The following is a 56,382-nucleotide window of genomic DNA, read 5'->3' as shown; positions in this document are numbered from 1 at the left end:
GCGCCCCCGAACAGCCCGACAACGTGGTTCAGCCGTTCCTTCTGATGGACATGGGGCTTTACGCAAGCCGGGCCTATATCGACCGGTTCGGCATGCCCGATTGCGCCGACGGCTTTGCAGGACACCGCTTTGTCGGTCCGGACGATGCCGACAGCCGCGCGCCCTATGCCCAATGGCTCAAGGCGAATGTCGCGCGCGAACAGGTGATGTTCCGCAGCTCTGACGGGTTTTCGCAGCTCGAGGCGGTGAAGGCCGGGGCCGGGATCGGCTTCGTTTCGGTCTGGGAGGCCGCGCGGCACGGCGATCTCGTTCAGGTGAAGGCGCCGATGCCGGAATGGCAGGCGAGGCTGTGGCTGGTCACCCACGTCGATCTGCACCGCACCACCAAGGTTCAGGCCTTTCTGAAGTTCATCAAGGAAAGGGCCCGGACATGGACCGTCTGAGCCCGCACCTGCAGGGGCATCTGGCGATGCTGGCCTTTTCCGCGCTGGTGGCGGGGTCGTTTTCGCTGGGGTCCATGATCGCCAACGACATCGCTCCCGCGGCGCTGAACGCGGTGCGGTTCTGGATTGCGGCGGCGCTGATCGGCGCGGTTGCCGTGTCCACCACCGGCCTGCACCGTCGGCATTTCCGTGCGCCTTGGCGGTTCCTCTTGCTGGGCGGCATCTTCGCCGCCTATTTCGTGCTGATGTTCGAAGGCCTCAGGACTGCGCCGCCGGTCAGCGCCGCGGCGGTGTTCACGCTGACGCCCGTGATGTCGGCGGGGTTCGGCTGGCTGCTGCTGCGGCAGGTTACGACGCCACGCATCGCCGCCGCGCTGGCAATCGGCGCGGCCGGGGCGCTGTGGGTGATCTTTCGCGCCGACCTGCCGGCGCTTCTGGGGTTTCACATCGGCTCCGGCGAGGTGATCTATTTCTGGGGCTGCTTGGCGCACGCGCTCTATACGCCCATGGTGCGGCGCCTGAACCGGGGCGAGCCGGCCGTCACCTTCTCGCTCGGCATGATGATCGCGGGCGGGCTGGTCCTCACCGTCTATGGCTGGTCCGACATCGTCGCGACCGACTGGGCGCACCTGCCGGGGCTGGTCTGGGTGGGGCTGATCTATGTCTCGGTCTTTGCCAGCGCCTTTACCTTTGTGTTGCTGCAATTCGCCACCCTGCGCCTGCCGTCGTCCAAGGTCATGGCCTATACCTATCTGACGCCCAGCTGGGTAATCCTGTGGGAAATCGCGCTGGGCCACGGCGCGCCGCGCGGGCTGGTGCTGGTCGGCGTGGCGCTGACCGTCACCGCGCTGGTCCTGCTGCTGGAAAACGAGGAGCCTTCGGGGGCCGCTGCAAGCCGGTCGTGACTCAAGGGCTGCTGTCCTCGGACTCGCCCAGTTCCGCATCCAGAAACCGCTCGAACGCATCCAGGTTCACCGGTTCGAACTGGCCGAACCCCTGCATCCAGACGCTCGCCGCGCGCAGGGCGTCGGGTTCCAGCTTGCACCACTTCACCCGGCCGCGCTTCTCCTGACTGATGAGCCCCGCGCGGGTCAGGATGGTCAGATGCTTGGAAATCGCCGCCAGCGACATCTCGAACGGCTCGGCCACGTCGGTCACCGCCATGTCATCCTCCAGCAGCATGGTCAGGATGGCGCGGCGGGTCGGGTCGGCCAGGGCCGAAAACACGGCATCAAGATCGTCTGACATGGCCCAGCCCTAGGCCGGCGGGGGAAAATCGTCAACCGAATGGTTGAATATGCCCAAGGCGCCGGTTTAGCGCCAACAGGGGCTGCGACGGAATCGCCCCGTTTCTTTATCTTCCGAAAAATATTCGTTTTTCCAACGTTTTACGCCCGGCACGCCGGCGCAATCTGGGCCGTTGACTCCTCGCGCCGCCCTGCTAAACCCATGGCCAACCAAGCGTGGGGTTTGCGCGCGTGACCGACGACCTGTCCGACGAGGAACGCAAGCGGCGTCTGGCCGAACTCGAGGTGCGGATCGCGGCGGCAAAGCAGGAGCTCGAACCGAAACCCCGCGTGGATGCCACCGTCGATCAGGCCCAGCTGGCCTGGCGGATGGTGATCGAACTCGTTGCCGGTCTTCTGATCGGCTTCGGCATGGGGTACGGGCTGGATCGCCTGTTCGGGACGCTGCCCGTATTCCTCGTGCTGTTTACATTGTTGGGCCTGGTGGCGGGCATACGCACGATGATGCGCAGCGCCCGCGAGGTTCAGGAAACGCAGGCGGCCGCCGAGGCCGCGAACGAAGACGAGAGGGACTGAACGTGGCAAGCGAAACGCACGCAGCCGATCAAGGTGGTCTGGTTTTCCACCCGATGGACCAGTTCAAGGTCACGCCGCTGTTCGGCGATGGTCAGATCGACTGGTACACGCCGACCAACGTGACCCTGTGGATGGGCCTTGCGGTCCTGGCGATCATCGGCCTGCTGGTTCTGAGCACCTCCCGGCGCGCGATCGTTCCCTCGCGGATGCAGTCGATCGCCGAGTTGACCTATGGTTTCATCTACAAGATGGTCGAGGACATCTGCGGCAAGGAAGGGGCGAAATACTTCCCCTACATCATGACGCTGTTCATGTTCATCGTGACGGCGAACTTCCTTGGCCTGCTGCCCTATGCCTTTACCACCACCAGCCACATCGCGGTAACCGCCGTCATGGCCTTGGCGGTGTTCCTCGGCGTGACGATCCTGGGATTCGTTCTGCACGGGGTCGGCTTCCTGGGCATGTTCTGGGTCAGTTCGGCGCCGCTTCCGCTGCGCCCGGTGCTGGCGATCATCGAGATCATTTCCTACTTTGTCCGCCCGGTCAGCCACTCGATCCGTCTTGCCGGCAACATGATGGCGGGCCACGCGGTGATCAAGGTGTTCGCGGCCTTCGCGCCGATGATCACGATCTCGGTTGGCGTCGGCCTGGTGGTGACCCCGCTGTCGATCCTGGCGATCACCGCGATCTACGCGCTCGAGACGCTGGTGGCCTTCATCCAGGCCTATGTCTTCACCATTCTGACCTGCGTCTATCTGAAGGATGCGCTGCATCCGCACCACTAAGGGGCAGGGCGGGCCGGCGCCCGCCCGACACAGGAACAACCGAATTCAACCAATCACGCCAATTCCACTGTAAGGAGAGAAATCATGGAAGGTGATATCGTTCAAATGGGTGCCTACATCGGTGCTGGTCTGGCTTGCCTCGGTATGGGTGGCGCTGCCATGGGTGTGGGCCAAGTCGTGGGCAACTACCTGTCGGGTGCCCTGCGCAACCCGTCGGCTGCCGCCGGCCAGACCGCGACCATGTTCATCGGTATCGCGTTCTCGGAAGCTCTGGGGATCTTCTCGTTCCTCGTCGCGCTTCTGCTGATGTTCGCCGTCTAACCCTTCGGAACCTTCATCCTTACGGTCGGGCGGCGCAGGCCGAAAGCCCCTTCGCCGCCCGATGAAGGCTAAGTTCCCAAGGAGGACGACATGGCAACTGAAACGCACGACGCCGCGCACGCCGCAGCCGAGGCCGGCCACGCCGCCGCGGAATCCGCGGGCATGCCGCAGCTGGATTTTTCCACGTTTCCGAACCAGATCTTCTGGCTCGTGGTGACGCTGGTCGTCATCTACCTGATCCTGTCCCGCGTGGCCCTGCCCAGGATCGGCGGCATCCTCGCAGAGCGCAAGGGCGCCATCACCAGCGACCTGACGGCGGCTGAGGAATTGAAGGCCAAGGCCGAAGAGGCCGAGAAGGCCTATCAGAAGGCTCTGGCCGATGCCCGTGCCGAGGCTCAGCGGATCGCCGCGGAAACCCGTGCCGAGATTCAGGCCGAGCTGCACGCCGCCATGGAACAGGCCGACGCGCAGATCGCGGCCAAGGCCGCCGAGTCGGAAAAGGCCATCGCCGAGATCCGCGCCAGCGCGCTGGAAAGCATCGAGGCGGTTGCCACCGATACTGCGGCGGAACTGGTCGCGGCGCTGGGCGGCAAGCCCGATGGCGTCGCCGATGCCGTCGCGGCCCGGATGAAAGGATGAGACCCATGCGCAACCTGACCGCACTTGTCCTGACGCTGGCCGCCGCCCCGGCCGTCGCCGCCGGCGACGCCCCGGCCGTTTCGCTCTACAACACGAACTTCGTGGTGCTGATCGCGTTCGTGCTGTTTGTCGGCATCCTTGTCTATTTCAACGTTCCCAAACTTCTGGGCAACGCGCTGGACAAGCGCGCCGAAGGCATCCGGCAAGAGCTCGAGGAAGCCCGCGCAATGCGTGACGAGGCCCAGTCGCTGTTGGCCTCCTACGAGAAGAAGCAGCGCGAGGTGCAGGAGCAGGCCGATCGCATCGTGGCCGCCGCAAAGGAAGACGCGGCGCTCGTGGCGGAGCAGGCCAAGGCCGACCTGGAAAAGTCGATCCAGCGTCGTCTGGCCGCCGCCGAAGAGCAGATCGCATCGGCCGAGGCCGCCGCGATCAAGGAGGTCCGCGACCGCGCCATCGCCATTGCCGTTGCCGCCGCGGGCGATGTTATCGCCAAGCAGATGACCGCCGCGCAGGCCAACAAGCTGATCGACGAGGCGATCGCGGAAGTGGACGCCAAGCTGCACTGAAGCTGCGCCGAAACGGCAAGCATACAAGACGTGAAAGCCCGGCCGATCTGGCCGGGTTTTCTATTTTGGTCCTGCTTCGCGCGGGAATGGTCGGCCCGGCTGCGTGTCGTCGGTGCCCTGAACGGCTCGGAGATCCCCTCCAATGTCACGCAAGCCGCGGCTCCAATCCGGATCTCGGGGGCGGTGGTCCCTTGTCCCGCGGCTCCCCGGAAATGTTAGAACTTTGCCCCAATTTCTCTGAAATCTGATCGCTGGATAGAATCGGAATCTGCCGAAGGTGCGGCCTTGCCGTGCAAGGCCAACGCTTGTCGGCGCATCAAGGTGCTCAGAGGAGTTGCAGGTCCGTGTTCAGGGTGTTCGAACGGTTCCGGAAAGCCGAAGACGGCGTGGTGACGGTCGATTGGGTCGTGGTGACCGCAGCGGTCGTCGGCCTTGCCGCCGCGTCCTACAATGTGATCAGTGCCGCCACGAACCAGGTGGCCTCCTCCACCAACAGCGCCATGCAAACCGTGCCTGCCGCGTCGTTCGGCGGCGCGGCAGATGCCGCGGCGGGCTCTTCGGTCACGGCCGGAGCGGACACTTCATCCGATCAGGACGCCGATAAGGACAAGAAAGACAAGGACAAGAAGAAAGACAAAAAGGACAAGAAGAAGAACAAAAAGGACAAGAAGAAAGACAAAAAGGACAAGAAGAAGAACAAAAAGGACAAGAAGAAGAAAGACAAAAAGGACAAGAAGAATAAGAAGAAGGGCAAGAAGGACAAAGACAAGAAGAAGGTTAAGTGAACAGGATTGAATGCGTCCAGCTCCTCCCGGGCAGGGTGTGGATTCTTGCCGTGACGGGCAGCGGCTTGGGGCTCGTCCTCGCGCCAGGCAAGGTGCGGAGGGCTGCCTCCTGCGCGCACTGTATTTGATGAAATCAGTTGGCCTCGGGATTCAATCGGCCCGGTCCATCGTGGATGACGTCGGAAATGGTCGCCTGAAAGGCCCGCGCCTTCCCACATTTTGCCACATTCCCCCCTTACCCTGATCGAGAGCAGAAAAGTATTCCGGTTGACGGTTCGGCCGGGAAACACAGGAAAGGTCAAGGTATCATGCGTGCGGTTTTCGGATTGGTCCTACTCATTGGCATCGCTCTGGCGGGCGGTGCCGTCTACATGGCGAAACAGTACATGGAGCAACAGGCGCAGCAGAAGGTGCAGGTCGCTCCTGCGGTTCCGACGACGACGGTTTTTGTCGCCGAAAAGCCGCTGCGCTATGGGGAAAAGCTCACCAAGGAAAGCGTCCGGCCCGTCAAATGGCCGGTGGACGCATTGCCCGAAGGCGTTTTCACCAAGGCCGAAGAGCTGTTTCCCCAGGACGGCGACAAGCCGCGCATCGTGTTGCGCGCGATGGAAAAAGGCGAGCCGATCCTGGCCGTCAAAGTCACCAAGCCGGGCGAGGATGCCGGGCTGACGACGCGGCTGGACAAGGGCATGCGCGCCTTCACGATCAAGGTGGACGTGGCCTCGGGCGTGTCCGGTTTTTTGCGCCCCGGCGATCGGGTCGATGTCTATTGGACCGGATCGGTGCGCGGTGCCGTCGAGGGCGCGACCGGTGAAATCACGCGCCTGATCGAAAGCGGGATCGAGCTTGTCGCCGTGGACCAGATGGCGGGGCGCGATACGGCGGGCGCGACGATTGCCCGGACCGTGACCGTTGCCGTCCGTCCCGAACAGGTCGCCGCGCTGGCGCTGGCCCAAAACACCGGGCGGTTGACGCTGGCCCTGGTTGGCGCGTTGGATGAAACCGTCACCCAGGCGGCCATCGAAATCGACCAGCGCGAGCTGCTTGGAATCCCGGATGCGGCACCCATCGCGCCGAAAAAGGAAGAAAAGCGGGTCTGCACGATCCGAACCCGAAAGGGCGCGGATGTCGTCGAAATCCCGATCCCGTGCACGAACTGACATGTGCAGGATGATACCCGGATCGAAGGGGGGGCCGCCGACAACGGCTCCCCTGTCTCATGTTGCCGCTGGCACACAGCGATTTCCGGCTCGGAAATACCGAATGTTGCAAAGTGATGGCAACTGACCCACAGTGTCCGCAATCAAGGGCGCAAAGACCCGAAAAACGAAGCGTGATCGGAGAGGCAGGTCACATGAAAGCAGTATACTGGATCAACGCGGCCCTTATGGGGCTGGTTTTCGCATTTGCGCCGATCGCTCGAGATGCCGCGGCAGATACGCTGCGCGTGGTCAAGAAGGGCACATCCTCGGTTCTCAGCGTTCCGATGAACCGGGCAGTGGTGGTCGAAAGCGACGAGCCCTTTGCCGAACTGAGCATCGCCAACCCGAGCATTGCCGACATTTCGTCGCTGTCGGATCGGACCATCTACGTTCTGGGCAAGGCGCCGGGCCTGACCACGCTTACGCTTCTGGACGCGGCCGGGCGACTCATCACCAATGTCGAGGTCCGCGTCGCTGCCGACGTGACCGAATTCAAGGAACGCCTCCGCCAGATCCTGCCCAACGAAAAGATCGAGGTGCGCACCGCCAATGACGGCATCGTGCTGTCGGGGACGGTGTCCAGCAAGTCGCGGATGCAACGCGCTCTGGACCTGGCCGAACGCTACGCCCCCGAGCGGGTTTCGAACCTGATGAGCGTGGGCGGCGTGCAGCAGGTCATGCTCAAGGTCCGCTTTGCCGAGATGAAACGTTCCGTGTCGAAATCGCTGGGCGTGTCCTGGGGCGTGAGCGGCGGCTCGCCGAGGGGGCCGACCCTGGGGACCGGGACGCTCAACAATCTGGGCAGCCTGACCAACAACCTCGCCGGGAACATCCCGGTGACGAATGAAAACACCGGCGCCCTGGTGGTCGGCCTGAACGCGGGCGCCACCCAGATCAATCTGCTTCTGGAGGCGCTGGAGCAGAAGGGCGTGGTGCGCACCCTGGCCGAGCCGAACCTGTCGGCCCTGTCGGGGCAGGAGGCGACGTTTCTCGCGGGCGGCGAATATCCGATCCCGGTCTCGCAGGACAACGGCGTGACCACGATCGAATACAAGCCCTTCGGCGTCGAGATGAAATTCATTCCGCGCGTGGTGGATGAGGACATCATCAACCTGGAGATGCTGGCCTCGGTGTCGGCGATCGACAGTTCGATCACGATCGAGGCGAACGGCCTGAGCATCAACGGTTTCACCACCCGCAAGACCTCGACCACCGTCGAGATGCGGGACGGTGAAAGCTTTGCCATCGCCGGCCTGATCCAGGACGATTTCTTTGACAACGCCAGCCAGCTGCCTTGGATCGGCGACGTGCCGGTTCTGGGTGCATTGTTCCGCAGCGCCAACTACCAGCGCGCGCAGACGGAATTGGTGATCATCGTGACCGCCCACCTGGTGACGCCGACGCGGGGCGAAGCCCTGGCCCTGCCCACCGACCGCGTGAAGCCGCCCAGCGAAGAAGGCCTGTTCCTGCGCGGACAGGTGGCGCGCACGGCCCGCGGTGCCGCGGCAGAGGTCGCCAGGCAGGACTTCAGCGGCTCTTACGGCTATGTGATGGAATGAGACTGAGGGCACAGCCATGAAACGGACAATCGTCACCATCGGACTGATCCTTGCCCTTGGCGCATGCGCACAGGATGCCGGCCACGAGGTGGACGGCGGCGCGTTCGGAAATGCCACGATGAACAACACGCTGATCATGACTGGCCAGAAGAGCTATGCCGTCAGTCTGCAAAACAGATTTGCCGCCGAGGTTCCCACCACGATCAACTTTGCCTTCGACAGCGCCGTGATCAATGCCGAGGCGGCGCGGATCCTCGACCAGCAGGCGAACTGGATCAGGCAGTTCCCCGAAGTGCGTTTCCGCGTCTATGGCCACACTGATGCCGTGGGTTCGGCTGCCTACAACAAGCAACTGGGAAAGCGGCGGGCGCAGGCGGTGGTGAATTATCTCGCCAGCCGGGGAATCAGCCGCTCGCGGCTCGAGGCGCTGGTTTCCTACGGCGAATCCCAGCCCTTGGTCCCGACCCCGAATCGCGAACGGCGCAATCGCCGGACCGTGACCGAGGTCAGCGGATTCGTGCAGTCGCACCCGACGGTTCTGGATGGCAAATACGCCCAGATCGTCTATCGCGAATATGTCGAAAGCGCGACTTCCCCGACCAAGCTGACAAGCGATCAATCGGGCGGCTCGAGCGCACAATGAAGGGGCTTGGGCGGGATCGTCGCCTGATACCCTACAATTGGTTATTTTCGGCCCAAATCTCGCCTACATTGCCAAACAGATTGTCTTCGTAACCGAGGCGGCAGGCGCCTGCCGCAGGATGGCACGGTGACCGGCGGCGGAGCCCCTCAGGGCCCGCCGCCGTCCCGACGCCAGCAGAGAGGACGAAGGCAATGAGCAGTGAAAATCCGCAATCCGACAGCAAGCCGGTCCTGGCCTGCACGGTGAGCCGGGACGTTCAGAACTTCGATCTTCTGATCGAGGACATGGAAACCTGTCTTGGCGAGAAATGGGGTGATCTGGGATTTGCCGAGGCACTGGCTTTTCTTGGGCAGCCCGAGGCGCGCGATCTGGAGTTCCTGGCAGTCGCGATCGACGAAAGCGACGAGGACAACCTTGTACTGCTGGGCGAGGTCATCACTCAGGCCAAGGCGCACGGGATCAAGGTGATCCTGATTGCCGAGGATGTCAGCCCCGTTGCGCTGCACCAGTTGCTGCGCAAGGGGGCGGACGAATTCGTCCCCTATCCGTTGCCCGAAGGAGAGTTGCAGCAGGCCATCGAGCGCCTGAAGGCTGCCGAGGAGGCCGCCCGTCTCGCGGTCAATTCGCCGACTCTGCAAGCCGGCGGCGCCTCGCGCGAGGGGGCGGTGATCGCCGTGCAAGGTCTGGCCGGCGGGGTGGGGGCCACGACGCTGGCGGTAAACCTGGCCTGGGAGCTGGCGCAGATCGACGGCGACGACCACCCCAAGGTCTGCATCATGGATTTCGATCTTCAGTTCGGGTCGGTGGGCACCTACCTTGACCTGCCGCGGCGCGACAGTGTGTTTGAAATGCTGTCGGACACCGAGGCCATGGACGACGAAATCTTCGGCCAGGCGCTGGTCACCTTTCAGGACCGGCTCGAGGTGCTGCCCGCGCCGGGGGAATTGCTGCCGCTGGACTTCATCACGCCCGAGGACGTGCAGCGCCTGATCGAAATGGCGCGCAGCCATTTCGACTATGTGCTCATCGACATGCCGACGACTCTCGTGGCCTGGACCGAAACGGTTCTGAATGCCGCGCATGTCTATTTCGCCGCCATTGAGCTGGACATGCGCTCGGCCCAGAACGTCCTGCGGCTGAAACGTGCGCTGCAGTCCGAGGAACTGCCGTTCAACAAGCTGCGCTTTGCCCTGAACCGGGCGCCGAAATTCACCGACCTCAGCGGCAAGAGCCGAGTCAAACGCATGGGAGAGAGCCTCGGCATCTCGATCGATCTGCAATTGCCCGACGGCGGCAGGCAGATCCTGCAAAGCGCCGATCACGGGATTCCGCTTGCCTCCTCGGCCCCCAAGAACCCGCTGCGCAAGGAGATCGCCAAGCTGGCCCAGTCGATTCACGCACTGGGCCGCAATGACGCCGAAGCTGCCTGATTGAACCAAAGAGGTAACGATCGATGTTTGCCAAGTACAAGAAGGCCGCGACCCGACCAAAGGAGCCGGCACCGGAAAAGGTCGCCGCGCCCGCCCCCGCCCCCGCCGCCGAGCGCCCCGCGACCCTGTTGCGCAAACCGATGCCCAAGAAGGCGACGGCCGAAGTTGCCGCGAGCGACCGCGAGCGCAAGCGCAAGGAGCGGCTCAGCGAAATCAAGATCGAGCTTCACCGCGAGCTTCTGGAGAACCTGAACCTTTCGGCGCTGGAACATGCGTCGGAAAAGGAACTGCGCGCGGAAATCAGCTCGATCGCCAACGAGATCCTTGAACAGAAGGGGATCGTGCTCAACCGCGAGGACCGTCAGCAGCTCAACAAGGAGCTGTATGACGAGGTCACGGGCCTTGGCCCGCTCGAGCCGCTGCTCGCGGACGAGACGATCAGCGACATCCTGGTCAACGGCCCGCACCAGATCTTTGTCGAACGGTTCGGCAAGCTGGAACTGAGCGATGTCACCTTCAAGGACGAAAAGCACCTGCTGCGCATCATCGACAAGATCGTGAGCGCGGTCGGGCGCCGGGTGGACGAGTCGAACCCCTATGTCGACGCGCGATTGGCAGATGGTTCGCGTTTCAACGCGATGGTTCCTCCGATCGCCGTCGACGGTTCGCTCGTCTCCATCCGGAAATTCAAGAAGGACAAGCTGGGCATTGACGATCTGGTCAAGTTTGGCGCCTTCACCGAAGAGATGGCCGCCTATCTGCAGGCGGCGGTGGCGACGCGGTTGAACATCATCGTGTCGGGCGGCACGGGGTCGGGCAAGACGACCACGCTGAATGCGTTGTCGTCCTTCATCGACAATGCCGAACGGATCCTGACGGTCGAGGACACTGCGGAACTGCAGCTGCAACAGATCCATGTCGGCCGGATGGAGACCCGCCCGCCCAACGTGGAGGGCAAGGGCGAGGTTACCGCGCGCGACTGCATCAAGAACGCGCTGAGGATGCGCCCCGACCGGATCATCGTCGGCGAAACCCGCGGCGAGGAAGTGATCGACATGCTGCAGGCGATGAACACCGGCCATGACGGGTCGATGACCACGATCCATGCCAACAACGCGCGCGACGCCATCAGCCGGCTCGAGAACATGATCGCCATGTCCGGCATCGAGATGCCGATCAAGGCCGTGCGCAGCCAGATCGCCAGCGCCGTGAACGTGATCGTGCAGGCCAGCCGCCTGCAGGACGGGTCGCGCCGCATGACCTCGATCACCGAGATCACGGGGATGGAGGGCGACGTGATCTCGATGCAGGAGATCTTCAAGTTCCAGCGGGTCGGCCTGACCCCGGACAACAAGATCATCGGCCATTTTACCGCGACGGGCGTGCGCAGCCACTATTCCGAACGCTTCCGGATGTGGGGCTATGACCTGCCCCCGTCCATCTACGAACCGACAACGATGTGAGGATGCCATGGAACTGAGCATGGAACCGGTCGTCTATGGACTGATCTTCGTGGGCGTCTTCGCGATGGTCGAGGGGCTCTACCTGGTGGCCTTCGGCAAGTCGATCAGCCTCAACAGCCGCGTCAACCGGCGGCTGGAGATGCTGAGCGGCGGGGCCGCGCGGGAACAGGTGCTGGAACAGCTGCGTAAGGAAATGAAGCTGCACATGAAGTCCACCTCGATCCCGCTGTATTCTTTGCTGGCGGAAAAAGCGCAGAAGGCGGCGATCGCGTTCACGCCTCGGCAACTCATCATGATCATGGCGGGGCTTTCGGCCTTTGCCTTCGTCGGGCTTAGCATCGGGACCGAAACCGCGCTGCCGGTGCGGGTGCTGGTCTCGGTGGTGATCGGGGTGGGGGCGGTCTACATGTGGGTCAACCAGAAGGCCAAGAAGCGGATGAGCATGCTCGAAGAGCAGCTGCCCGATGCGGTGGAGCTCATGGTCCGCAGCCTGCGGGTGGGGCATCCGTTTTCATCGGCGATCCAGATCGTCGCAAAGGAGACCACCGACCCGCTGGCGACCGAGTTCGGTATCATCGCCGACGAGGCAGCCTATGGCCGTGACGTGGGCGAGGCGCTGAAGGAAATGGCGGACCGGCTGGACAACCAGGACCTCCGGTTTCTGGCGGTCGCGGTGACGATCCAGCAGCAGTCCGGCGGCAACCTGGCCGAGATCCTGATGGGCCTGGCCAAGGTGATCCGCGCCCGGTTCCGGCTGTTCCGGCGCGTCAAGGCAATCACCGCCGAGGCGCAGTGGTCGGGCAAGTTCCTGTCGGCTTTCCCGGTCGTCTGCCTGATCGTCATCATGGTCAGCGACCCGCACTATTACGACGAGGTGCTGGATCACCCGCTGTTCATCCCCGCCTGCTTCTTCGTCGGAATCATGCTCACGGCGAACCTGTTCGTCATGCGCTGGCTGACCAACATCAAGGTCTGAGGAGGCCGCAAGATGGAATTTCTTTCCCCGATCAACGAGTTCCTGGTCGATCAGTTGGGGCCGCTGGGCCCACTGATCGTCGTCGGCCTGCTGGGGCTTTTCATGGTCCTACTGACGATCCCGATGCTGCTGAACCAGCCCGAGGATCCGCTGAAGAAGCTTCAGAAGAACATCCGGCAGGAGAGCGCCCCCAAGCCCCGGAAGGAGCGACTGCGTCAGGGCAACCGGAACGAGCAGCTCGAGAAGTTTGCCCACTTCCTGGAACCGCAGAACGAGGAAGAGCTGAGCGCGATCCAGCTGAAGCTGCGTCAGGCGGGTTATCAGTCCAAGGATGCGGTGCGGTTCTTCCACTTTGCGCAGTTCGCCCTGGGGATAGCCGGGCTGATCTTGGGGGTGGTCTATGTTTTCCTGCTGGGTGCCGGCGAAGACATGACCAGCCAGCAGCTGACGATGTATGTGCTGGGGCCGGGGGCTGTGGGTTACATGCTGCCGAAATACTGGGTGACCCGGCGGGTGGCCAGCCGCAAGGAAGCGATAACCATGGGCTTTCCCGATGCGCTGGACATGCTGCTGGTCTGTGTCGAGGCCGGCCAATCGCTGGACCAGTCGATCGTGCGGGTGGCCAAGGAAACCCGCGCCGCCTGTCCCGATCTCGCCGAAGAACTCGAAATCGTCGCCTACGAGATGAAGGCCGGCAAGGACAAGGACAGGGTGCTGCGCGACTTCGGAACCCGCTGCGGGGTCGAGGACGTGTCCTCCTTTGTAACGGTGCTGATCCAGTCGGCGACCTTCGGCACCTCGATTGCCGATGCGCTGCGGGTCTATTCCTCCGAGATGCGCGACAAGCGGGTGATGCGTGCCGAAGAGGCAGCAAACAAGTTGCCAACCAAGATGACCCTTGCCACTATGATGCTGACGGTTCCACCGCTCCTGGTGATCCTTGTCGGTCCCTCGGTCAAAGGCATCTCGGAAATTGGCAACATGGGCAACTGATCGCGGCATTTCGGGCGGGCGGCGGCCTGCGCGCAGGGCGCGGTTTGTGCTGGGGGCCATTGCCGTTGCGGCGGCAATGGCCGCTTGCGCGCCGCGCGATACGGTGGACCTGTCCGCCGGTCCCTATGCCCCCGGCATCGACCCCCGGGGCAAGGCGGCGGATGGTCTTGAGGTCGCCCAGCGTCTGATGGCGGCGCATGAATATGAACTGGCGCTGGAGGCCTACGCGCGCGCGGCGCTGGAACACGGCATGACGGCCGAAATCCTGTCGGGCATGGGAACCGCCAATCTGGGGCTGGGGCGGCTTGGTCAGGCCGAGAAACAGCTGCGCCGGGCGGTCGAGGCCGCGCCGGAATGGCCCGAGGCCTGGAACAATCTTGGCGTCGTCCTGATCGAGCGGGGCAAGACTGCCGAGGCGGCAAACGTGTTCCGCCGGGCCTATGCGCTGGACAATGGCGAAAGTGACGCAATCCGGGACAATTTGCGGCTTGCTCTCGCAAAATTGGAAAATTCTGGTAATAATGTCCCGCAAGAAGAAGATTACAAACTGGTGCGGCGGGGCGGCGGCGAATACCTGCTCCGCAAGACACCTTGATCGAGGCAAGAGCAGTAAAGGACGCAGAAAATGCGCCACTCCATCCTTATTCCGATCCTGCTGGCGGGGGGAATGGCCCTGTCTGCCTGCACCGAAAAGCCCGGCGATCGGTCGGTCGAGCGCGCCTTTCAGGACGTGAACGTGATTGACGAATCCGGGCTCAATGACGTGATGCTGACGGTCGCCACCCCGGACGAGGCGGTCGCCTATTTCGCCAAAGCGGTCAAGGCCAATCCCGACCGGATCGACCTGCAGCGCGATCTCGCCAAGTCGCTGGTCCGGGCAAAACGCAACACCGAAGCCGTGGCCGCCTGGACCCGCGTGACCGAGATGGACGGCGCCACGCTGGATGATCGGGTCGATCTGGCCGATGCGCAGATCCGGGCGGGCAAATGGGACGAGGCCAGAAAGACGCTGGACGCGATCCCGCCGACGCATGAAACCTACAAACGCTACCGGCTGGAGGCGATGATCGCTGACTCTCGCAAGGACTGGAAGCGCGCCGACAGCTTCTACGAGATTGCCGCCGGCTTGACCACGCAGCCCGCTGGCGTTCTGAACAACTGGGGTTATTCCAAGCTGACCCGCGGCGATTATGCCGGTGCCGAACGCCTGTTCGCCGAGTCGATCCAGCAGGACAGCAGCCTTTTCACCGCCAAGAACAACCTTGTTCTGGCCCGCGGCGCCCAGCGAAATTATTCGCTGCCGGTCATTCCGCTGAAGCAGACGGAAAAGGCCAAGCTGCTGTACACGCTGGCGCTGACAGCGATCAAGCAGGGCGATGTCGAGATCGGCAAGGGGCTCTTGCGCGAGGCGATCGAGACTCATCCGCAGCATTTCGAAGAGGCGGTGCGTTCGTTGCGGGCGCTCGAGACCGCGTGACGCCATGAGCATCACCGCCCATTCTGCCCTGTGGTTCCTGCCCTTCGTGCTGCCGATCTGTTTCTACGTCGCCTTCACGGATCTGCGCGAAATGCGCATCACCAATCAGGCGGTGATCCTGCTGGCGCTGGTCTTCGTGGTGATCGGGCCGATCGCTCTGCCGTTGCCGGAATACGGGATGCGGCTGGTTCAGATGGTGGTGGTGCTGGTGATCGGCTTCGTGCTGAACGCCGCCGGCGCGGTCGGCGCGGGGGATGCCAAGTTCGTCGCCGCTGCGGCGCCCTTCGTGGCGCCGGGCGATCTTCGCCTGTTGATTGCGCTCTTTGCCGCCAATCTCCTTGCGGCGTTCGTCACGCATCGGCTTGCCAAGTTCACGGTCCTGAGGCGGGCGGCACCCGGCTGGAAAAGTTGGGACACGGGTCGGAAATTTCCCATGGGCTTTTCGCTTGGCGGGACGCTGGCGATCTATCTGGGGCTGGGCGCGCTCTACGGGGCCTGATCGGGCGGAGCGATCGAAAACCGACCTGTCCGCGTCAAGTTTCCGCCATATTGCCCCGGCAGGATCTGTTCGGGAACGCGGGTGGCCCGGCAGCCACGCGATCCGCGCGAAGTGACGGCAACAAAAATACCACAGGTCCGCTCATGAACATGCAGACGACGACCGTGATGGCCCCGCCTCCCCCGCGGCGGCTGTCCGAGATGCGGCTTTCCATCGTGATGATGCGGGACATCCTGCTCAAGACGATCTTTCGAAAGAATGTCGATACGGTCACTGAAATCGCCCGGGCGATCTGCCTGCCGATTCCGGTCACGCAGGAACTGGTCGATATTGCCCGCGAACAGAAGCTGCTCGAGGCGACGGGCACGCTGAACGCCAACAGCGGCAACGAGATGGGTTATCAGCTGACCGATGCAGGCAAGGCGCGGGCGCTGGATGCGCTGGCGCAGTCGGAATATTACGGGCCGATGCCGGTGCCGCTGGACGACTACCGCGAACAGGTCAAGCGGCAGTCGATTCGCAATATCCAGGTCACCCGCCAGCAGCTGACTGCGGCGATGGGCCACCTGATCCTGCCCGACAGCCTGCTGGACCATCTCGGCCCCGCAGTCAGCGCCGGGCGGTCGATCCTGATGTACGGTCCGCCGGGCAACGGCAAATCCTCGATCTCGAACGGCATTCGCGATGCGCTGGGCGACAAGATCTACGTGCCGCGCGCGATCGAATATGCAGGCCAGGTCATCACCGTCTATGACCCGATCGTGCATTCCGCCGCCGAGGAAGAACAGGATGATCCCAACAGCCTGCGCCGCGTGCGCCGTTTCGATACGCGCTATGTGCTGTGCGACCGGCCCACGGTCATCACCGGCGGCGAGCTGTCGCTGAAGATGCTGGATCTGGTCTACAACCCGACCGCGCGCACCTATCAGGCGCCGCTGCAGCTGAAATCCACCGGCGGCATCTTCATCGTGGACGACCTCGGCAGGCAGGAGGAACCGCCGCAGGCACTGGTCAACCGCTGGATCGTGCCGTTGGAAGAGGGGCGCGACATCCTCGCCCTGCAATCGGGGGAAAAGTTCGAGGTGCCCTTCGACACGCTGGTGATCTTCTCGACCAACTTCCACCCCAACGAGATCTTCGACCAGGCGGCGCTGCGCCGGATCTTCTTCAAGATCAAGATCGACGGCCCCAGCCAGGAGGATTTCCTCAAGATCTTCGCCATGGTCGCCCGCAAGAAGAAGATGCCGCTGGACGAAGCCGCGCTGGTTCACCTGCTGAAGAACAAGTATCCCACGATCAACAACGTCTACGCCAACTACCAGCCCGGCTTCCTGATCGACCAGATGATCTCGATCTGCGAATTCGAGGGCATCCCCTACCAGATGTCGCCGGAACTGATCGACCGGGCTTGGGCCAACCTGTTCGTCAAGGACGAGCATATCGTCAAATGATCGTGGTGCCCGGACCGCGGCGCAAAGGCGGCGGCTTTCCTTCATGCGGCGAGGAACCGACGCTGGGTCCGACGCGGCCGGGCACGAGCGCGACAGACTCCTCGCCCTGATCCACACCTCTTCGGGGCAGAACTGATTTGCCTCGAACTTCGACCGGATCGAGTTCGCGTGCGACGGCTATTCCGGCGACAACACGATCGGCATCCTTGCCAAGGACGTCGAAAGCGCCATCGACGCGCTGCACCCGATGCGGACCGCGAGCCTGCCGCCAGCAATCCGCGATGCAATCTTGGCGCTTCGTCCTCTCATTTCATCTTGCTGAAAATACTCCGGGGGAGTCGCGCGGCGCGCGACGGGGGCAGCGCCCCCATCTTGCACAGCGCGCCATTCCGTGACACCACCACGGAAAGGAAAGACACGGCCCATGAAGACACGACCCATGAAACGCGACTGGATTGCAACCGCCCACACGCTCTCGCACGCGCTGCCGTATCTGCAGCGCTACAACGACGCGATCGTGGTCATCAAGCTGGGCGGCCACGCCATGGGCAGCGACGAAGCGATGGACAGCTTCGCCCGCGACGTCGTGTTGATGCGGCAGGTCGGCGTGAATCCGGTGATCGTCCATGGCGGCGGGCCGATGATAAACGCCATGCTGGACCGGCTGGACATCCGGTCGGAATTCGTTGGCGGCAAACGCGTGACCGATCAGGCCACCGTTGAGGTCGTCGAGATGGTGCTCTCGGGTCTGGTCAACAAGCGTATCGTGCAGGCGATCAACCGCCAGGGTGGCCGCGCCGTGGGGCTTTCGGGCAAGGACGCGAACCTGATGATCTGCGACCGGACCGACCCCGATCTGGGCTTTGTCGGCACGCCGGCCGAGATGAACCCGAAGATCCTGCACAACCTCTTTGCCCATGACGTGATCCCGGTCATCGCGCCGCTGGGTGCTGGTCGCGACGGTGAAACCTTTAACGTCAACGGCGACACCGCAGCGGGCGCCATCGCCGCCGCGCTCAAGGCCGACCGATTGCTGCTGCTCACCGATGTCGAAGGCGTGAAGGATGCCGACGGCAACGTGCTGACCGAACTCAACGCCGATCGGATCCGCCGTCTGACCGCCGAGGGCGTGATCGCCGGCGGCATGATCCCCAAGACCGAAACCGCGCTGGCCGCGATCGAAGGCGGCGTGCGCGCGGTGGTGATTCTGGACGGGCGGGCGCCGAATGCCTGCCTGCTGGAGCTCTACACCGAACATGGCGCGGGATCGTTGATCCGCGCCTGATGCCCCTTGCGGTTCGCCGTGACATGCACGACCTTGAATGCATGGAACACGAACTGCTTTTTCGGCTCTTGGCCTTTCTGGGCCTGGTCGCCGTTTTCGCCGCGGCCGAGGCGCTGGCGCCACGCCGCCGCCGCGCCCAGCCGCGCGCCCGCCGGTGGCCGACCAACTGGGCAATCACGATTCTGAATGCGGCCACGCTGCGCCTCATGGCGGTGGGTCTGCCGGTTCTGGCGATCGGCGCGGCGCTGGATGCGCAGGCGAACGGATGGGGCCTGTTCAACCGCCTCGGATGGCCGGACTGGGCCGAGATCGTTCTCGCCGTTCTGGTTCTCGACTTCGCGATCTGGGCCCAGCATCTGCTGACCCACAAGGTGCCGATCCTGTGGCGGCTTCATCGCGTTCACCACGCGGACAGGGACATGGACGCGACCACGGCGTTTCGCTTTCACCCGGTCGAGATCGCGCTGTCGATGCTGCTCAAGATCGGCGTGGTCTATCTGATCGGACCGGCGGCGGTGGCCGTTCTGCTGTTCGAGATCATTCTGAGCGGCACCGCCCTGTTCAACCACGCCAACTGGGCGCTGCCAACTGGCGTGGATCGCGCGTTGCGGCTGGTGCTGGTCACGCCCGACATGCACCGCGTCCACCATTCGGTTCACCGGCAGGAACATGACAGCAATTTCGGCTTTGCCCTGTCGATCTGGGACCGCCTGTTCGGCACCTATGTCGCCCAGCCCGCCGAGGGACACGACGGCATGACCGTGGGTCTGCGCTGGCAGGATGATCGCCCGGCCCGGCTGGGCTGGTCGCTGAAACTGCCCTTTGTGAAGGCATGACCTACGCCGCCATCGAAGAGGCGGCGCGCGGCCATGGCCTGATCGTTATGGGCGCGCTGCACCCCGAGCGCACGGGCGCCAAGGCGCTGGATGGCGGCACGCTGATCCTGCTGGGCGCGGGGCCGGGGTTCTGGGACGTTTTCACCGCCGCGCCCGAACATGCCGATGGAAACCCCGACCCGGTGGACCGCTGGTCGGCCCGCGTCATCAAAGCGATGGCCGCGCGGTTCGGAGCGACGGCCCATTTCCCCTTTGGCGGGCCGCCTTATGCCCCCTTCATCGACTGGGCGCTGAAATCCGGCCGGGCGCATCCCAGCCCCGTCGGCATGATGGTGCATGATACGGTGGGGCTGATGATCTCTTGCCGTGGCGCCCTGCATTTCGCCGAAGAACTGGCGATACCCGCCGTCCGCGGGCGATCCCCGTGCGCGAACTGCCGGGACCGCCCCTGCACCACGGCCTGCCCCGTGGGTGCGCTGAGCGGCGAGGCCCGATACGATGTGGACGCCTGCCACAGGTATCTGGATACACTTGCCGGTCAATCCTGTATGATGCAGGGGTGCGCCGCGCGCCTCGCCTGTCCTCTGAGTCGCGGCGCCGCGCGCCGGCCCGAACAGTCCGCCCACCATATGAAGGCATTTCACCCAAGATGACCAAGACCTTGATCCTGATGCGCCACGCCAAGTCCAGCTGGAATCATCCCGGCCTGGACGATCACGACCGCCCCCTGAACAAGCGTGGCCGCCGGTCCGCCGAGGTCCTGGGCAACTGGCTGAGGAAAAAGGGATATCTGCCTGACGAGGTGCTTTGCTCGGACGCCGTCCGCACCAAGGAGACCCTGGGCGGACTGCGGATCGATCCCGACAAGGTGGAATACCTGCCCGAACTTTACCGAGCGACCGCGAACCAGATCCTGCGGGTGCTGAACCGCGCCACCGGCGACATGGTTCTGCTGATCGCGCACAACCCCGGCATTGCCGGGTTTGCCGAAGGCATCGTGGAAGAGCCACCGGAACACCCCAGGTTCCTCGACTATCCCACCGGCGCGACGCTGGTGGTCGAGTTCGACGATGACCGATGGGACCGGGTCAAGTGGCGCGGCGGCCGCGTGTTGGACTTTGTCGTGCCGCGCGAACTGTTGCAGGAATAGGCTGCAACGAAAAAGGCCGGGCACAAGTCCCGGCCTTTTCCTGCGGTTCGGTTCGCCTCAGTGACCCAAGATCTGGCTGAGGAACAGCTTGGTCCGGTCGCTTTGCGGATTGTTGAAGAACTCTTCCGGCTCGTTCTGCTCGACGATCTGGCCGGCATCCATGAAGATCACCCGGTTCGCCACCTGACGGGCAAAGCCCATTTCGTGGGTGACGCAGAGCATGGTCATGCCCTCCTCGGCCAGCTCGATCATGGTGTCGAGCACCTCCTTGATCATCTCGGGGTCCAGCGCCGAGGTCGGTTCGTCGAACAGCATGATCTTGGGCATCATGCACAGGCTTCGCGCGATCGCCACGCGCTGCTGCTGACCACCCGAAAGCTGGCCGGGATACTTGTTGGCCTGCTCGGGGATCTTCACCTTTTCCAGGAAATGCATCGCTCGTTCCTCGGCCTCTTTCCGGGGCGTCTTGCGCACCCAGATCGGGGCCAGCGTGCAATTCTCCAGCACCGTCAGATGCGGGAAAAGGTTGAAGTGCTGGAACACCATCCCGACTTCGGAGCGGATCTTGTCGATGTTCTTCAGATCGCTCGAAAGCTCGGTTCCCTCGACGATGATCTTGCCTTCCTGGTGTTCCTCCAGCGCGTTGATGCAGCGGATCAGGGTCGATTTGCCCGACCCCGACGGGCCGGCGATGACGATGCGCTCGCCCCGGTTCACCGTCAGGTTGATGTCGCGCAGAACGTGGAACGATCCGAACCACTTGTTCATGCCGATGATTTCGATTGCGACCTCGTCCGAGACCTTCATCTTCGAACGGTCGATTTCGCGGTCTACTGCAAGTTGAGACATGGATTGATTTCCTTAGCGGTGACCCGTGTGAAGCTTGCGCTCCAGGTACATCGAGTAGCGGGACATGGAGAAGGTGAAGACGAAGAAGATCAGGGCGATGAAGCCGTAGAGCTCCCACACGATCCCGTTCCATGCCGAGTCGGCGCGGATGGCGTTCGACAGACCCAGCGGGTCGAGAAGGCCGATGATCGACACCAGTGTCGTGTCCTTGAACACGCCGATGAAGGTCGACACGATGCCGGGGATCGAGATCTTCAGCGCCTGCGGCATGATGACCAGCCGCTGCGCCTTCCAGTAGTCAAGGCCCAGCGCGTCGGCGGCCTCGTACTGGCCCTTGGGCAGCGCGGCCAGACCGCCGCGGATCACCTCGGCCATGTAGGCCGACGCGAACAGCGTCACCATGATCAGCACCCGCAGGATGATGTCGAAATCGGTGCCCGGCGGCATGAAGATGTTCAGCAGCGTCGAGGCCACGAACAGCAGGGTGATGAGCGGCACCCCGCGGATGAACTCGATGAACCAGACGCTGAGATACTTCACGATCATCAGGTCGGACTGCCGCCCCAGCGCCAGCACGATGCCCAGCGGCAGCGACGCGCCGATGGCGACAACGCCGATCGTGATCGACAGCATGAAGCCGCCGAACTTGCGGCTTTCGACCGGTTCGATGCCGATCGGCGCGATGCCGGCCAGCGCGTCCACCGCATAGCCCGACAGCACCAGCCACCAGATGATGGCCGCAAGAATGCCGGCAATTACGCCGGTCAGGTTGCCAACCATCCGGCTGGCGACGACATAGACGCCATAGCCGATGAAGAACCCGGCCGCGGCCGCCAGCGGCCCCCAGATCGTGCCGCCCCACAGCAGCCAGGGGAAGAAGAACGGATAGGCCGCCGTGAAATACAGCAGCTTGCCCGGCACCTTGTCCGAGAACAGAACCGGCGCCAGCGCCACCCCCAGCAGCACGAAAGCCGCGATCGGGCGCCAGTAGAGTTCCGCCGGGTAGAAGCCGAACAGCATCTGCAGCCAGCGTTCGCTGATCACGCCCCAGCAGGCCCCGCCATCGTGATTGGCGGCCGCGAGGATTTTCCGGCAGTTGTCCAGCGAAGTGCCGCCCCAGGTGGGCGACAGCAGCCACGGAACCACCTCGATCAGAAGGCCGATGATGGCGGCCGCCGACAGGATCGTCAGGATGGCGTCGAACCAGGTCGCGAACAGGTTTTCGCGGATCCAGTGAATCGGCCCCACCGAAGAGGGCGGCGGATCGCGCGGCTCCAGCATCTCGGTGCGGACATAAGCCTTGTCACTCATCTCACCGCTCCTTCAGCTTAACGGATTCGTTGTACCAGTTCATTACGGCGGAAATGCTCAGGCTGATGAGCAGGTAGACCAGCATCAGCAACAGCACGCATTCCAGCTCTCGCCCGGTCTGGTTCATGGTGATCCCGCCCAGCGTGCCGGTGATGTCCATGTAGCCCACGGCGATCGCCAGCGACGAGTTCTTGGTCAGGTTCAGATAGTTCGAGATCAGCGGCGGAATGATGATCCGCAGCGCCTGCGGCAGGATCACGAGACTCATGATCCGGCGCGGACGCAGGCCCAGCGCGGCGGCGGCCTCGGTCTGACCCTTGGGGATGGCCATGATGCCGGCGCGGACGATCTCGGCGATGAAGGCGGCGGTATAGAGCGACAGCGCCAGCCAAAGCGCGATCAACGAGTTGCGCAGATGCGTGCCGCCGCGGAAGTTGAAGCCCTTGAGCTCTGGGTAGCCGAAATGGAAGCCCAGCCACCACAGGACGACGAGCAATGGAACCAGCACCACGCCAAGGCGCAGATACCAAGTTGTCGGTCGGTCGCCGGTGGCCTCCTGAATGCGGTCGGCGCGGATCTTGATCAGCCGCGACACCCAGAGTCCCAGCCCCAGCACGATCAGGATCACGACCAGGTCAAGGCTGACGTCGAACCGCAGCGGCGAATTGCCGAACAGGTGAACGTCGCCCAGACTGTTGGAAAACAGCACCTCGGGGATGTAGACCCCGCGGTTCGTAACCGCCACGCTGTCGCCCAGCATCATCTCGGCGGTCGGGTTGTCGCCCCGGAAGGCGCGCGGCGCGGGCAGCGTCTCGATCAGGATCGCCATGATGAAGACGATCCACAAAAGCACCGGCACGTTGCGGAACGCTTCCACATAGATCGTCATCAGCCGCGACACCAGCCAGTTGTGCGAAAGCCGCAAAACGCCGATGATCACGCCAAGGATCGTGGCTGTGGCGCATCCCAGAACCGCCACGACCAGCGTGTTGAGCAGCCCCATGAAGGCCGCCCGCAGATGCGAATCCTGAGAGTTGTAGTCCAGAAGCCTCTGGTTGATGTCATACCCGGCCGGTTCGCTGAGGAACCCGAAATCGATCGGCTTGCCCAGCGCGGCGAGGTTTTGTGCCGTGTTGTTGATGAGCCACGCCGCCAGCAGCATGAAGCCCATCAGGGCGATGACCTGGATCGTGGCTGAGCGATACCGCATATCGTAAAGGAGCATCGACAGCCGGAACTGCTCCTTCGGCGGGTCCGTGAGAGTTGTCATGACCGAAAAATCCCCGTGGCACTCCGGTCTTGTCTCGTGGCGGCGGTTCATCCCCCGCTCTGCACAGACCGGAAACCTGTGGTTATGCAAAAAGGGCGCAGGATACCTGCGCCCTTTGCGTTGGTTGTCTTAGCGGAACGGCGGCGAGTACAGCAGACCGCCTTCTTTCCACTGGGCGTTCAGGCCGCGGGCCAGGCCGACGGGGGTGTTTTCGCCGATGTTCTTGGCGAAGATTTCACCGTAGTTGCCGTTGGCCTTGATGGCGCGATAGGCCCAGTCGGCATCCAGGCCGAGCATCTCGCCCAGCTTGCCTTCGGTGCCCAGGATCCGGTTGATCTCGGGGTTGTTGGTGCCCTTCTTCAGCTCGTCGATATTGGCCGAGGTGATGCCCAGCTCTTCGGCCGAGATCAGCGCGTTCAGGGTCCAGCGCACGAGGTCGCCCCATTCCGGGTCACCGTGGCGCACGAGCGGGCCAAGCGGCTCTTTCGAGATGATTTCCGGCAGGATCACGTGATCGCCGGGATTCTCGAAGGTGGCGCGGGTCGCGGCCAGGCCCGAGGCGTCGGTGGTATAGACGTCGCAGGCGCCGGCCAGATACTGCTGCTGCGCCTCTGCGTTGGTTTCGATCGGCACCGGCTCATAGCTGATGTTGTTGGAGCGGAAGAAGTCCGCCAGGTTCAGCTCGGTGGTGGTGCCGGTCTGGATGCAGACGGTGGCGCCGTCCAGCTCTTTGGCCGAGCTCACGCCCAGCGACTTGGGCACCATGAAGCCCTGACCGTCATAGTAGTTCACGCCGACGAATTCGAACTTGAGGTCCACGTCGCGGCTGAAGGTCCAGGTGGTGTTCCGGGCCAGCATGTCCACTTCGCCCGACGCCAGCGCGGTAAAGCGGGTCTTGCCGGTGGTCGGCACGAATTCTATCGCGTTCTGGTCGCCCAGAACGGCTGCGGCGACGGCGCGGCACACGGCCACGTCGAAACCGTGCCACTCCCCATTGGCGTCAGGCGCAGCGAACCCGACCAGGCCGGTGGTCACGCCGCAGTTCAGCTTGCCGCGGGCCTTGACGTCGTCCAACGTGCCCGCCGCAGCGGCACCCGCGGCCAGGCCGGCGATGGTGAGCGCGCCAAAAAGTACGGTTTTCTTCATTTTAACCTCTTCCTGATTTTCCGCCCCCGAGGGGGCGGGTTTTTCGGCGCATGACGCGCCGTTTTGTGAAGCCCGAAAACGGGCATTCCCCGTTTCAGTGGGGCCGAGTTTGGGCGGATTCATCGCAAAAGGTCAAGGGCATCATCATCGTTATTGATGGGCCGGAATGCAGGTTCCCGACAGGTTTCGCCGTGGCGGGCGATCAGCTCAGGTCGAAAAACCGCTTGGCGTGCATGAAGTCCGCCTTTTTCGTTTCGGCCATCTGCCGCGCCTCTTCGTCCACGCCCCATTGTGCCTCTTGCCAGGCCTCGTCGAGACGCGACAGCCGCCAGATCTCTTCGGGCGCGCGCCAGCCCCGCGCGGCGGCGAAGCCCAGGACCAGCGACCCCGACAGCGTGACAAGATCGTGGAACGCGGCGAGCTGGAATGCACTCAGCGCGCGCACCTGCGCGGCCAGCCGCGCGAGCGCGCTTGCGTCCTGCGCACGGTGGATGACGCCGGAATGTGCGCGCAACCGGACCCCCAGCGCGGTTTCCGCCCAGTCCAGCACCGGATCCCATTCCGCCGTCTGCCGGTCGATCAGCCCCTGTGGAAAGTCCGCGCGGTAGCACAGCAGATCCGTATCGCCATAGGCAGCGACGATCTCGGCCACCTCGTCGAACTGGGCGCGCACCTTGTCGATCGCTGCATTGGCCGACCGGGTGAAGGGCATCGACCGCGGGTCGATCTCGTCCTCCTGCGCGGCCCATTCGGCGGCGATCGCCTCGGCCATGCCGCGGGTCGGCACGACCAGCGCGGCCTTGGCGGGGGTCTTGACCCGGCGGCCGTCCAGCTCGACCGTGAATCCCTCATCCACCGGCGCCACGCCGACCTCTTTCCAGAAGCGTTTGCGTTTCCATTCGCTCATGTCGTTTCAGCCCAGATGTCGTTCAGCGCGGGCGGAAGATCGCGGAAATGGTCGATGATCCGCCGCGCGCGGTGCAGTTCCGTTTGAGCGTGATAGCCCCAGCTGACGCCGATCCCGGCCACGCCGGCGGCCTGTGCCATCTCCATGTCAAAGCTGGTGTCGCCGATCATCACCGTGTCGCACGCCTGCACGCCGCATTCGGCCATCGCGGTCAGGATCATCGACGGGTGCGGCTTTGACGGGTGATCATCGGCGACCTGTCGCGTGACGAAGACGTGTTCAAGCCCGTGCGCCTGAAGCATCGCATTCAGGCCGCGGCGCGACTTGCCGGTGGCGACGCCCAGCAGCATGTCGTCGCGGTGCGACAGGGCCTCCAGCACCTCGATCGCGCCGGGATAGAGCGGCGCGGCCCCTTCGCCCAGCGTCTGGCGGCGGTCGAAATAGGCCTGTTTGTAGGCATTGACCAGCGCATCGTGTTCTGACGCCGGAAGATCGGGCGCGAGCCGTTGCATCGCCCGGTCCAGCGAGAGCCCGACGATCGACAGCACCGCCGAGCGATCCGGCGCGGGCAGGTCGAGCCGGGCAAAGGCGGCCTGCATCGCGGCCAGGATGCTGCCTTGGCTGTCCACCAAGGTGCCGTCCACGTCGAAGATCACCAGCCGCAGGCGCGCGCTCATGCCTGTTCCTCGAACGGGTCTTCGGGCGCGTCGGCCGGATTCCACTGGAACAGCGCCCAGGTGCGCACCATGTGCGGCGGCAGATCGGCAGCGATGTGCAGCGGTTTGCCGGTGACGGGGTGCCGCAAGGTGATCGAGCGCGCATGCAGGTGCAGCTTGCGGCTGACTTCCCCGCCGAGCTGCGCGCCCCAGCCGTCGCCCAGGTTCATCTGCCCCGACCCGCCGTATTTTCCGTCGCCCACGATCGGGTGGCCGAGTTCCGCCATGTGCGCGCGCAGCTGGTGGGTGCGGCCGGTGACGGGGTTCAGCGCGACCCAGGCGGCGCGTTTGGCGGCGGCCTCGATCACGGTATATTCGGTGACGGCCCGCTTGGCGCCGGGGGTCGTGTCGATGTCGCGCGGGTGGATGCAGAGCATCTTTTCCCCTTCGCCGCGCTTGCCGTGGCCGGGGGCCTTGACCAGTCCGGTGATGATCTCGCCCGTTTTCGGGTGCGGCACGCCGGCGACCGCGGCCCAATAGATCTTGCGGGTTTCGCGATGACGGAAGGCTGCGGTCAGGTCCGCGGCCACTGCCCGCGTGCGGGCCAGCAGCAGGACGCCGGACGTGTCCTTGTCCAGCCGGTGCACGAGGCGCGGTTTTTCGTCCAGCCCGAAGCGCAGCGCCTCGGCGAGCGCATCGACGTGTCGCGACTGCCGGCTGCCGCCCTGGACGGCGAGGCCCGGCGGTTTGTTCAAGGCTAGGATATGGTCGTCGCGCCAGATCAGGCAGGCGCGGATCATCTCGGCATCGGCTTTGCTGATCCCTGGCCGCGCGGGCGCGGGGGGGGCGTCGGTGTCGGGAATCGGGGGAACGCGCACCACTTGGCCGGCTTCGATCCGGGTCGAGGCCTTCACCCGGCCGCCATCGACGCGCAACTCGCCCTTGCGGCACATCCTTTCGATCCGGCCCTGGCCGAGATGCGGGAATTGCCGGCGAAGCCATCGGTCGAGGCGCTGACCGGCATCGCCCGCATCCACGGTGATCGTCTGGACGCGGCTCATGCGATGGCCCCGCGCGTGGCCAGCATCCCCAGCACGAGCGCGCCGACCGAGAGCCCCACGGAAAGCGCGACGTAGAGGAGGGCGAGCGAGGGGTCACGATCGTAGAGGTTCACGGTTTCCAGCGAGAACGTGGAAAAGGTGGTGAAACCGCCGAGAAAGCCGGTCATGATCAACGGAGAGAGATGTGTCAGCCCCCTGTGCGCGGCGAACGTCACGAACACGCCCATCAGGAAGGAGCCGACCACGTTCACGCTGAGAATGGCCAGCGGGATCGGGCTATGGCCCATCACGCGCACCACGGCCAGTCCCGCGAGATACCGCAGGGTGGCACCGGCTGCGCCGCCCAGAGCGACGAGGGAAATGGTCGAAATCATGCGCGGTCTGTTGCGCGGCAGACGCCCGGTGTCAAGGCCGGCGACAACATGCCTGCGACATTGCGTGGTGGGGTGGGGGCGCTGCCCCAGTCGCGCGGCGCGCGACTCCCCCGGGGTATTTTCGACCAGAAAGAAGCCTGGGCGGGCGGTCAGAGAGGCCGGCCCCGCATCAACCTGGGCAAATCGCCCGTCAGCCCCGCAGCTTCGCGCACGAAGGTGCGGCGCAGGGCGGGGATGGCGTTGATCAGACCCATGCCGAGATCGCGTCCGACCCGCAGAAGGGGATTGTCGTTGGAGAAGAGGCGGTTGAATGCATCGGTCGCGGCAACCAACGTGGCCGTGTCGAAGCGGCGCCATTGCTGATATCGGTCGAGCACCGGGGCCGCGCCGATATCCTCGCCCCGGCGGGCAGCGAGGGTGAGGGTTTCGGCCAGCGCGGCCACGTCGCGCAGACCGGCGTTCAGCCCCTGGCCGGCGATCGGATGCATGCCATGGGCCGCATCCCCCACCAAGGCCACGCGGTCGGCGATGAAGCTGGTGGCCACCGTCAGGTTCAGCGGGTAGGTCCAGCGTTTTCCGGCCAGGCGGATGTTGCCGAGGAAATCGCCGAAGCGGGGGCGCAGCGCGGCGAGGTATCCCGCGTCGTCCAGCGCGTGGATGCGGGCGGCCATCGCGGTGCGTTCGCTCCAGACGATCGAGCTCTGGTTGCCGGGCAGGGGCAGGATGGCGAGCGGTCCGGGCGGCATGAAGAACTGATGCGCGATGCCGTGGTGCGGCTTGTCGTGTTCTATCGCGCAGACCAGCGCGGTCTGGCCGTAGTCCCAGCCGGCGCGGCGAATGCCGGCGCGGCGCGCGGTGCCGCTGGTGCGCCCGTCGCAGCCGACCAGAAGGTCGGCCGAAAGCGTGCTGCCGTCATCCAGCGTCACGGTCGTGGCGGCGTCGGTCGTCTCTTGCGCGATCACCGACCTGCCGTTGATCCGGGTGATGGCGGGGTGATCGTCCATCGCGTCCAGCAAGGCACGGCGGAGAAAGCGGTCCTCGACCATGAAGCCCATCGGGCCTTCTTCGATCTCGGCGTGGTGGAAATGCATGAAGAAGGGCGAGGGCCCCGCGCCCGCGTGCCCGTCAGTCACCTTGATTTCCAGAATGGGCTGGGCGTGGTCTGCGACCCGGCTCCAGACGCCGATCGCCGCCAGCAGCCGCTGCGAGGCAAGCGCCAGCGCATAGGCGCGGCCGTCGAAGCCCGCGTCCTTGCGGGTGGTTTCGGGCATGGCGTCGATCACGGTGACACGGTGGCCGGCCCGGGCCAGCGCAAGAGCCAGCGCAGGTCCGTTCAGGCCCCCGCCGACGATCAGGATTTCTGTGTCTTTGGTCATGCCCTGCAATATGCGCGCGCGGGCGGGATTGTCCATGGGCGCTTCGGTCGCTACCGTCGCCGGAAATCGCAGACGGGGGAAAAGGGCATGAGCGACTGGCTGAGCATGACGGCGGCCGAGCTGGGGAGGGGGATCGGCGCGGGCGAGATCGATCCCGTCGAGCTGACGTGGACATATCTGGATGCGATCGACGCCCATCCCCTGCGCGACCGGATCTATACGGTCGTCACCCGCGACCGCGCCCTGGCCGAGGCCGAGGCGGCGCGGGACCGCGCGCGGACGGGTCTGTGCCGGTCGGCGGTGGACGGGGTGCCGATCAGTTGGAAGGATCTCTTTGACAGCGCCGGGGACGCGACCGAGGCGGGCAGCGATCTGCTGAAGGGCCGGGTGCCGGAGCAGGATGCCGAGGTGCTGCGGGTGGCGACGCTGATGGGCGCGGTGTGCCTGGGCAAGACGCATATGAGCGAGCTGGCCTTTTCCGGGTTGGGGCTGAACCCGGTGAAGGAAACCCCGCCCTGCGTGAACGACGAATCGGCTGTGCCAGGCGGGTCGTCCTCGGGCGCGGCGGCGTCGGTGGCGTTCGGGCTGGCCGCCTGCGGGATCGGGTCGGATACCGGCGGGTCGGTGCGGATCCCGTCGGCCTGGAACGATCTGGTGGGGCTGAAGACCACTGCGGGGCGGCTGAGCCTGAAGGGTGTCGTGCCGCTGTGCGAGAAATTCGACACGGTGGGGCCGCTGGCGCGGTCGGTCGAGGACGCGGCGCTGTATCTTGCCGCGCTCGAGGGCGGGCGGCCCGCGGACCTGCGCGGTGCCACTCTCAGGGGAAAGCGATTCGCCGTGCTCGAAACCGTGGCGCTGGAGGATCTGCGCGGGGCGCCCGAGCGCGGCTTTGCCCGCGCCGTGACCGCGTTCGAGGAAGCGGGGGCGATCGTGGAACGCCTGCAAGTGCCCGAACTGGAAGAGGCGATGGCGCTGTCCGGCGTGCTGTTCACGGCCGAGGCCTATGGCACCTGGCGCGACGTGATCGAGGCCAATCCCGGCGCCATGTTCGATCAGATCCTGGAACGCTTTCGGGCGGGGGCGAACTATTCGGGGCCGGATTATGTGGCCGCATGGCAGACGCTGGAGCGATGCCGCGCGGCCTGGGCGCGGGCGACGGCCGGGTATGACGCGGTGCTGGCGCCGACCTCGCCGATCCTGCCGCCCGATGCGCAGCGGCTGCTGGAGGACCACGACTATTATGTGACCGAAAACCTGCTGGCGCTGCGCAACACGCGGATCGGCAACCTGATGGGTCTGAGCGTTCTGACCCTGCCCACCGGCGTGCCAAGCTGCGGCATCCAGCTGATGGGCAAGCCCTTTGGCGAAGAGGCGCTGTTGCGGATCGGAATGGCGGCCGAGGCGGCGCTGGCCTGAATGCCACAATCGGCGCGGGCGGGGACGCTTTGTCTGGACGCTGGGGGGAAGCATCTGTAACTTGGAACAAAACGGGGCGCAGAAGAACAGGAACGACCCCGTTCCGAGGCAGATAGTGATGCAGTTTCCCGAGCGGTTTTCGAACCTGCCGCCTTATGCTTTTCCGCGCCTGCGGGCGCTGCTGGACGCCCATGCGCCCGGCGGCGAGGTCATGCACATGACCATTGGCGAGCCGAAGCACCCCTTTCCGCAATGGGTGACGGAGGTGATCGCCGAACATGCCGCGGGCTTCAACAACTACCCGCCGAACGAGGGCAGCCCCGAGCTGCGCGGCGCGATCGCCGACTGGGTCAAGCGGCGCTATGGGGTGTCGATCGACCCCGATACACAGGTGATGGCGCTGAACGGCACGCGCGAGGGGCTCTACAACGCGGCGATGGCGCTGTGCCCCGAATCGAAGAACGGCCGGCGCCCCGTGGTGGTGATGCCGAACCCTTTCTATCAGGTCTACATGGTCGCGGCGATTTCCGTGGGGGCCGAGCCGGTCTTTGTGCCCGCCACGGCGGATACCGGCTTTCTGCCCGATTTCGCGGCGCTGCCGCCCGAGATCCTGAACCGCGTCGCGGTCGCCTATATCTGTTCGCCCGCCAACCCGCAGGGGGCGGTGGCGGGGCGCGACTACTGGGCCGATCTGATCGCGCTGGCCGAGCGATACGATTTCCGCATCTTCGCCGACGAATGCTATTCCGAGATCTGGCGGGATTCACCGCCGCCCGGCGCGCTGCAGGTGGCGGCGGAATGCGGCACCGATCCCGAGAGGGTGGCGATCTTTCATTCGCTGTCGAAGCGGTCGAACCTGCCGGGGCTGCGGTCGGGTTTCATCGCGGGCGGGCCGCAAAGCATCGCGCAGGCGAAACTGCTGCGCTCCTATGCCGGCGCGCCGCTGCCGTCGCCGTTGCAGGCCGCAGCCGCGCGGGTCTGGGCGGACGAGGCGCATGTCGAGGAAAACCGTGCGCTCTATCAGGAGAAATACGCCATCGCCGACGAGGTGCTGGCCGGGGTGCCGGGCTATCGCGGCCCCGAGGCCGGATTTTTCCTGTGGCTTCCGGTGGAGGATGGCGAACGCGCGGCGCTGAAGCTGTGGCGCGAAACCGGGGTGCGGGTGCTGCCGGGCGCCTATCTGGCGCAGGGCGCGCCGGGAGAGAACCCGGGCGAAACCTATATTCGGGTCGCGATGGTGGCCCCAAAGGAAGACTTGCGGCGCGGGCTGATCCGGCTGCGCGACTGTTTGTATGGATAAGGGCAGGGGACAGGGTATGGCATTTCAGGTAAAGGGCCGGGATCCGCTTCTGGACAGCAACATGCAGGCCGCGATCGAAAAGCGCGGCAAGGAACTGATCGGTCTGGTGATGCTCGGTCTGGGGCTGGCCGCGGCGGCGATGATCGCGTCCTATTCGCCGGACGACCCGAACTGGATGGTGTCCACCGACGCGCCTGTTCAGAACTGGCTGGGCGAATTCGGCGCCACGCTGGCCGCGCCGATGTTCATGGTGATCGGCTGGGGCGCGTGGGGCATTCCGCTGGTGCTGCTGGTCTGGGGGATGCGGTTCCTGCTGCATCGTGATTCGGAACGCTGGTCCAGCCGTCTTGTCTTTGCCCCGATCGGGATCGCGATCGCTTCGGTCTATGCCGCGACGCTGGTGCCGGGGGCCGACTGGGCCGCGGTGCACAGCTTTGGCCTGGGTGGGCTCTTCGGCGATACGGTGATGGGCGCTCTCTTGACGCTGTTGCCGGTGGGATCGCATCTCGCGGTCAAGCTGGTGTCGCTTCTGACCGCGCTGGCGATGCTGGGTTTCGGCACCTTCGTTCTGGGCTTTACCCGCGCCGACGTGGCCCGCGCGGGGCGGCTGGCGCTGGTGGGGATCGTGCTGATCTACAGCGGCATCGTCGCGCTGATCGGGCGCGGCGTGGCCGGCGCGACGCAGGCCGCGCGGGCCAGCCGCGAACGCGCCGCCGAACGGGCCGAGAGGAAACAGGCCGCCCGCGCGGCCGCCGCGACCGAGGCCGCCGTCGCCCGGGCCCCGGCCGCGCACGCGCCGGCGGTGGAGCCCCAGGCGCCCTCGCCGCGCAGCGGGTTGCTGGCCCGGATGCCGTCGTTGGTGCGCCGACCCGAGCCGATGCCCGAACCCGAACTGGTGCAGTCCGCGCCGCTGGCCGGCGGTGACGACGGACTGCCCGCCGACAATGACCGCATCAGCCAGAAGATCGCGCAGATCGTGCAGACGCGGAAAAAGGCCGCCCAGCCGCCGGAACCCGACCCCGGCCGCCCGCTGACAAAGGGCCGCGGACGGGGCCCCGACCCGCTGATCTTTGCCCCGGCGGCGCCCGGAGCGTTGCCGCCCGAACCGCCGCTGAGCGCGCACCCGCCGCAGGCGCCGCTGCGTCCCGAACCCGCGCTGCACGCGCCCGAGGCCGACACGCTGCCCTTGAACGAGCCGGCCAAGGCCGCGCCGCAGGTGCCCGTGCCCGAGCCGCGCAAGGTTGTGCAGAACCCGCCGCGCAAGTCGCCGCAGCCCTCGCGCCGGGCGCAGGCCGAGGCGCAGCCGACGCTGGGTTTTGAAGAGAAATCGACGGATTACGAATTGCCGCCGCTCAGCCTGCTGGCGAACCCGGCCAATGTGCAGCGCCACTATCTGTCGGACGAGGCGCTGGAACAGAACGCGCGGATGCTGGAAAACGTGCTGGATGACTACGGCGTCAAGGGCGAGATCGTCAGCGTCCGCCCCGGCCCCGTTGTCACCATGTATGAACTGGAGCCCGCGCCGGGGCTCAAGGCGTCCCGCGTGATCGGGCTGGCCGACGACATCGCGCGGTCGATGTCGGCGCTGTCGGCGCGGGTCTCGACCGTGCCGGGCCGCAGCGTGATCGGGATCGAACTGCCCAACGACCACCGCGAGGTGGTGCTGTTGCGCGAGATCCTCGCCAGCCGCGATTTCGGCGACAGCAACATGAGCCTGCCGCTGGCGCTGGGCAAGGATATCGGCGGCGGCGCGGTGGTGGCGAACCTGGCCAAGATGCCCCACCTGCTGATCGCGGGCACCACCGGTTCGGGCAAGTCGGTTGCGATCAACACGATGATCCTGAGCCTGCTCTACAAGCTCACGCCCGAGGAATGCCGGCTCATCATGATCGACCCCAAGATGCTGGAACTTTCGGTCTATGACGGCATCCCGCATCTGCTGAGCCCGGTCGTGACCGACCCGAAAAAGGCCGTGGTCGCGCTGAAATGGGTCGTGGGCGAGATGGAGGAACGCTATCGCAAGATGTCCAAGATGGGCGTGCGCAACATCGAGGGCTACAACGCCCGCGTGCGCGAGGCGCTGTCCAAGGGCGAGATGTTCACCCGGACCGTTCAGACGGGCTTTGACGACGAAACCGGCGATCCGGTGTTCGAAACCGAGGAGATCCAGCCCGAAACCCTGCCCTATATCGTCGTGATCGTGGACGAGATGGCCGACCTGATGATGGTCGCCGGCAAGGAGATCGAGGCCTGCATCCAGCGGCTTGCGCAGATGGCGCGGGCGTCCGGCATTCACCTCATCATGGCCACGCAGCGCCCGTCGGTGGACGTGATAACCGGCACGATCAAGGCCAACTTCCCCACCCGGATCAGTTTCCAGGTGACCTCCAAGGTGGACAGCCGCACCATCCTGGGCGAGATGGGCGCTGAACAGCTGCTGGGGCAGGGCGACATGCTCTACATGGCCGGCGGCGCCCGGATCACCCGCTGCCACGGGCCCTTCGTCAGCGACGAAGAGGTCGAAGAGGTTGTCAATCACCTCAAGCAGTTCGGTCCGCCGGAATATGTCAGCACCGTGCTGGACGGCCCGGACGAGGAGAAAAGCGCCGATATCGACCTGGTGCTGGGGCTGGGCGGAAACACCAATGCCGAGGACGCGCTTTACGATCAGGCGGTGGCGATCGTCATCAAGGACCGCAAATGCTCTACCTCCTACATCCAGCGCAAGCTGGCGATCGGCTACAACAAGGCCGCCCGCTTGGTTGAGCAAATGGAGGACGAAGGGATCGTTTCGCCTGCCAACCATGTCGGCAAGCGCGAGATCCTCGTGCCCGAGCAATAACGCGCCGGTTTCCGGCGGCCGATCGCGCGGGCGGGTTCACATCCGCCCGCGCGTTGTTATCTATGGCGTGCAGCCAGCGGCCGGGCGGACCCGTGCCGGTGTTTCGCAACGCAGAGAGGACGGAGCATATCACGCCAATGCCACGACTCGATCCATGCACGCCGCTGCACGCGGATCATCGAGCAGCCACGCCTCGCGTTCGCGGATGTACCACTTCGCGCCTTCATCTTGCCGGAAATACTCCGGGGGTCCGGGGGCAGAGCCCCCGGATGGCCCTGTCGTTGTCGGTGTTGCGCGCGGTTCTGACACGGATTGTGCTCGCAATCGCGGTGCTGTTTTCGGCCTCCCTCGCCGGGGCGGCCGAAAAACTGCCGCTTTCGGACATCTCGTCCTATCTGAACGGGATCACCACGGCCAAGGCGACGTTCCGCCAGGTAAATGACGATGGCACGATCTCGACCGGGCGTCTCTGGCTGCGGCGACCGGGGCGGATGCGGTTCGAATACGACCCGCCCGACAGCGGGGTGGTGGTGTCCCGCGCGGGCGCGGTGGTGATCCATGATCCCAAGTCGAACCAGCCGCCCGAAACCTACCCGCTCAAACGCACCCCTCTGTCGATCATTCTCGCCAGACAGGTGGACTTGGGGCGCGCGCGCATGGTCGTGGCGCATGACTTCGACGGTCAGCACACCATCGTCGTGGCGCAGGATCCCGAGAAACCGGAATATGGCCGGATCGAGATGTATTTCGCCGACGACCCGGTGCATCTGACCGGTTGGGTCATCCACGACGGCAATGGCGGCCGCACCAGCGTCGAACTGGGCGAGCTGGAAACCGGCATGACGCTCAGCGACACGCTGTTCCAGTCCGGTGACGGCAACCTGTTCGGGGCGGATCGCTGACGCCCGCCCCGGCCGGGGTCAGTTGCAGCGCGCAAGTTGCCGACGATACATTTCGGACCGCGAGGCCACGTCATCGGCCACCCGCAGCAGCCAGCTCTTCCGTTTCCAGCTGCCCCGGGCATAGCCCGCGTGACCTTCGTGATAGGCAATATACTGGCGCCGGGCATCGGTCAGCGGGATGCCGTTCCTTTCATGGCTCTTGGTGAAATACCAGCCGATGAAGTCGGCGGCATCCCTCATCCGGTCACGCTTGGCCCGGCGATTCCCGGTCTCCCGACGATACTGGTCCCAGGTGCCATCAATCGCCTGACCATAGCCGTAGGCGCTGCTTTGCCGGCCCATCGGGATGATGCCCAGAACATATTTGTGCGGGGTTCGGGCATCGCCGCGATAGCGGCTTTCCTGATAGATCGTGGCCATCTGCACATGCGTCGGCACGCCCCAACGCCGTTCGGCCTTGCGGAACGCCCGGCGGAAATCGGGACGCTGGTTCAGGATGCTGCAGGCGTTGTCCAGGTTGCGCGGCGGCGCCTTCCGCCCGCCGCCGCAGGACGCGACCAGCAACACCACCAGCAGTGCGATCAGAATTCTGCTCATCTGCCTCGTGCCTTCTGATTTTTTTGTTGGAGTTTATACCAGCCGGGCCGCGGAAGGAACCCGTTCACGCAATGACGATCCCCAGCAGCACCGGCAACGCGATCACCGACAACAGGGTCGAGGCCACCACAAGCGCGGCGACCGACTCCGAATCGGCTCCGTATTTCTCGGCCAGCAGATAGGACGTGACCGCGACGGGGGTCGAAAGCTGCACGACCAGAACGCCGTGGGCGACGGGATCCAGACCAAAGGCGCGTCCGATCCCCCAGGCGACGGGCAGGCACAGCGCGAGCTTGAGCAGCGACAGCAGGACCGCCCGCCCGATGCCGCCCGCCGCCAGCCGGGCGATCGCCACCCCCAGCGTGATAAGCATCAGCGGGATCGCCATCTGCCCGATCAGATCCAGCGCGTGGGTCAGGAAACGCGGCGTCTGCCAGCCTTGCCACAGAAACAGTGCCCCCAGCAGCGATGCCCAGACCATCGGCTCGCGCACGACCCGCCCGCCGGATCCGCGGCCGGCGACGATGTAGAGGCCAAAGGTAAAGCTCCACACAGCGCCGATGGCCAGAATCACCACCGCATAGCCCAGCCCCGTCTGGCCAAAGGCCAGCAGCGCCAGCGGCAGGCCAAGGTTTCCCGTATTGCCGAAGATCAGCGGCGCCATGTAGGTGCGCAGGTCCAGCCGCAACAGGCGCACCGCCAGATAGGACAGCCCCGTGAGCACGCCGTAGCCTGCGATGGTGGCCATGGCGAGACCACCCAGCGCGCCGCCGCCGGCATCCATCTTCATCAGCGCCGTAAAGATCAGACAGGGCACCGCCAGCGTCATCGCCAGCTGGGTCACGAACCGGATCCGGTATTCATGCCCCAGCCGTACCCAGGCAAAGCCGACGGCCGCCAGCAGAAAGACCGGCGCGACGATTTCCAGCACTGTCAGGACGAGGTGCACAGTCTGTTTCCCCGAAAAATGCCGCGATTGTTGGACAAGAAGGGCTTGAACCGGCTACTTTCAAAGCATAGGGGCTGCAAGACCATGCTTAAGAAATTTGCGAAATATCACCTGGGCCAGGTGGTCCGGCACAGGAAGCACCCGTTTCGCGGGGTGATTTTCGACGTTGACCCCGAATTCTCGAACACCGAGGAATGGTACGAGGCGATCCCCGAGGACAGCCGCCCTTCGAAGGAGCAGCCGTTCTACCATCTGCTCGCCGAGAACGACCAAAGCTTCTACGTCGCCTATGTGTCCGAACAGAACCTGATCGCGGACTACTCCGGGGAGCCGGTGGAACATCCCGACGTCCCCGACATATTCGGAACCTTCCGTGATGGCTGCTACACGCTGCAATACCCGCTGAACTGAAACCGGGCCCGGGTCAGTATCCCAATGCGCAGCCGTCCTTGCGCGGATCGCTCGCCCCGATCATCACGCCATCGGGGCGGATCCTGATCGCCTGACCGCCGCCCAGCGGACCGTCCGGCACCACGACATTGTGCCCCTTGTCGGCCAATTCCTGCCGCACCGCATCGGAATAGCCCCGCTCGACCCGCAGCTCGCCCGCATCGGCAAAGGATCGCGGCGCGTCGATGGCGGCCTGAAGGTCCATGCCGAAATCACGCAGGTTCGACACCACGCGGGCATGCCCGGTGGGCTGGTAGGCGCCGCCCATCACGCCAAAGGGCATGACGCTGCCGTCCGCTTCTCGCAACATTCCGGGGATGATGGTGTGCATCGGACGCTTGCCGCCGGCCAGCTCGTTGGGGTGGCCGGGTTCGAGCGTGAAGCCGGCGCCGCGGTTCTGCAGCAGGATGCCGAATTTTTCCGACGCGATGCCCGAGCCGAATCCGTGGTAGATCGAATAGATCAGCGATACCGCCATCCCGTCCCGGTCGGCCGTAGTCACATAGACCGTGTCCTTATGCACCGCTTCGGTCAACGGCGCGGCGGCGGGCATGACGCGGTCCAGGTCGATCAGCGCGGCCAGCCGTGCGGCCGTTTCCGGGGCCAGCATGTGGTCCAGCCGGGCGGTGTGATCGGGATCGGCGATGAAACGATTGCGCGCGTCATAGGCCAGCTTGGCCGCTTCGGCCTCGACATGGGCGCGGGTGGCGCCAAATGGATCCATGTCGGCAATGTCGAAATGGCCGAGGATGTTGAGCAGAAGGATCGCCGTTGCGCCCTGGCCGTTGGGCGGATGCTCCAGCAGCTCCGCGGCCTTGTAGCGGCCGCTCACCGGTTCGGTCGCCACGCAGCGCGTGGCCGCGAAATCCTCCAGCGAGTGCACGCCGCCGAGCGCCCGCAGCGACGCGACCATGTCCTCGGCGACCTCGCCGGCATAAAAGGCGTCGCGCCCGTCGCGAGCGATGCGCCGCAGGACTTCGGCCTGCCCCGGCGTGCGGAAAACCTGCCCCGTTCGCGGCGCCTCGCCGTCCAGCAGATAGAAATCTCGTGCCGCGCCCTGCAACACCGCGGACGCCGTTGCCCAGTCGAAAGCGACGCGCGGGGCGACGGGCACGCCCTCTTCGGCGTAATGGATCGCCGGGGCCAGGATCGCGTCCAACCCGATGCGGCCGACCGTTTCGGCCAGATGGCAAAGGGCATCCACCGCGCCGGGAATCGTCACCGCGTGGGGGCTGTCGGGGGGGACGGTGTCCTCGCCCGCCGCGCGCAGCGCCTCGGCGCTGGCTGCCGCGGGGGCGCGGCCGGATCCGTTCAGGGCATGGACCGTGTCGCTGCCCGGCAGGGTGTAGAGCACGAAGCAGTCGCCACCGATCCCGGTCATGTGCGGTTCGCACACGCCCAGCAGCACCGCCGCGCCGATTGCCGCGTCCATTGCGTTGCCGCCCCGTTTCATGATGTCCACCGCCACCTGCGCCGCCAGCGGATGCGACGTGGCGCACATGCCGTTCAGGGCCAGCACCTCGGATCGCCCGGGCAAATGAAAATCGCGCATCTCTGCCTCGTCTCCCTGTCGTTTCGGGCGGAGATTAGGCTGCGTCCGATGGAAAGCCAACGGGCAGGGGATTGATTTTTTGGGGAAAGGCCTCGACGCCGCGCACTGGGTGGGGGCTATCAAAAACGCGGCGCCGAGGGAAGCCATATGCAGCTACACTGTTGTTGTGCTGCCGGATTCGGGCGCGAGTTTGAGAGGATTGGGGCGGTTTCGGGGCAAGGCTCGATTTCATACCTTGAACCGCAGTGACAGCTGATTGCGGGTTCCGCACCGGTCATAGCGAACCTCGGTGGCCAGAGACCTGATCAGGAACCAGCCGAAACCGCCTTCGGGCAGATCGTTGAGCGGGACATCCACATCCGCAACGCGCCCCGGTGGCAGGCGTTCGTCGGGCAGGGGACGGCCTTCATCGTTGATCCGTATGTCCAGCCGATCGTTCCGCAGACTGCAGGAAATGTGGATCGGCCCAGGCTCGGACTGGCCATAGGCGTGTTCGACGACGTTGTTGATCGCTTCCGCCAGAACGATCTCGATGTCGCCCGCGCGCAGAGGCGCCACCCCTGCGAGTCTCAACCGACCGCAAACGGACTGGACAACCGATCGCGTGTTGATCTCGGACGCCTCGATCCGCAGCGCGAACCGGGCATGACGCCGGGAATCGGAATCCTGTCTCACGCGGGCAGCGCTGTTCACTCGGACGTCACGGCCAAGGCGGTCTCTCGGTCGGGATACAGTCGAAATATCGTGTCCATACGGGTCAGACGAAAGACCTTTTCCACCAAAGGCGTCAGCCCCGCGAGATCCAGCCGCCGCCCCTGTCCCAGCATCTTCATCGTGGCCACGATCGCGCCCAGGCCGCTGGAGTCGATGAAATCGACCGAAGTGAGGTCCAGAACCACCCGCTCCGGTCCTTCGTCGACGGCCGATCGCATCTTTTCCTTGAACTCGATGGCGCCGGCCGCGTCGATGCGATCGGCGTGGACGGTGATGATTCGCGCCTGTGCGGTATCTTCGCTGCTCAGTTCCATGTGTGTATCCGCAATTTCCAGTCCGGTGCGGGAAGGGTAGGGCGCAAAAGGTTACCATCCGGTGAGCCCGCGCCTGCCCCCTTGCCGCCCCTGCCCCGGACAGGCAGAAGGATGAAAAAGGGGGCGCATCATGGTTGACTATTCCACTCTTGCCGCGACCGTTGCGGCGCTGACCGACGGCGAAACCGACGCGGTGGCGCTGATGGCGACCATCGCCTGCGAGATCCACCATGCCGATGATCGGTTCGACTGGACAGGTTTTTATCGCGTTACCGAACCCGGCATCCTGAGGATCGGCCCCTATCAGGGCGGGCATGGCTGTCTCGTCATTCCGTTCGATCGCGGCGTCTGCGGGGCGGCAGCACGGACCGGCCAGATCCAGCTGGTGCCCGATGTGGATGCCTTTCCCGGTCATATCGCCTGCGCTTCGTCCACCCGGTCGGAACTGGTGATCCCGGTGCGCAATCGAGCCGGAGAGGTGATCGGGGTGCTCGACATCGACAGCGACCGGCCGGACGCCTTCACGCAAGAGGACGCCGCGGCGCTGGATGCGATCCTGCGGGACGTCTTCGGTCGATTGTGACGTCCCCGTGAAAAAAGTCTTGGATTTTTCACCGATTCGGAGAATCGTGAAACTCGAGGGGAGAATTTCACGAGGAAGCGACGGTGGATCAGACCGCAGCAACGGCCCGGACGCTTGGCGCGGACCTTCGCGCGCTGCGCAAGGCGCGCGGTCTCACGCTCGCCGACCTTGCCGCGCGGCTTGACCGCTCGGTCGGCTGGCTGAGCCAGGTCGAACGCGACCTGTCCGAACCGTCGCTGGCGGATCTGCGCCGGTTCGCCGAAATCCTCGACGTGCCGATCACCATGCTGGCCGCGCCCCCGCCGGGCGACGAGGCCGGCCATGTGGTGCGCGGGCACGCCCGGCGCCCGATCGGACATGACAAGGCCGGGCTGACCGAGGAACTTCTGTCGCCCGACCTGACCGACGATTTCGAGATGGTGCATTCCACTTTTGCCCCCGGCAGCCGTATCGCCAAACCGGTGATGCGTCCGACGCAGGAGGTGGGCTATCTGATCTCGGGCCGGCTGGATCTGGACATCGCCGGCCGCGCCTTCACCATCCATCCCGGCGACAGTTTCCGCATCCGCGGAGAACCGTTCCGCTGGGCCAACCCCTATGACGAACCGGCCGTGGCGATCTGGGTGATCGCCCCGCCGGTCTATTGACGTAGGCCCGCCTTGGTCCGCCCGATCCCAGACACCGCGCCCCGGCGCTCGACATAACGACAGGAGCAAACCCCATGCCCGATTTCCCAACCACGGCCCGTGTCGTCATCATCGGTGGCGGTGTCGTCGGCACGTCGTCGCTGTATCACCTGGCCAAGAAGGGCTGGACCGACTGTGTTCTGCTGGAAAAGAACGAACTGACCGCCGGATCGACCTGGCACGCGGCGGGCAACGTGCCCACCTTCAGCACCTCGTGGTCGATCATGAACATGCAGCGCTATTCGACCGAACTCTATTCGCGGTTGGCCGACGAGGTCGATTACCCGATGAACTACCACGTCACCGGGTCGCTGCGGCTGGCGCATTCGCGCGAACGGATGCAGGAATTCGAACGTGCCGCCGGAATGGGCCGCTATCAGGGGATCGACATCGAGATCCTCGATCCGGCCGAAACCAAGGCGCGCTATCCGTTCCTTGAAACCCATGACCTCGTGGGCTCGCTCTACGACCCCTGCGACGGCGATATCGACCCCGCGCAGCTGACCCAGGCGCTGGCCAAGGGCGCGCGCGATATGGGCGCGCGGATTTTGCGGTTCACCCCCGTCACCGGCATCGACCGCGAAAACGGCGAATGGATCGTGCATACGGAAAAGGGTGATATCCGCTGTGAATACGTCGTGAACGCCGCCGGCTACTACGCCCAGCGCGTGGGCGAGATGTTCAAGCCCTTCGGCGGGCGCACCGTGCCGATGATGGTGATGAGCCACCAGTATCTTCTGTCGGAGGAAATCCCCGAGATCGAGGCCTGGTCCAAGGAACACGGGGGCAAGCTGCCGCTGCTGCGCGACGTGGACGTGTCCTACTACCTTCGGCAGGAGAAGAACGGCTTCAACCTCGGCCCCTATGAGCCCAACTGCCGCGCGCATTGGGTGACGCCGGACGACCCGATGCCGGACGATTTCAGCTTCCAGCTGTGGAACGACGATCTGGACCGGATCGAGGACATCGTCGCCGACGCGATGGAGCGTGTGCCGCTGCTGGGCAGCTCGGGCATTTCCCGCGTGATCAACGGCCCGATCCCGTACGCCCCCGACGGCAACCCGCTGATCGGCCCGATGCCCGGCGTGCCCAATGCCTTCGAGGCCTGCGTGTTCACATTCGGCATCGCCCAGGGCGGCGGCGCGGGCAAAACCTTGGCCGAATGGATCGTCGATGGCTACACCGAATGGGACATGTGGGCGGTCGATCCGCGCCGGTTCACCGACTACACCGACCACGACTATTGCGTGGCCAAGGGGATGGAGGTCTATGGCCACGAATACGCCATGCACTTCCCCTGGCACGAATGGCCGGCGGGGCGGCCGAAGAAGGTGTCGCCCGTGCATGACAAGGTGGCCGCGCTGGGCGCGCAATTCGGCGCCTACAACGGCTGGGAGCGCGCCAACTGGTTCGCGCACCCCGGCGACGACACCTCCGAGGAAGCGACCCAGACTTGGGGCCGCTCCGGACCGTGGGAGCCGCGCATTCGCGAGGAGGCGCTCGCCGTCCGCGACGGCGTGGGCGTGCTCGACCTGCCGGGATTCTCGCGCTTCAACCTGACCGGGGCAGGGGCGGCAGAGTGGCTTTTGACCCGCATTGCGGGCAACCTGCCCAAGGTCGGCCGGATGAGCCTGGCCTATTTCCCCGACGATCGCGGCCGGATCCTGACCGAGATGAGCGTGATGCGCCACGGCGAGGATCATTTCACCCTGATCACGGCCGCCGCCGCGCAATGGCACGATTTCGAGCTGTTGAAGAACAACCTAGCCGAGGGGCTGGAGCTGACCGACCACACAAGCGACTACGACACGCTGATCGTCACGGGACCGAAATCGCGCGAGTTGTTCCAGCAGATCTCGGAGGGCGCCGACCTGACCCTGCCGTGGCTGTCGCATCAGCCCGCCAAGGTCGCGGGCCGCGACGTGCATCTGGCGCGTGTCAGCTTTGCCGGCGAACTGGGCTGGGAGATTCACGCGAAGAACGCCGACATCCCCGCGATCTACGACGCGGTGCTGGAGGCCGGGGCCAGGCCCTTCGGCATGTGGGCGCTGAACAGCCTGCGGATCGAAAAGGGCTATCGCGCGTGGAAAGGGGATCTCTCGACCGACTACTCGCTGCTCGAGGGCGGGCTTGACCGTTTCGTGAAGCTCGACAAGCCGCAGGATTTCCCCGGCAAGGCGGCGCTGCTGGCCGAAAGGCAGCAGGGCGTCAAGAAACGGTTCGTCACGCTGATCGTGGATGCGGGCGAGGCGGACGCGCCCTACATGTCCACCATCTGGCATGACGGGCAGGTGGTGGGCGAGACCACCTCCGGCGCTTGGGGCTACCGGGTGAACGCCTCGATCGCGCTGGGCATGCTGCGCAGCGACCTCACTGAGCCCGGCACCGAGGTGGAGGTCGAGATCTACGGCGAACGCCGCCGCGCGGTGGTCCAGCCCGACCAGCCGCTGTGGGATCCCAAGAACGAAAGGATTCGCGCATGAAACTGCCTGACACCATGTCCGGCGTGGTCCTGACGGGCCACGGAGGGCCGGAGAAACTCGTCTGGCGCGACGACATCCCGGTGCCGCGCCCCGGCCGGGGCGCGGTCCTGGTCAAGGTCGCGGCGGCCGGCATCAACAACACCGACATCAATACCCGCATCGGCTGGTATGCGCGCGAGGTCACCTCCTCCACCGCCGAGGCCGAGGGCGCGGAGGTCGATGCCGGCGGCTGGGCCGGCGCGCTGCAATTCCCGCGCATCCAGGGGGGCGATCTGTGCGGCCATGTGGTGGCACTGGGCGAAGGCGCCTCTCGGCTGAAACTCGGCGCGCGGGTGATCTCGCCCAACTGCCTGCCGCGCCCCCGGCCCGACAACCCGCTGCATTTCATCGTCATCGGGTCCGAGATCGACGGCGCCTTTGCCCAATACTGCCTGATGCGCGAGGACGACCTTTACGACGTCACCGTCGCGCCGCTGAGCGACGTGGAGCTGGGCGCCATGCCCTGCGCCTATGGCACGGCCGAAGGGCTGGTGACCAAGGCAGGCGTTCAACCGGCCGAGCGCGTTCTGGTCACCGGCGCCTCGGGCGGGGTCGGCATGGCGGCGGTGCAGCTCTGCACCCTGCGGGGGGCGCATGTGACCGGCGTCGCTGCACCCTCCAAGGCCGACGCGGTGCGCCAGGCCGGCGCGGTCGAGGTGATCGGGCGCGACGATCCGCTGCCCGAAAACACCTTCCACCGCGTCATCGACGTGGTGGGCGGCGACCGCTGGGCGGACCTTCTGCGCGCCCTTCGTCCCGGTGGCCACTACGCCGCCTCGGGTGCCATCGCCGGGCCGATGGTCACGGGCGATCTGCGCGACATCTATCTCAAGGACCTGACCCTGCATGGCTCCACCTTCCAGCCGGTCGAAGTCTTTGCCCGGCTGGTGGACGTGATCAACGCGGGTCGGCTGAAACCGCTGGTGTCGCAGACCTATCCCTTGCAGGACATCCACGCCGCGCAGGCGGATTTCGAGGCCAAGCGTTACCCCGGCAAGCTCGTCCTGATCCCGCCCGAGGATTGACCCATGACCCGGATCACCCTTCTTGACGGCTCCATCGGCCAGGAACTCGTGAAACGCAGCGGCGACCGCGCCACGCCGCTGTGGTCCACGCAGGTGATGATCGACCACCCCGATCTGGTGGGCGAGGTGCACGCCGCCTATTTCTGCGCGGGCGCGACCATCGCGACCACCAACACCTACGCGCTGCACCGCAGCCGGCTGACCCGGGGCGGGCTTGAGGACCGGATCCCCGAACTGATGGAAACCGCGCTGACCCAGGCCGAACGCGCCCGCGCCGCGCATGGCGGCGGACGCATCGCGGGCTCGCTCGGGCCGCTTCTGGCCTCCTACCGGCCCGACCTCAACCCCGACCCGGACGACGCGGCCGCGAAATTCGCCGAACTGACCGCCCTGATGGCCGATCGGGTGGACCTCATCCTGATCGAAACCGTCTCCTTGGTGCAGGAGGCCCTCGGCGCCCTGCGCGGCACGCGCAACTGCGCCAAGCCGGTCTGGCTTTCCCTCACCGTGGATGACGACGACGGCACCCGCCTGCGCTCGGGCGAACCGCTTACGGACATCGCGCCGCTGGTCGCGGAGTTCGACCCGCAAGCGGTGCTGATCAACTGCTCCCGCCCCGAAGCCATTCCTGCCGCGCTCGACATCCTCAAGACCCTCGGCAAACCTTTCGGCGCCTACGCCAATGGCTTCACCCGCATTTCCGAGGACTTCCTCAAGGACGCCCCGACCGTGGACGCGCTGGAACAACGCACGGACCTCGATCCCGCGACCTATGCCGATCATGCGCTGGGCTGGGTGGAGCAGGGCGCAACCATCGTCGGCGGCTGCTGCGAAGTGGGACCCGACCATATCGAAGAACTGGCCCGCCGCCTGTGCGCTGCGGGGCACGAGATCACCTGATGACCGCCTTCTTCCTCTTGCTTCAAGTATCCCGGGGAGCGCATCGCACCTTTGGAGCGCCTCTGGCGCAAAGGGCAGCGCCCCTCGCACCGGTCGGATTCCGCAGGCGATCCGCAATCATGAAAGGGAAAGTGTCCAATGGCTGAACTTCCTGACAAGGCCCGCGTGGTCATCATCGGCGGCGGCGTCGTCGGCTGCTCGGTCGCCTATCACCTGACCAAACTTGGCTGGACGGACGTGGTCCTGCTGGAGCGCAAGCAACTGACCAGCGGCACCACCTGGCACGCCGCCGGCCTCATCGCCCAGCTGCGGGCGACCGCGAACATGACCAAGCTGGCCAGGTATTCGCAGGAACTCTACGGCGATCTGGAGGCGGAGACCGGCGTCGCCACCGGGTTCAAGCGGGTAGGGTCCATCACCGTGGCGCTGACCGGTGACCGAATGGAGGAACTCTCCCGCTCGGCGGCGATGGCCCGCGCCTTCGGTGTCGAGATTGAGGAGATCACCACCGACGAGGTCAAGCGCCGCTACGAACACCTCAATACCGATGGCGTTGTGGGCGGCGTCTACCTGCCCAAGGACGGGCAGGGCGACCCGGCCAACATCGCTCTGGCGCTGGCCAAGGGCGCCCGCCAGCGCGGCGCGCTGATACGCGAACGCGTCAAGGTCACCGGCATCGCCCGGCAGGGTCGCCGTGTCACGGGCGTGGACTGGGTCAGCGACGACGGTAGGGCTCAGGGCTACATCGCCTGCGACATGATCGTGAACTGCGCGGGCATGTGGGGGCACGAAGTCGGCCGCATGGCGGGCGTCAACGTCCCGCTTCAGGCTTGCGAACATTTCTACATCGTATCCGAACCGATCGAGGGGCTTTCCCAGCTCCCGGTCCTGCGGGTGCCCGACGAATGCGCCTATTACAAGGAGGATGCCGGCAAGATGATGCTCGGCGCCTTCGAACCCGTGGCCAAGCCCTGGGGCATGAACGGCATCCCCGACACGTTCGAATTCGACCAGTTGCCGGAAGATTTCGACCATTTCGAGCCGATCCTCGAGATGGCGGTGAACCGGATGCCGATGCTGGGCAGGGCGGGGATCCACACCTTCTTCAATGGGCCGGAATCCTTTACGCCGGACGACGCCTACCACCTCGGTCTCGCGCCCGAGATGGACAATGTCTGGGTCGCCGCCGGGTTCAACTCGGTCGGGATCCAGTCTGCGGGCGGCGCGGGCATGGCGCTGGCGCAGTGGATGGAAGACGGGGAAAAACCGTTCGACCTGGGCGACGTGGACATCGCCCGGATGCAGCCCTTCCAGGGCAACAAACGCTATCTGGCCGAGCGCGCCACCGAAACGCTGGGGCTGCTTTACGCCGACCACTACCCCTATCGGCAGAAGGCCACGGCGCGCGGCGTGCGGCGCACGCCTTTCCACCAGCATCTGCTGGACCGCGGTGCGGTTATGGGGGAAATCGCCGGCTGGGAACGCGCCAACTGGTTCGCGCGCGATGGGCAGGAGCGCGAATATCACTACGCATGGGGCCGCCAGAACTTCTTCGACAACGTGGCCGAAGAACTCGCCGCGGTGCGCTCCAACATCGGCATGTATGACATGTCCTCCTTCGGCAAGTTGCGCGTCGAGGGACCGGACGCCGAAGCCTTCCTCAACCATGTCTGCGGCGCGGACATGTCGGTGCCGGTGGGCAAGATCGTCTATACCCAGTTCCTCAACCCCCGTGGCGGGATCGAGGCCGACGTGACCGTGACCCGGCTTTCGGAGACCGCCTGGCTGGTGGTGACGCCCGCCGCGACGCGGCTGGCCGATGAAACTTGGCTGCGCCGCCACCTCGGCGATTACCGCGCGGTCATCACCGACGTCACGGCGGGCGAAGGCGTGCTGGCGGTGATGGGCCCCAACGCACGCAAGCTGATGCAGGCGGTCTCGCCCAACGACTTCTCCAACGATGCCAACCCGTTCGGGACTGCTCAGGAGATCGAGCTCGGTCTCGGCCTCGCCCGCGTCCACCGCGTCTCCTATGTCGGCGAACTCGGGTGGGAGATCTACGTCTCGGCCGACATGGCCGCCCACGCTTTCGAAACCATCTGGGAGGCGGGGCAGGATTTGGGCCTGAAACTGTGCGGCATGCACATGATGGACTGTGCCCGGATCGAAAAGGCCTTCCGCCATTTCGGCCACGACATCACCTGCGAGGACCATGTGCTCGAGGCCGGCCTGGGCTTTGCCGTCAAGACGGCCAAACCGGAGTTCATCGGCCGCGATGCGGTTCTGCGGAAAAAGGAAGAGGGCCTGCAAAGACGCCTGCTCCAGTTCCGCCTGACCGACCCCGAACCGCTGCTCTATCACAACGAACCGATCATCCGGGACGGCGAAATCGTCGGCTATCTCAGCTCGGGGGCCTACGGTCACCACCTCGGCGCGGCAATCGGCCTGGGTTATGTTCCCTGCCGGGGGGAAAGCGCGGCGGACGTGCTCGGGTCCACCTACGAAATCGACGTGGCCGGCACCCGCGTTCGGGCCGAGGCATCGCTCAAGCCGATGTATGACCCGAAATCCGAGCGCGTCCGGATGTGACCGGCCCGTGTAAGACGAAAGAACCGGCTCGTTCCTTCATCTTGCGTCAAATACTCTGGGGGGCGCGGGGGGCAAAGCCCCCCGCTTCGGTCGGATCGGCACCGCCGATCCGAAATCGCCTCACCCGAATTTTTCGGCCAGGACCATTGCCTTCACGCCGCCGGATCCTTCGTGAACCGCAGATAGGGCAGCTTCGCATCGATTTCGCCGAACTTCTCTCTGGCCTCGTCGTCATTGAGCGTCAACGCCACGATCACGTCCTGCCCGTGCACCCAGTTCGCCGGCGTGGCGATCGGCGTGTTGTAGGTCGCCTGCAGCGCATCCAGCGCCCGCAGGACTTCGGCGAAGTTCCGACCCACCGACATCGGATAGGTCATCGAAAGCTGCAGCTTCTTGTCGGGGCTGATGATGAAAACCGACCGCACCGTGGCCGTGTCCGCTGGGGTCCGCCCGTCGGGCAGATAGGCCTCGGCCGGCAGCATGTCGAAGGCCTTCGACACGGCCAGATCGGTATCGGCGATAATCGGGAAACCCGCCTGCGTTCCGGCGAATTTCTCGATGTCGGCCTTCCACTTGCGGTGGTCCTCGGCGCTGTCCACGCTGACGCCGATCACCTTGGTGTTGCGCTTGGCCCATTCATCGGCCAGCTGCGCCACCGCGCCGAATTCCGTGGTGCAGACCGGCGTGAAGTCCTTGGGGTGGGAAAAAAGGATCGCCCAGCTGTCGCCGATCCAGTCGTGGAAGGTGATCGTGCCCTGATCCGTCTCGGCGGTAAAATTCGGAACGATGTCGTTAATGCGCAGTCCCATGTCGTCCTCCTGTCATATCGAATTGCGAGCCATTGCAGCTCTCAATCTAGCGTCGCATTCGACAGCCACTAGCCCCCGCGACAAGATTGCCTAGGATTCCCTCGGGTAATTTGATCATATTTTCTTTCGGATGTTGTTTTCGCCACATCGCGGTGACAGAGTGCCGCCGACCGGCCTTGGCGCCGCTGGAATCGGGAGAACAGAGCATGATCGAGAAGCGTGAATTCTATATCAACGGCGAATGGGTCGCGCCTGTCCAGGCGCGCGACCATTTCGTCATCGACCCCTCGACCGAAGAACCCTGCGCGGTAATCTCGCTGGGTTCCGACGCGGACACCGACGCCGCCGTCGCCGCCGCCAAGGCCGCGCTGCCGGGGTGGATGGCAACCCCTCCGGCCGAGCGCATCGCGCTGCTCGAGAAGCTGCTGGAAATCTACAAGACTCGCGGCGAAGATCTGGCCCAGGCGATGTCTGCCGAGATGGGTGCGCCCATCGACATGGCCCGCACCCAGCAGGTGGGCGCCGGCGCTTGGCATCTCAAGAATTTCATCACGGCGGCCAAGGGGTTCCAGTTCGACCGTCCGCTGGGCGATCACGCCCCGAATGACCGTATCATCTACGAGGCCGTCGGCGTCGCCGCGCTGATCACCCCGTGGAACTGGCCAATGAACCAGATCACGCTCAAGGTGGGGGCGGCCGCGGTCGCCGGCTGCACGATGGTTCTGAAACCGTCCGAGGAAAGCCCGCTGGACGCGATGATCTTTGCCGAGATGATGCACGAGGCCGGTTTCCCCAAGGGGGTGTTCAACCTCGTGAACGGCGACGGCGCGGGCGTGGGCACGCAGTTGTCGGGTCACCCGGACGTGGACATGGTCAGCTTCACCGGCTCGACCCGTGCCGGGCGGCTGATTTCCAAGAACGCGGCGGACACGCTCAAGAAAGTGCATCTAGAGCTTGGCGGCAAGGGCGCCAACGTGATCTTCGAGGACGCCGACGAAAAGGCCGTGAAACGCGGCGTTCTGCACATGATGAACAACACCGGTCAGTCCTGCAATGCGCCCTCGCGCATGCTGGTGCAGCGCAGCATCTATGACGAGGCGGTGGAGACCGCCGCCGAGGTGGCGAAGTCGGTTCAGGTGGGCAACGCCCACGAAGAGGGGCGCCATATCGGTCCGGTAGTGAACGCGACCCAGTGGCAGAAGATTCAGGATCTGATCCAGACCGGCATCGACGAAGGCGCGCGCCTTGTCGCCGGAGGCACCGGCAGACCGGAGGGCTTCAACAAGGGATTTTACGTCAAGCCGACCGTGTTTGCCGACGTCAACAATCAGATGACCATCGCCCGCGAGGAAATCTTTGGCCCGGTCCTGTGCATCCTGCCCTTCGACACGGAGGAAGAGGCGATCGAGATCGCCAACGACACGCTCTATGGTCTGACGAATTACGTGCAGACCCGGGATCCGGCCCGTGCCAACCGCATGGCGCGTGCCCTGCGTTCGGGCATGGTCGAGATGAACGGACAGCCCCGCGCCGCGGGTTCGCCCTTTGGTGGCATGAAGCAGTCGGGCAACGGTCGCGAGGGCGGAATCTTCGGGATCGAGGATTTTCTGGAGATCAAGGCCGTGAGCGGTTGGACGCCGGAGTGATCCGGTGAGCCCGCTCCGGGTTCCGTCGGTTGCGAGATGATTTCGGATCGCTGGCGCGATCCGACCGGTGCGAGGGGCTCTGCCCCTCGCGCTCCCCGGGATATTTGGGGCAAGAGGAAGAACGCTTCGGGGGCGCATAGTTGCGGCGATAGTGCTTGAGGCTCAAACGTGACGCAGGTATCCACGTCGCGCAAAGGAGACCGCGCATGTCGTTCAATACCTTCGGTCATCTGTTCCGCGTCACCACATGGGGCGAGAGCCACGGACCCGCGCTGGGCGCGACCGTGGATGGTTGCCCCCCCGGTGTGCCGATCGACGAGCCGTTCATCCAGCAGTGGCTGGACCGCCGCAGGCCTGGTCAGAACCGGTTCACCACCCAGCGGCGTGAACCCGACGCCGTCAAGATCCTGTCGGGCGTGTTCGATGGCGTCACCACGGGGACGCCCGTGCAGCTGATGATCGAGAATACCGATCAGCGGTCCAAGGACTATGGCGATATCAAGGACAAGTTTCGCCCCGGTCACGCCGACATCACCTATTGGCAGAAATACGGCATCCGCGACTATCGCGGCGGCGGTCGATCCTCGGCCCGTGAAACGGCGGCGCGTGTGGCGGCGGGCGGACTTGCGCGGGCGGCTTTGAACACCTTGGCGCCGGAGATCCGGATCCAGGGGTATCTTGTTCAGCTCGGCCCGTACCGGATCGATCGGGCGCGGTTTGATGCCCGGCAGGTGAACCGGAACCCGTTCTGGTCGCCGGACGCGCAGGCGGCGGAGCAGTGGGCCGCCTACCTTGATGAACTACGCAAGTCCGGCAACTCGGTCGGTGCGGTGATCGAGGTAGTGGCGCGTGGCGTTCCCGCCGGTCTGGGGGCCCCGGTCTATGGCAAGCTCGACACCGACCTTGCCGCCGCGATGATGAGCATCAACGCGGTGAAGGCGGTCGAGATCGGCGAGGGCATGGCGGCCGCGGCGCTGACCGGAGAGCAGAATGCCGACGAGATCCGCATGGGCGATGACGGACGGCCGGTCTATTCCTCGAACCACGCCGGCGGTATCCTGGGTGGCATTTCGACAGGTCAGGACATTGTCGTGCGCTTTGCAGTCAAGCCTACGTCCTCGATTCTGAGACCCCGCAGGACCATCACGACATCCGGCGAAGACACCGAGATCGTCACCAAGGGCCGCCACGATCCATGTGTCGGCATCCGTGCCGTTCCGGTGGGCGAGGCGATGATGGCCTGCGTGATCCTCGACCACATTCTGCTGCATCGCGGCCAGATCGGCAGCGCGGTCGGAGAGACCCGCGGACAGATCGGTTGACCCCGCCTTGGGCGCGATCCTGTCCATCACCTTTCCGATCTACGCGGCGATCGGCATCGGCTATCTGGTGGTGCGCAAGGGCTGGTTTGTCGCCTCGGATATGCGGGTGCTGGGACAGTATGTCCTGAACCTCGCCCTGCCTGCGCTTCTCTTCAACGCCGTCGCGTCCCGCGACATCACCGAAGTCATCCGGCCGGGATACATGGCGGTCTATGCGCTCGGAAGCCTTCTGACGATCGCGGGCGCCTTTCTCTGGTTCTCGGTCACTCGCACGGACCCGCCGCGCCGGGCGGTCGCGGTGATGGGCGCGGCTTGCCCCAATTCCGGTTTTGTCGGCTATCCGGTGATGCTGCTGGCCTTCCCCGACATCGCCGGGGTCATTCTGGCGCTGAACTTCCTGGTCGAGAACGTCCTGCTGATCCCGCTCTGCCTGGTGCTGATGGATCTGTCGCGCCCGCATCCGAGCCTGTCGGTCCCGCGACGCGTCGGCCGGATTCTGTGGAACGTCGCCAGGCGTCCGATGGTGATCGGCCTCGCCCTTGGCTTTGCGGTCTCGGCGTTGGATTTGCCCATACCCCAGCCCGCCACCCGACTGTTTCAGACGCTCGCGGCCTCTGCCTCGGCCCTATCGCTGATCGTGATCGGAGGCTCCCTGGTCGGCCTGCCCCTGCGCGGCAATCGCGCGCTTGCTGTCCAGATTGCCGCGGCCAAGCTGATCGCCCATCCCCTCTTCGTCATGTTCGCTATGGCAATTCTGGCGGCGGTAGGACTCGCCCCACTTGCATCTGATTTGAAGGCGGCGGTGATCCTTTCGGCCGCCATGCCGATGTTCGGCATCTACACGGTGCTCGCCCAGGAACAGGGACTGGAAGGCATGGCGTCCATCGCCATGCTGGCGGCCACCACCGGCGCCTTCGTGACCCTCAGTGTCCTTCTGGCTCTTCTGACCTGATCCTGCTTCTTTCTGGTTACAAATACCCCGGGGGAGTCCGCCCGGCACGGGCGGACGGGGGCAGCGCCCCCAGGCCCGTGCATCCGGCACATGACAGGCCGCCGACATTACTTTGGCGCTTTCGCCTCTGCACGCAAGGCTGCGACGACGGCGCCACCCCGCCGGTTTCCCGCGCCGCCACCATCTTTGCCGATGCCTGACACTTTCTGACCACATTCCCGCGGATGATCGGAGTCCAACGGGGACCATTCGCCCCTTCGCAGGGGTGCAACCTATCGGAAGAGCCGGGAATGAACGCGATGCTCCAATCCTTCGGCGAAGCCCTCGACCGGGAAGAGGAACTGCCGCCGGGCACCGTGCTGCTGCATGGTCAATATGTGGTCGAAAGCTATCTGGTGCGGGGCGGCTTTGGCATCACCTACCTGGCTCGCGACAGCCTGGATCGCATCGTTGTCATCAAGGAGTGCTTTCCTTCGGCCATCTGCTGTCGCGTCGATGGCAAGGTCCGCGCGCGATCGGAAGAGCAGGAAGGGCAGTTCGCTTCCGTCCTGCGCCACTTCATCCGCGAAGCCCGCCGCCTGTCCCGGCTGCGCCACCCCGATATCGTCGGCGTCCATCAGGTCTTCGAAGAGCGCGGAACCGCCTACATGGCGCTCGACTATGTCAGCGGCCACGATCTGTTGACGATCCTCGAGGACGCACCCGAACGGCTCACTCCCGCCCTGGTGCAGACCCTCCTGCGGCGCACGCTCGAGGCGGTCCGGTACATCCACGATCAGGGAATCCTGCACCGCGACATTTCCCCCGACAACATTCTGCTGGGGCCCACCGACAATCCGACCCTCATCGACTTTGGCGCAGCGCGCGAACAGGCCACGCGGGAAAACCGCGCGCTTTCGGCCCTGCTTACGGTGAAGGACGGTTATTCGCCGCAGGAATTCTACCTCTCCGACGAACCGCAGCGCCCGTCCAGCGATCTGTATTCACTGGGGGCGACGTTCTATCACGTCATCACCGGTGAGGCGCCGCCGCACAGCCAGCAGCGCGTTGCCGGCTTCGCGGCCCGCAATGCCGACCCGTACCGACCGCTGGCGACGCGGATCCCAGGCTACGATCCGCGCTTTCTCGCCTCGATCGACCGGGCGCTGGAACTGTTTCCCGATGCCCGTTTCCAGTCTGCCGAAGACTGGCTGAGGGAGATCGAGGATTGCGCCATTCGACAGGACAGTGAGGCCGGGGATGACGGCGACGACTCGATCCGGCGGGTGATTTCCGAACTGATCCAGGAAGTCAGCAAGGAAGAGGCCGACGCGCCTGCCGGCCCCGAGACAGAAGCGTCGTCGCCCCGCGGACAAAAGGCCGTGTCCGCCGAACCGGCGCAGCGTCAGCCCTTGCGGCCGCGCTTCGTGGATATCTTCGGCAATCCGATCGACGACGTGGACGCCTGGCTCAAGGCACAGGAACGCGACCTCAACCGCCGGGAGCACGAGATATCCGAAGCCGAACCTTGCGCAGACAGCGGAGCCGAACGCGGCGGCTTTCTGCGGGGGATCCTGGGCCGCCGTGGAAGCCGCGCGGCCGGGCTCTGGAGAAACTGACAGGTCACAGGCGCCGAAAGGAAGCAGTCATGAAATTCATCAAGGAGATCATTTCCGGAAAGCAGGACGGCACCGGCGCGCAGGCGGACGACGCCCATCCCGCAGGTGTTCTGGACCTCGAGGCATTTTCGGTCGGCAATCAGCTTCCCCGGCACGCCGAGGTCGGGTCCTCGTCACAGGCCTCCGGCGGCTCACGCGCCGCAGAGTCCGAGGCCGCAGAGCCCGAGGCCGCGCGACACTTCTACGATGCCTTGGAAAATCTTCCCGGGCGGATTGCCGAGGCGGCTTCTGGGCCGCACGCCGCGACCGGGCCCGACTGGCCGACCGAGAGCGATGCTGCCGCCTCGCCCGACGGCCATTTGTCGGAAGATTGGCCCGTCGAGACGCAGCGCCCCTTCAGCCCGGAAGACACCGGTGCAGATGTGCCGGCCGAGCCGCGGGTCGCGCCGCTGGCCGCGCCGGACACGGATTCGGATGATGCATCGCCAGAGGAGGCCGCCCTGGCTCTGGACACGCGCGATGGCCTTCACGACAGGGACTGCTCGGAGAGGACGGAACCCGATGCGCCCCGGCCCGCGCGCCCGGCGGATCCGCTGGTCGTCCAGGATGAGACGGACGCGCAATGGGGCGAAAAGCCCGACCCCTTTGCCCGGCTCGATCGGGCGGCCGGCGATCCGCCCCCTCCGGGTGCACCTTCGCCCTTTCACAAGGACGAGTCCGCCCGGCCGATCAGCGGCCGGCCGCGCACCCGATTGTCCGAAGATCTCTCGGTTCAGTCCGCCCGGACCCGGTCCCAGACCCGGCCCCTTGCGCAGCCACAGGCCGGGGCGCAGGCGGCAGTTCCGCTCGCCGACATGCCGGCGCCCGCCGCAGGGCGCGCCGCGCGTCGCGCCGGACGGGTCAAGACGCGGCTGTTGGGCTTTGGTGCGGGCGATGTCGTGCCTGACCCGATCGAGGCCGTGGACCGGTCATCCCAGAGGACGGGGCAGAGCATTTTTCCGGTCGGCTGGATGGTGGTCGTCGCGGGGCCGGGGCGGGGCAACGCCTTTACGCTCTTCGCCGGCGTATCGCAGATCGGCCGGGGCGAGGATCAGGCGGTGCGGCTCGATTTCGGGGATATCAGCATCTCGCGCAGCAACCATGCCGCGGTGGCCTATGATCCGCGGCAACAGAGGTTCTACCTGGGCCATGGCGGCAAGGCGAACCTGGTGCGACTGAATGGCAAGCCGGTGCTCAGCACTGAGGAACTGCCTTCGGGCAGCGTGATCGAGATCGGTGAAACGAAGCTGCGGTTCGTGGCTTTGTGTGGGGAAGAGTTCGACTGGGGCAATTGCCGCGATGATGATGTCGAAACAGCCATCTTCGGCTGAAATCACATATGACGTCGCGTCGGCGGTCAGCATCGGCGGCCGCGACTGTCAGGAGGACGCGATCGTCG

56 protein-coding genes (2 of these 56 only partly in view) are annotated in these 56,382 nt (G+C 65.1%); 40 read left to right on the top strand and 16 right to left on the bottom strand.

The window, feature by feature from the left end; genetic code table 11:
• Together C4S70_RS12885 and C4S70_RS12880 are read left to right on the top strand one after the other, a co-directional pair.
• A protein-coding gene (locus tag C4S70_RS12885; RefSeq protein ID WP_104008512.1) for a LysR family transcriptional regulator crosses the window boundary here: on the top strand, positions 1 to 443 show its 3' portion. 436 nt of this gene lie to the left of the window's left edge; only the last 443 of its 879 coding nucleotides appear in the window; its start codon lies beyond the left edge, outside the window; it ends in the stop codon at positions 441 to 443.
• Complete coding sequence (locus C4S70_RS12880) at positions 431 to 1,348, top strand: DMT family transporter (RefSeq protein ID WP_104008511.1); 918 nt, start codon at positions 431 to 433, stop codon at positions 1,346 to 1,348. The genes C4S70_RS12885 and C4S70_RS12880 overlap by 13 nt, the downstream gene beginning before the upstream one ends.
• A 1-nt stretch (position 1,349) precedes the next feature.
• Here the strand turns inward: C4S70_RS12880 and C4S70_RS12875 are convergent, their stop codons facing one another.
• Positions 1,350 to 1,691: an ArsR/SmtB family transcription factor gene (locus tag C4S70_RS12875; protein ID WP_104008510.1), complete on the bottom strand. Its 342-nt coding sequence runs from the start codon at positions 1,689 to 1,691 to the stop codon at positions 1,350 to 1,352.
• A gap of 230 nt (positions 1,692 to 1,921) precedes the next feature.
• On the opposite strand from C4S70_RS12875, the gene C4S70_RS12870 reads away from it, so the two are divergent.
• The 21 genes from C4S70_RS12870 to C4S70_RS12770 all read left to right on the top strand — a co-directional run bounded on the left by C4S70_RS12870 (position 1,922) and on the right by C4S70_RS12770 (position 20,326).
• Positions 1,922 to 2,266: an AtpZ/AtpI family protein gene (locus C4S70_RS12870; RefSeq protein WP_380218843.1), complete on the top strand. Its 345-nt coding sequence runs from the start codon at positions 1,922 to 1,924 to the stop codon at positions 2,264 to 2,266.
• A gap of 53 nt (positions 2,267 to 2,319) precedes the next feature.
• A complete protein-coding gene (locus C4S70_RS12865) occupies positions 2,320 to 3,051 on the top strand; it encodes a F0F1 ATP synthase subunit A (protein WP_380218911.1) in 732 nt (243 codons plus the stop codon).
• 84 nt (positions 3,052 to 3,135) lie between these two features.
• Positions 3,136 to 3,372, top strand: a complete 237-nt coding sequence (locus C4S70_RS12860) for a F0F1 ATP synthase subunit C (protein ID WP_104008508.1) — start codon at positions 3,136 to 3,138, stop codon at positions 3,370 to 3,372.
• A gap of 90 nt (positions 3,373 to 3,462) precedes the next feature.
• Positions 3,463 to 4,011 carry a F0F1 ATP synthase subunit B' gene (locus tag C4S70_RS12855; RefSeq protein ID WP_104008507.1) on the top strand — a complete coding sequence of 183 codons (549 nt, stop codon included), beginning with the start codon at positions 3,463 to 3,465 and terminating at the stop codon, positions 4,009 to 4,011.
• A complete protein-coding gene (locus tag C4S70_RS12850; protein ID WP_104008506.1) occupies positions 4,008 to 4,577 on the top strand; it encodes a F0F1 ATP synthase subunit B in 570 nt (189 codons plus the stop codon). The genes C4S70_RS12855 and C4S70_RS12850 overlap by 4 nt, the downstream gene beginning before the upstream one ends.
• Positions 4,578 to 4,921: 344 nt before the next feature.
• On the top strand, positions 4,922 to 5,362 hold the full coding sequence (locus C4S70_RS18845) for a hypothetical protein (RefSeq protein ID WP_200822766.1): 441 nt from the start codon (positions 4,922 to 4,924) through the stop codon (positions 5,360 to 5,362).
• Positions 5,363 to 5,670: 308 nt separating this feature from the next.
• Positions 5,671 to 6,522 (top strand): Flp pilus assembly protein CpaB, encoded by an 852-nt coding sequence (cpaB, locus tag C4S70_RS12840; RefSeq protein ID WP_104008505.1) that lies wholly within the window; start codon positions 5,671 to 5,673, stop codon positions 6,520 to 6,522.
• Between the two features lie 194 nt (positions 6,523 to 6,716).
• Complete coding sequence (locus C4S70_RS12835) at positions 6,717 to 8,123, top strand: type II and III secretion system protein family protein (protein ID WP_104008504.1); 1,407 nt, start codon at positions 6,717 to 6,719, stop codon at positions 8,121 to 8,123.
• A 16-nt stretch (positions 8,124 to 8,139) separates the two neighbouring features.
• Entirely contained in the window at positions 8,140 to 8,766 is a 627-nt protein-coding gene (locus C4S70_RS12830; RefSeq protein WP_104008503.1) for an OmpA family protein, read from the top strand.
• Positions 8,767 to 8,957: 191 nt separating this feature from the next.
• Positions 8,958 to 10,196, top strand: a complete 1,239-nt coding sequence (locus tag C4S70_RS12825) for an AAA family ATPase (protein ID WP_104008502.1) — start codon at positions 8,958 to 8,960, stop codon at positions 10,194 to 10,196.
• A gap of 23 nt (positions 10,197 to 10,219) precedes the next feature.
• Positions 10,220 to 11,659: a CpaF family protein gene (locus tag C4S70_RS12820; RefSeq protein WP_104008501.1), complete on the top strand. Its 1,440-nt coding sequence runs from the start codon at positions 10,220 to 10,222 to the stop codon at positions 11,657 to 11,659.
• 7 nt (positions 11,660 to 11,666) lie between these two features.
• The gene (locus tag C4S70_RS12815; RefSeq protein WP_104008500.1) at positions 11,667 to 12,635 is read left to right on the top strand and encodes a type II secretion system F family protein; all 969 of its coding nucleotides are present in this window, start codon (positions 11,667 to 11,669) and stop codon (positions 12,633 to 12,635) included.
• Positions 12,636 to 12,647: 12 nt separating this feature from the next.
• Positions 12,648 to 13,628 (top strand): type II secretion system F family protein, encoded by a 981-nt coding sequence (locus tag C4S70_RS12810; protein ID WP_104008499.1) that lies wholly within the window; start codon positions 12,648 to 12,650, stop codon positions 13,626 to 13,628.
• 76 nt (positions 13,629 to 13,704) lie between these two features.
• Entirely contained in the window at positions 13,705 to 14,223 is a 519-nt protein-coding gene (locus C4S70_RS12805) for a tetratricopeptide repeat protein (RefSeq protein WP_104008498.1), read from the top strand.
• 30 nt (positions 14,224 to 14,253) lie between these two features.
• A complete protein-coding gene (locus tag C4S70_RS12800; protein WP_104008497.1) occupies positions 14,254 to 15,105 on the top strand; it encodes a tetratricopeptide repeat protein in 852 nt (283 codons plus the stop codon).
• Positions 15,106 to 15,109: 4 nt separating this feature from the next.
• Positions 15,110 to 15,604 carry a prepilin peptidase gene (locus tag C4S70_RS12795; RefSeq protein ID WP_104008496.1) on the top strand — a complete coding sequence of 165 codons (495 nt, stop codon included), beginning with the start codon at positions 15,110 to 15,112 and terminating at the stop codon, positions 15,602 to 15,604.
• Positions 15,605 to 15,747: 143 nt separating this feature from the next.
• Positions 15,748 to 17,055, top strand: a complete 1,308-nt coding sequence (locus C4S70_RS12790) for a P-loop NTPase family protein (RefSeq protein WP_104008495.1) — start codon at positions 15,748 to 15,750, stop codon at positions 17,053 to 17,055.
• 424 nt (positions 17,056 to 17,479) lie between these two features.
• Complete coding sequence (argB, locus tag C4S70_RS12785) at positions 17,480 to 18,340, top strand: acetylglutamate kinase (RefSeq protein WP_104008494.1); 861 nt, start codon at positions 17,480 to 17,482, stop codon at positions 18,338 to 18,340.
• Between the two features lie 41 nt (positions 18,341 to 18,381).
• Entirely contained in the window at positions 18,382 to 19,176 is a 795-nt protein-coding gene (locus C4S70_RS12780; protein WP_104008535.1) for a sterol desaturase family protein, read from the top strand.
• On the top strand, positions 19,173 to 19,829 hold the full coding sequence (locus tag C4S70_RS12775; protein ID WP_104008493.1) for a ferredoxin: 657 nt from the start codon (positions 19,173 to 19,175) through the stop codon (positions 19,827 to 19,829). The genes C4S70_RS12780 and C4S70_RS12775 overlap by 4 nt, the downstream gene beginning before the upstream one ends.
• Positions 19,826 to 20,326 carry a SixA phosphatase family protein gene (locus C4S70_RS12770; RefSeq protein WP_104008492.1) on the top strand — a complete coding sequence of 167 codons (501 nt, stop codon included), beginning with the start codon at positions 19,826 to 19,828 and terminating at the stop codon, positions 20,324 to 20,326. Before C4S70_RS12775 ends, C4S70_RS12770 begins: the two co-directional genes overlap by 4 nt.
• Positions 20,327 to 20,383: 57 nt before the next feature.
• On the opposite strand, the gene C4S70_RS12765 is transcribed toward C4S70_RS12770, so the two are convergent.
• The 9 genes from C4S70_RS12765 to C4S70_RS12725 all read right to left on the bottom strand — a co-directional run bounded on the left by C4S70_RS12765 (position 20,384) and on the right by C4S70_RS12725 (position 29,312).
• Positions 20,384 to 21,175 (bottom strand): amino acid ABC transporter ATP-binding protein, encoded by a 792-nt coding sequence (locus C4S70_RS12765; protein ID WP_104008491.1) that lies wholly within the window; start codon positions 21,173 to 21,175, stop codon positions 20,384 to 20,386.
• Positions 21,176 to 21,187: 12 nt separating this feature from the next.
• Positions 21,188 to 22,486, bottom strand: coding sequence for an amino acid ABC transporter permease (locus C4S70_RS12760; protein WP_104008490.1), 1,299 nt, complete (start codon positions 22,484 to 22,486; stop codon positions 21,188 to 21,190).
• A 1-nt stretch (position 22,487) separates the two neighbouring features.
• A complete protein-coding gene (locus C4S70_RS12755; RefSeq protein WP_104008489.1) occupies positions 22,488 to 23,756 on the bottom strand; it encodes an amino acid ABC transporter permease in 1,269 nt (422 codons plus the stop codon).
• A gap of 129 nt (positions 23,757 to 23,885) precedes the next feature.
• Positions 23,886 to 24,902 (bottom strand): amino acid ABC transporter substrate-binding protein, encoded by a 1,017-nt coding sequence (locus C4S70_RS12750; RefSeq protein ID WP_104008488.1) that lies wholly within the window; start codon positions 24,900 to 24,902, stop codon positions 23,886 to 23,888.
• Between the two features lie 202 nt (positions 24,903 to 25,104).
• Positions 25,105 to 25,809, bottom strand: a complete 705-nt coding sequence (locus C4S70_RS12745; RefSeq protein WP_104008487.1) for an ATP12 family chaperone protein — start codon at positions 25,807 to 25,809, stop codon at positions 25,105 to 25,107.
• Entirely contained in the window at positions 25,806 to 26,486 is a 681-nt protein-coding gene (locus C4S70_RS12740) for an HAD-IA family hydrolase (protein WP_104008486.1), read from the bottom strand. Before C4S70_RS12740 ends, C4S70_RS12745 begins: the two co-directional genes overlap by 4 nt.
• Positions 26,483 to 27,526 carry an RluA family pseudouridine synthase gene (locus tag C4S70_RS12735; RefSeq protein ID WP_104008485.1) on the bottom strand — a complete coding sequence of 348 codons (1,044 nt, stop codon included), beginning with the start codon at positions 27,524 to 27,526 and terminating at the stop codon, positions 26,483 to 26,485. The genes C4S70_RS12740 and C4S70_RS12735 overlap by 4 nt, the downstream gene beginning before the upstream one ends.
• Complete coding sequence (gene crcB / locus C4S70_RS12730; RefSeq protein ID WP_104008484.1) at positions 27,523 to 27,900, bottom strand: fluoride efflux transporter CrcB; 378 nt, start codon at positions 27,898 to 27,900, stop codon at positions 27,523 to 27,525. The genes C4S70_RS12735 and crcB overlap by 4 nt, the downstream gene beginning before the upstream one ends.
• A gap of 149 nt (positions 27,901 to 28,049) precedes the next feature.
• Positions 28,050 to 29,312, bottom strand: coding sequence for an FAD-dependent monooxygenase (locus tag C4S70_RS12725; RefSeq protein ID WP_380218842.1), 1,263 nt, complete (start codon positions 29,310 to 29,312; stop codon positions 28,050 to 28,052).
• Positions 29,313 to 29,363: 51 nt separating this feature from the next.
• On the opposite strand from C4S70_RS12725, the gene C4S70_RS12720 reads away from it, so the two are divergent.
• The 4 genes from C4S70_RS12720 to C4S70_RS12705 all read left to right on the top strand — a co-directional run bounded on the left by C4S70_RS12720 (position 29,364) and on the right by C4S70_RS12705 (position 35,736).
• Positions 29,364 to 30,692, top strand: a complete 1,329-nt coding sequence (locus C4S70_RS12720; protein WP_104008483.1) for an amidase — start codon at positions 29,364 to 29,366, stop codon at positions 30,690 to 30,692.
• Between the two features lie 118 nt (positions 30,693 to 30,810).
• The gene (locus C4S70_RS12715; protein WP_104008482.1) at positions 30,811 to 31,992 is read left to right on the top strand and encodes an aminotransferase class I/II-fold pyridoxal phosphate-dependent enzyme; all 1,182 of its coding nucleotides are present in this window, start codon (positions 30,811 to 30,813) and stop codon (positions 31,990 to 31,992) included.
• Between the two features lie 16 nt (positions 31,993 to 32,008).
• Positions 32,009 to 34,834, top strand: coding sequence for a DNA translocase FtsK (locus tag C4S70_RS12710; protein ID WP_104008481.1), 2,826 nt, complete (start codon positions 32,009 to 32,011; stop codon positions 34,832 to 34,834).
• A 302-nt stretch (positions 34,835 to 35,136) separates the two neighbouring features.
• Entirely contained in the window at positions 35,137 to 35,736 is a 600-nt protein-coding gene (locus tag C4S70_RS12705; protein WP_104008533.1) for a LolA family protein, read from the top strand.
• A gap of 18 nt (positions 35,737 to 35,754) precedes the next feature.
• Here C4S70_RS12705 and C4S70_RS12700 read toward each other — a convergent pair whose 3' ends face one another.
• Positions 35,755 to 36,333 carry a transglycosylase SLT domain-containing protein gene (locus C4S70_RS12700; protein ID WP_104008480.1) on the bottom strand — a complete coding sequence of 193 codons (579 nt, stop codon included), beginning with the start codon at positions 36,331 to 36,333 and terminating at the stop codon, positions 35,755 to 35,757.
• Positions 36,334 to 36,397: 64 nt separating this feature from the next.
• Positions 36,398 to 37,282, bottom strand: coding sequence for an AEC family transporter (locus C4S70_RS12695; RefSeq protein ID WP_104008479.1), 885 nt, complete (start codon positions 37,280 to 37,282; stop codon positions 36,398 to 36,400).
• A gap of 84 nt (positions 37,283 to 37,366) precedes the next feature.
• Between C4S70_RS12695 and hspQ the strand changes: the two genes are divergently transcribed.
• Complete coding sequence (gene hspQ, locus C4S70_RS12690) at positions 37,367 to 37,693, top strand: heat shock protein HspQ (protein ID WP_104008478.1); 327 nt, start codon at positions 37,367 to 37,369, stop codon at positions 37,691 to 37,693.
• Between the two features lie 13 nt (positions 37,694 to 37,706).
• Here the strand turns inward: hspQ and C4S70_RS12685 are convergent, their stop codons facing one another.
• From C4S70_RS12685 to C4S70_RS12675, 3 genes are all read right to left on the bottom strand, one after another.
• Entirely contained in the window at positions 37,707 to 39,284 is a 1,578-nt protein-coding gene (locus C4S70_RS12685) for a gamma-glutamyltransferase family protein (protein ID WP_104008477.1), read from the bottom strand.
• Between the two features lie 228 nt (positions 39,285 to 39,512).
• A complete protein-coding gene (locus C4S70_RS12680; protein ID WP_104008532.1) occupies positions 39,513 to 39,959 on the bottom strand; it encodes an ATP-binding protein in 447 nt (148 codons plus the stop codon).
• A gap of 14 nt (positions 39,960 to 39,973) precedes the next feature.
• Positions 39,974 to 40,312, bottom strand: a complete 339-nt coding sequence (locus tag C4S70_RS12675) for an STAS domain-containing protein (RefSeq protein WP_104008476.1) — start codon at positions 40,310 to 40,312, stop codon at positions 39,974 to 39,976.
• Positions 40,313 to 40,442: 130 nt separating this feature from the next.
• Here C4S70_RS12675 and C4S70_RS12670 point away from each other — a divergent pair, with 130 nt between their 5' ends.
• The 6 genes from C4S70_RS12670 (at position 40,443) to C4S70_RS12645 (ending at position 48,617) form a co-directional block, all read left to right on the top strand.
• Positions 40,443 to 40,895, top strand: coding sequence for a GAF domain-containing protein (locus tag C4S70_RS12670; RefSeq protein ID WP_407656737.1), 453 nt, complete (start codon positions 40,443 to 40,445; stop codon positions 40,893 to 40,895).
• Positions 40,896 to 40,978: 83 nt separating this feature from the next.
• Entirely contained in the window at positions 40,979 to 41,542 is a 564-nt protein-coding gene (locus tag C4S70_RS12665; protein ID WP_104008474.1) for a helix-turn-helix domain-containing protein, read from the top strand.
• Positions 41,543 to 41,616: 74 nt separating this feature from the next.
• A complete protein-coding gene (locus C4S70_RS12660; RefSeq protein WP_104008473.1) occupies positions 41,617 to 44,064 on the top strand; it encodes a GcvT family protein in 2,448 nt (815 codons plus the stop codon).
• Complete coding sequence (locus C4S70_RS12655; RefSeq protein WP_200822762.1) at positions 44,061 to 45,128, top strand: alcohol dehydrogenase family protein; 1,068 nt, start codon at positions 44,061 to 44,063, stop codon at positions 45,126 to 45,128. Before C4S70_RS12660 ends, C4S70_RS12655 begins: the two co-directional genes overlap by 4 nt.
• 3 nt (positions 45,129 to 45,131) lie before the next feature.
• Positions 45,132 to 46,028 (top strand): homocysteine S-methyltransferase family protein, encoded by an 897-nt coding sequence (locus C4S70_RS12650; RefSeq protein ID WP_104008472.1) that lies wholly within the window; start codon positions 45,132 to 45,134, stop codon positions 46,026 to 46,028.
• Between the two features lie 138 nt (positions 46,029 to 46,166).
• Positions 46,167 to 48,617 (top strand): GcvT family protein, encoded by a 2,451-nt coding sequence (locus C4S70_RS12645; protein ID WP_104008471.1) that lies wholly within the window; start codon positions 46,167 to 46,169, stop codon positions 48,615 to 48,617.
• Between the two features lie 152 nt (positions 48,618 to 48,769).
• On the opposite strand, the gene C4S70_RS12640 is transcribed toward C4S70_RS12645, so the two are convergent.
• Positions 48,770 to 49,426 carry a peroxiredoxin gene (locus C4S70_RS12640; protein WP_104008470.1) on the bottom strand — a complete coding sequence of 219 codons (657 nt, stop codon included), beginning with the start codon at positions 49,424 to 49,426 and terminating at the stop codon, positions 48,770 to 48,772.
• A 206-nt stretch (positions 49,427 to 49,632) separates the two neighbouring features.
• Here C4S70_RS12640 and C4S70_RS12635 point away from each other — a divergent pair, with 206 nt between their 5' ends.
• From C4S70_RS12635 to C4S70_RS12610, 6 genes are all read left to right on the top strand, one after another.
• Entirely contained in the window at positions 49,633 to 51,072 is a 1,440-nt protein-coding gene (locus C4S70_RS12635) for an aldehyde dehydrogenase family protein (protein WP_104008530.1), read from the top strand.
• Positions 51,073 to 51,278: 206 nt separating this feature from the next.
• Positions 51,279 to 52,394 (top strand): chorismate synthase, encoded by a 1,116-nt coding sequence (gene aroC, locus C4S70_RS12630; protein WP_104008469.1) that lies wholly within the window; start codon positions 51,279 to 51,281, stop codon positions 52,392 to 52,394.
• Positions 52,395 to 52,401: 7 nt separating this feature from the next.
• Positions 52,402 to 53,346 carry an AEC family transporter gene (locus tag C4S70_RS12625; RefSeq protein ID WP_104008468.1) on the top strand — a complete coding sequence of 315 codons (945 nt, stop codon included), beginning with the start codon at positions 52,402 to 52,404 and terminating at the stop codon, positions 53,344 to 53,346.
• A gap of 290 nt (positions 53,347 to 53,636) precedes the next feature.
• Positions 53,637 to 54,944 carry a serine/threonine protein kinase gene (locus C4S70_RS12620; RefSeq protein WP_235003826.1) on the top strand — a complete coding sequence of 436 codons (1,308 nt, stop codon included), beginning with the start codon at positions 53,637 to 53,639 and terminating at the stop codon, positions 54,942 to 54,944.
• Positions 54,945 to 54,973: 29 nt separating this feature from the next.
• Positions 54,974 to 56,314, top strand: coding sequence for an FHA domain-containing protein (locus C4S70_RS19155; RefSeq protein ID WP_235003825.1), 1,341 nt, complete (start codon positions 54,974 to 54,976; stop codon positions 56,312 to 56,314).
• Positions 56,283 to 56,382, top strand: partial view of a PP2C family protein-serine/threonine phosphatase gene (locus C4S70_RS12610; protein WP_235003824.1) — the beginning only. It continues 875 nt past the right edge of the window; only the first 100 of its 975 coding nucleotides appear in the window; the start codon lies at positions 56,283 to 56,285; the stop codon falls past the right edge of the window. The genes C4S70_RS19155 and C4S70_RS12610 overlap by 32 nt, the downstream gene beginning before the upstream one ends.

It is taken from the genome of Jhaorihella thermophila (genome assembly GCF_900108275.1).
In the GTDB taxonomy this organism is placed as follows: Bacteria; Pseudomonadota; Alphaproteobacteria; order Rhodobacterales; family Rhodobacteraceae; genus Jhaorihella; species Jhaorihella thermophila.
Note: the sequence above shows the minus strand (reverse complement) of the source record. Positions and strands in the feature narration are given on the sequence as shown.

Excerpts from the sequence above, each read along its gene's own strand:
- C4S70_RS12790 (WP_104008495.1), top strand. The coding sequence starts at position 15,748 with ATGAACATGCAGACGACGACCGTGATGGCCCCGCCTCCCCCGCGGCGG.
- C4S70_RS12795 (WP_104008496.1), top strand. The coding sequence starts at position 15,110 with ATGAGCATCACCGCCCATTCTGCCCTGTGGTTCCTGCCCTTCGTGCTG.
- C4S70_RS12800 (WP_104008497.1), top strand. The coding sequence starts at position 14,254 with ATGCGCCACTCCATCCTTATTCCGATCCTGCTGGCGGGGGGAATGGCC.
- C4S70_RS12880 (WP_104008511.1), top strand. The coding sequence starts at position 431 with ATGGACCGTCTGAGCCCGCACCTGCAGGGGCATCTGGCGATGCTGGCC.
- aroC (WP_104008469.1), top strand. The coding sequence starts at position 51,279 with ATGTCGTTCAATACCTTCGGTCATCTGTTCCGCGTCACCACATGGGGC.
- argB (WP_104008494.1), top strand. The coding sequence starts at position 17,480 with ATGAAGACACGACCCATGAAACGCGACTGGATTGCAACCGCCCACACG.
- C4S70_RS12715 (WP_104008482.1), top strand. The coding sequence starts at position 30,811 with ATGCAGTTTCCCGAGCGGTTTTCGAACCTGCCGCCTTATGCTTTTCCG.
- C4S70_RS12770 (WP_104008492.1), top strand. The coding sequence starts at position 19,826 with ATGACCAAGACCTTGATCCTGATGCGCCACGCCAAGTCCAGCTGGAAT.
- C4S70_RS12650 (WP_104008472.1), top strand. The coding sequence starts at position 45,132 with ATGACCCGGATCACCCTTCTTGACGGCTCCATCGGCCAGGAACTCGTG.
- C4S70_RS12685 (WP_104008477.1), bottom strand. The coding sequence starts at position 39,284 with ATGCGCGATTTTCATTTGCCCGGGCGATCCGAGGTGCTGGCCCTGAAC.
- hspQ (WP_104008478.1), top strand. The coding sequence starts at position 37,367 with ATGCTTAAGAAATTTGCGAAATATCACCTGGGCCAGGTGGTCCGGCAC.
- C4S70_RS12780 (WP_104008535.1), top strand. The coding sequence starts at position 18,382 with ATGGAACACGAACTGCTTTTTCGGCTCTTGGCCTTTCTGGGCCTGGTC.
- C4S70_RS12820 (WP_104008501.1), top strand. The coding sequence starts at position 10,220 with ATGTTTGCCAAGTACAAGAAGGCCGCGACCCGACCAAAGGAGCCGGCA.
- C4S70_RS12645 (WP_104008471.1), top strand. The coding sequence starts at position 46,167 with ATGGCTGAACTTCCTGACAAGGCCCGCGTGGTCATCATCGGCGGCGGC.
- C4S70_RS12765 (WP_104008491.1), bottom strand. The coding sequence starts at position 21,175 with ATGTCTCAACTTGCAGTAGACCGCGAAATCGACCGTTCGAAGATGAAG.
- C4S70_RS12670 (WP_407656737.1), top strand. The coding sequence starts at position 40,443 with ATGGTTGACTATTCCACTCTTGCCGCGACCGTTGCGGCGCTGACCGAC.
- C4S70_RS12810 (WP_104008499.1), top strand. The coding sequence starts at position 12,648 with ATGGAATTTCTTTCCCCGATCAACGAGTTCCTGGTCGATCAGTTGGGG.
- C4S70_RS12775 (WP_104008493.1), top strand. The coding sequence starts at position 19,173 with ATGACCTACGCCGCCATCGAAGAGGCGGCGCGCGGCCATGGCCTGATC.
- C4S70_RS12855 (WP_104008507.1), top strand. The coding sequence starts at position 3,463 with ATGGCAACTGAAACGCACGACGCCGCGCACGCCGCAGCCGAGGCCGGC.
- C4S70_RS12725 (WP_380218842.1), bottom strand. The coding sequence starts at position 29,312 with ATGGACAATCCCGCCCGCGCGCGCATATTGCAGGGCATGACCAAAGAC.
- C4S70_RS12805 (WP_104008498.1), top strand. The coding sequence starts at position 13,705 with ATGGCCGCTTGCGCGCCGCGCGATACGGTGGACCTGTCCGCCGGTCCC.
- C4S70_RS19155 (WP_235003825.1), top strand. The coding sequence starts at position 54,974 with ATGAAATTCATCAAGGAGATCATTTCCGGAAAGCAGGACGGCACCGGC.
- C4S70_RS12735 (WP_104008485.1), bottom strand. The coding sequence starts at position 27,526 with ATGAGCCGCGTCCAGACGATCACCGTGGATGCGGGCGATGCCGGTCAG.
- C4S70_RS12860 (WP_104008508.1), top strand. The coding sequence starts at position 3,136 with ATGGAAGGTGATATCGTTCAAATGGGTGCCTACATCGGTGCTGGTCTG.
- C4S70_RS12700 (WP_104008480.1), bottom strand. The coding sequence starts at position 36,333 with ATGAGCAGAATTCTGATCGCACTGCTGGTGGTGTTGCTGGTCGCGTCC.
- C4S70_RS12825 (WP_104008502.1), top strand. The coding sequence starts at position 8,958 with ATGAGCAGTGAAAATCCGCAATCCGACAGCAAGCCGGTCCTGGCCTGC.
- C4S70_RS12835 (WP_104008504.1), top strand. The coding sequence starts at position 6,717 with ATGAAAGCAGTATACTGGATCAACGCGGCCCTTATGGGGCTGGTTTTC.
- C4S70_RS12850 (WP_104008506.1), top strand. The coding sequence starts at position 4,008 with ATGAGACCCATGCGCAACCTGACCGCACTTGTCCTGACGCTGGCCGCC.
- crcB (WP_104008484.1), bottom strand. The coding sequence starts at position 27,900 with ATGATTTCGACCATTTCCCTCGTCGCTCTGGGCGGCGCAGCCGGTGCC.
- C4S70_RS12720 (WP_104008483.1), top strand. The coding sequence starts at position 29,364 with ATGAGCGACTGGCTGAGCATGACGGCGGCCGAGCTGGGGAGGGGGATC.
- C4S70_RS12710 (WP_104008481.1), top strand. The coding sequence starts at position 32,009 with ATGGCATTTCAGGTAAAGGGCCGGGATCCGCTTCTGGACAGCAACATG.
- C4S70_RS12875 (WP_104008510.1), bottom strand. The coding sequence starts at position 1,691 with ATGTCAGACGATCTTGATGCCGTGTTTTCGGCCCTGGCCGACCCGACC.
- C4S70_RS12760 (WP_104008490.1), bottom strand. The coding sequence starts at position 22,486 with ATGAGTGACAAGGCTTATGTCCGCACCGAGATGCTGGAGCCGCGCGAT.
- C4S70_RS12635 (WP_104008530.1), top strand. The coding sequence starts at position 49,633 with ATGATCGAGAAGCGTGAATTCTATATCAACGGCGAATGGGTCGCGCCT.
- C4S70_RS12745 (WP_104008487.1), bottom strand. The coding sequence starts at position 25,809 with ATGAGCGAATGGAAACGCAAACGCTTCTGGAAAGAGGTCGGCGTGGCG.
- C4S70_RS12655 (WP_200822762.1), top strand. The coding sequence starts at position 44,061 with ATGAAACTGCCTGACACCATGTCCGGCGTGGTCCTGACGGGCCACGGA.
- C4S70_RS12740 (WP_104008486.1), bottom strand. The coding sequence starts at position 26,486 with ATGAGCGCGCGCCTGCGGCTGGTGATCTTCGACGTGGACGGCACCTTG.
- C4S70_RS12660 (WP_104008473.1), top strand. The coding sequence starts at position 41,617 with ATGCCCGATTTCCCAACCACGGCCCGTGTCGTCATCATCGGTGGCGGT.
- C4S70_RS12620 (WP_235003826.1), top strand. The coding sequence starts at position 53,637 with ATGAACGCGATGCTCCAATCCTTCGGCGAAGCCCTCGACCGGGAAGAG.
- C4S70_RS12815 (WP_104008500.1), top strand. The coding sequence starts at position 11,667 with ATGGAACTGAGCATGGAACCGGTCGTCTATGGACTGATCTTCGTGGGC.
- cpaB (WP_104008505.1), top strand. The coding sequence starts at position 5,671 with ATGCGTGCGGTTTTCGGATTGGTCCTACTCATTGGCATCGCTCTGGCG.
- C4S70_RS12865 (WP_380218911.1), top strand. The coding sequence starts at position 2,320 with ATGGACCAGTTCAAGGTCACGCCGCTGTTCGGCGATGGTCAGATCGAC.
- C4S70_RS12830 (WP_104008503.1), top strand. The coding sequence starts at position 8,140 with ATGAAACGGACAATCGTCACCATCGGACTGATCCTTGCCCTTGGCGCA.
- C4S70_RS12675 (WP_104008476.1), bottom strand. The coding sequence starts at position 40,312 with ATGGAACTGAGCAGCGAAGATACCGCACAGGCGCGAATCATCACCGTC.
- C4S70_RS12750 (WP_104008488.1), bottom strand. The coding sequence starts at position 24,902 with ATGAAGAAAACCGTACTTTTTGGCGCGCTCACCATCGCCGGCCTGGCC.
- C4S70_RS12640 (WP_104008470.1), bottom strand. The coding sequence starts at position 49,426 with ATGGGACTGCGCATTAACGACATCGTTCCGAATTTTACCGCCGAGACG.
- C4S70_RS12755 (WP_104008489.1), bottom strand. The coding sequence starts at position 23,756 with ATGACAACTCTCACGGACCCGCCGAAGGAGCAGTTCCGGCTGTCGATG.